Source organism: Dyadobacter sp. 22481 (assembly GCF_052044875.1).
Classification (GTDB): domain Bacteria; phylum Bacteroidota; class Bacteroidia; order Cytophagales; family Spirosomataceae; genus Dyadobacter; species Dyadobacter endophyticus.
In genome coordinates this window covers 230,687-288,357 of record NZ_JBQENV010000004.1, presented here as the reverse complement: position 1 = coordinate 288,357, position 57,671 = coordinate 230,687, and the positions used below count along the sequence as shown (strand labels likewise).

Annotated in this window: 46 protein-coding genes (2 of these 46 running past the window's edge); 15 read left to right on the top strand and 31 right to left on the bottom strand. The window is 49.8% G+C overall.

Features of this window, described 5'->3' with window-relative positions; genetic code table 11:
* The 21 genes from ACTJJJ_RS27245 to ACTJJJ_RS27145 all read right to left on the bottom strand — a co-directional run.
* Positions 1 to 554 carry the 5' portion of a hypothetical protein gene (locus ACTJJJ_RS27245; protein WP_440703605.1) on the bottom strand. It extends 457 nt beyond the left edge of the window, so the window shows 554 of its 1,011 coding nt (coding positions 1-554); the start codon lies at positions 552 to 554; its stop codon lies off the left edge, out of view.
* A 16-nt stretch (positions 555 to 570) separates the two neighbouring features.
* Positions 571 to 1,890, bottom strand: coding sequence for an OmpA family protein (locus tag ACTJJJ_RS27240; RefSeq protein ID WP_440703604.1), 1,320 nt, complete (start codon positions 1,888 to 1,890; stop codon positions 571 to 573).
* Positions 1,887 to 3,008: a hypothetical protein gene (locus ACTJJJ_RS27235; protein WP_440703603.1), complete on the bottom strand. Its 1,122-nt coding sequence runs from the start codon at positions 3,006 to 3,008 to the stop codon at positions 1,887 to 1,889. Before ACTJJJ_RS27235 ends, ACTJJJ_RS27240 begins: the two co-directional genes overlap by 4 nt.
* A gap of 4 nt (positions 3,009 to 3,012) precedes the next feature.
* A complete protein-coding gene (locus tag ACTJJJ_RS27230; RefSeq protein WP_440703602.1) occupies positions 3,013 to 3,840 on the bottom strand; it encodes a fibronectin type III domain-containing protein in 828 nt (275 codons plus the stop codon).
* Positions 3,841 to 3,885: 45 nt separating this feature from the next.
* Positions 3,886 to 5,034, bottom strand: coding sequence for a hypothetical protein (locus tag ACTJJJ_RS27225; protein ID WP_426292310.1), 1,149 nt, complete (start codon positions 5,032 to 5,034; stop codon positions 3,886 to 3,888).
* A gap of 40 nt (positions 5,035 to 5,074) precedes the next feature.
* On the bottom strand, positions 5,075 to 5,914 hold the full coding sequence (locus ACTJJJ_RS27220) for a hypothetical protein (RefSeq protein ID WP_440703601.1): 840 nt from the start codon (positions 5,912 to 5,914) through the stop codon (positions 5,075 to 5,077).
* A 42-nt stretch (positions 5,915 to 5,956) separates the two neighbouring features.
* Complete coding sequence (locus tag ACTJJJ_RS27215) at positions 5,957 to 6,424, bottom strand: hypothetical protein (protein ID WP_188938622.1); 468 nt, start codon at positions 6,422 to 6,424, stop codon at positions 5,957 to 5,959.
* A 41-nt stretch (positions 6,425 to 6,465) separates the two neighbouring features.
* A complete protein-coding gene (locus ACTJJJ_RS27210) occupies positions 6,466 to 8,934 on the bottom strand; it encodes an ATP-dependent Clp protease ATP-binding subunit (protein ID WP_440703600.1) in 2,469 nt (822 codons plus the stop codon).
* Between the two features lie 30 nt (positions 8,935 to 8,964).
* Entirely contained in the window at positions 8,965 to 9,912 is a 948-nt protein-coding gene (locus ACTJJJ_RS27205) for a hypothetical protein (protein ID WP_440703599.1), read from the bottom strand.
* A gap of 149 nt (positions 9,913 to 10,061) precedes the next feature.
* Positions 10,062 to 11,225: a hypothetical protein gene (locus ACTJJJ_RS27200; RefSeq protein WP_426292305.1), complete on the bottom strand. Its 1,164-nt coding sequence runs from the start codon at positions 11,223 to 11,225 to the stop codon at positions 10,062 to 10,064.
* Between the two features lie 21 nt (positions 11,226 to 11,246).
* Complete coding sequence (locus ACTJJJ_RS27195) at positions 11,247 to 11,429, bottom strand: response regulator transcription factor (RefSeq protein ID WP_188938618.1); 183 nt, start codon at positions 11,427 to 11,429, stop codon at positions 11,247 to 11,249.
* 146 nt (positions 11,430 to 11,575) lie between these two features.
* Entirely contained in the window at positions 11,576 to 12,226 is a 651-nt protein-coding gene (locus ACTJJJ_RS27190) for a response regulator transcription factor (protein WP_188938617.1), read from the bottom strand.
* Positions 12,227 to 12,461: 235 nt separating this feature from the next.
* Complete coding sequence (locus ACTJJJ_RS27185) at positions 12,462 to 13,580, bottom strand: DmpA family aminopeptidase (RefSeq protein WP_188938616.1); 1,119 nt, start codon at positions 13,578 to 13,580, stop codon at positions 12,462 to 12,464.
* Positions 13,581 to 13,669: 89 nt separating this feature from the next.
* A complete protein-coding gene (locus tag ACTJJJ_RS27180) occupies positions 13,670 to 14,593 on the bottom strand; it encodes a DUF4249 domain-containing protein (protein WP_188938615.1) in 924 nt (307 codons plus the stop codon).
* 41 nt (positions 14,594 to 14,634) lie between these two features.
* A complete protein-coding gene (locus tag ACTJJJ_RS27175; protein WP_188938614.1) occupies positions 14,635 to 16,998 on the bottom strand; it encodes a TonB-dependent receptor in 2,364 nt (787 codons plus the stop codon).
* A 288-nt stretch (positions 16,999 to 17,286) separates the two neighbouring features.
* The gene (gene folK / locus ACTJJJ_RS27170; RefSeq protein ID WP_440703598.1) at positions 17,287 to 17,778 is read right to left on the bottom strand and encodes a 2-amino-4-hydroxy-6-hydroxymethyldihydropteridine diphosphokinase; all 492 of its coding nucleotides are present in this window, start codon (positions 17,776 to 17,778) and stop codon (positions 17,287 to 17,289) included.
* 90 nt (positions 17,779 to 17,868) lie between these two features.
* The gene (gene rpmB, locus ACTJJJ_RS27165) at positions 17,869 to 18,108 is read right to left on the bottom strand and encodes a 50S ribosomal protein L28 (RefSeq protein WP_090384950.1); all 240 of its coding nucleotides are present in this window, start codon (positions 18,106 to 18,108) and stop codon (positions 17,869 to 17,871) included.
* Between the two features lie 94 nt (positions 18,109 to 18,202).
* Positions 18,203 to 18,889 (bottom strand): response regulator transcription factor, encoded by a 687-nt coding sequence (locus tag ACTJJJ_RS27160; RefSeq protein ID WP_188938612.1) that lies wholly within the window; start codon positions 18,887 to 18,889, stop codon positions 18,203 to 18,205.
* The gene (locus ACTJJJ_RS27155; protein WP_440703597.1) at positions 18,889 to 20,139 is read right to left on the bottom strand and encodes a sensor histidine kinase; all 1,251 of its coding nucleotides are present in this window, start codon (positions 20,137 to 20,139) and stop codon (positions 18,889 to 18,891) included. The genes ACTJJJ_RS27160 and ACTJJJ_RS27155 overlap by 1 nt, the downstream gene beginning before the upstream one ends.
* A 97-nt stretch (positions 20,140 to 20,236) precedes the next feature.
* Positions 20,237 to 21,127, bottom strand: coding sequence for an N-acetylglucosamine kinase (locus ACTJJJ_RS27150; RefSeq protein WP_440703596.1), 891 nt, complete (start codon positions 21,125 to 21,127; stop codon positions 20,237 to 20,239).
* A gap of 21 nt (positions 21,128 to 21,148) precedes the next feature.
* Positions 21,149 to 21,382: a cytochrome b5 domain-containing protein gene (locus ACTJJJ_RS27145; RefSeq protein WP_440703595.1), complete on the bottom strand. Its 234-nt coding sequence runs from the start codon at positions 21,380 to 21,382 to the stop codon at positions 21,149 to 21,151.
* Between the two features lie 175 nt (positions 21,383 to 21,557).
* Between ACTJJJ_RS27145 and ACTJJJ_RS27140 the strand changes: the two genes are divergently transcribed.
* The 3 genes from ACTJJJ_RS27140 to ACTJJJ_RS27130 all read left to right on the top strand — a co-directional run bounded on the left by ACTJJJ_RS27140 (position 21,558) and on the right by ACTJJJ_RS27130 (position 24,079).
* The gene (locus ACTJJJ_RS27140; RefSeq protein ID WP_188938608.1) at positions 21,558 to 21,977 is read left to right on the top strand and encodes a hypothetical protein; all 420 of its coding nucleotides are present in this window, start codon (positions 21,558 to 21,560) and stop codon (positions 21,975 to 21,977) included.
* Between the two features lie 81 nt (positions 21,978 to 22,058).
* On the top strand, positions 22,059 to 23,081 hold the full coding sequence (gene thiL / locus ACTJJJ_RS27135) for a thiamine-phosphate kinase (protein WP_188938607.1): 1,023 nt from the start codon (positions 22,059 to 22,061) through the stop codon (positions 23,079 to 23,081).
* Between the two features lie 143 nt (positions 23,082 to 23,224).
* A complete protein-coding gene (locus ACTJJJ_RS27130; protein ID WP_229223304.1) occupies positions 23,225 to 24,079 on the top strand; it encodes a hypothetical protein in 855 nt (284 codons plus the stop codon).
* Positions 24,080 to 24,139: 60 nt separating this feature from the next.
* Here ACTJJJ_RS27130 and ACTJJJ_RS27125 read toward each other — a convergent pair whose 3' ends face one another.
* The gene (locus ACTJJJ_RS27125) at positions 24,140 to 24,970 is read right to left on the bottom strand and encodes an aminotransferase class IV (RefSeq protein ID WP_426292300.1); all 831 of its coding nucleotides are present in this window, start codon (positions 24,968 to 24,970) and stop codon (positions 24,140 to 24,142) included.
* 154 nt (positions 24,971 to 25,124) lie between these two features.
* Between ACTJJJ_RS27125 and ACTJJJ_RS27120 the strand changes: the two genes are divergently transcribed.
* Both ACTJJJ_RS27120 and ACTJJJ_RS27115 read left to right on the top strand, forming a co-directional pair.
* Complete coding sequence (locus tag ACTJJJ_RS27120) at positions 25,125 to 26,096, top strand: polyprenyl synthetase family protein (RefSeq protein ID WP_426295883.1); 972 nt, start codon at positions 25,125 to 25,127, stop codon at positions 26,094 to 26,096.
* A gap of 24 nt (positions 26,097 to 26,120) precedes the next feature.
* The gene (locus ACTJJJ_RS27115) at positions 26,121 to 26,741 is read left to right on the top strand and encodes a rhomboid family intramembrane serine protease (protein ID WP_440703594.1); all 621 of its coding nucleotides are present in this window, start codon (positions 26,121 to 26,123) and stop codon (positions 26,739 to 26,741) included.
* On the opposite strand, the gene ACTJJJ_RS27110 is transcribed toward ACTJJJ_RS27115, so the two are convergent.
* Together ACTJJJ_RS27110 and secA are read right to left on the bottom strand one after the other, a co-directional pair.
* Complete coding sequence (locus ACTJJJ_RS27110; RefSeq protein ID WP_188938603.1) at positions 26,733 to 27,392, bottom strand: phosphatidylserine decarboxylase family protein; 660 nt, start codon at positions 27,390 to 27,392, stop codon at positions 26,733 to 26,735. The two genes, ACTJJJ_RS27115 and ACTJJJ_RS27110, sit on opposite strands and share 9 nt — an antisense overlap.
* Positions 27,393 to 27,610: 218 nt before the next feature.
* On the bottom strand, positions 27,611 to 30,955 hold the full coding sequence (secA, locus tag ACTJJJ_RS27105) for a preprotein translocase subunit SecA (protein ID WP_188938602.1): 3,345 nt from the start codon (positions 30,953 to 30,955) through the stop codon (positions 27,611 to 27,613).
* 283 nt (positions 30,956 to 31,238) lie between these two features.
* Between secA and ACTJJJ_RS27100 the strand changes: the two genes are divergently transcribed.
* From ACTJJJ_RS27100 to bshC, 7 genes are all read left to right on the top strand, one after another.
* A complete protein-coding gene (locus ACTJJJ_RS27100) occupies positions 31,239 to 31,472 on the top strand; it encodes a PspC domain-containing protein (protein WP_188938601.1) in 234 nt (77 codons plus the stop codon).
* 159 nt (positions 31,473 to 31,631) lie between these two features.
* Entirely contained in the window at positions 31,632 to 32,810 is a 1,179-nt protein-coding gene (locus ACTJJJ_RS27095; protein ID WP_188938600.1) for an acetyl-CoA C-acyltransferase, read from the top strand.
* A 106-nt stretch (positions 32,811 to 32,916) separates the two neighbouring features.
* Positions 32,917 to 33,924, top strand: a complete 1,008-nt coding sequence (locus ACTJJJ_RS27090; RefSeq protein ID WP_440703593.1) for a glycosyltransferase family 2 protein — start codon at positions 32,917 to 32,919, stop codon at positions 33,922 to 33,924.
* Entirely contained in the window at positions 33,921 to 35,036 is a 1,116-nt protein-coding gene (locus tag ACTJJJ_RS27085; protein WP_188938598.1) for a glycosyltransferase, read from the top strand. The genes ACTJJJ_RS27090 and ACTJJJ_RS27085 overlap by 4 nt, the downstream gene beginning before the upstream one ends.
* 1 nt (position 35,037) lies before the next feature.
* A complete protein-coding gene (locus ACTJJJ_RS27080) occupies positions 35,038 to 37,926 on the top strand; it encodes a putative Ig domain-containing protein (RefSeq protein WP_188938597.1) in 2,889 nt (962 codons plus the stop codon).
* Between the two features lie 170 nt (positions 37,927 to 38,096).
* Positions 38,097 to 39,911 carry an acyl-CoA dehydrogenase family protein gene (locus ACTJJJ_RS27075; RefSeq protein ID WP_440703592.1) on the top strand — a complete coding sequence of 605 codons (1,815 nt, stop codon included), beginning with the start codon at positions 38,097 to 38,099 and terminating at the stop codon, positions 39,909 to 39,911.
* Between the two features lie 250 nt (positions 39,912 to 40,161).
* Positions 40,162 to 41,712: a bacillithiol biosynthesis cysteine-adding enzyme BshC gene (gene bshC, locus ACTJJJ_RS27070; RefSeq protein ID WP_188938595.1), complete on the top strand. Its 1,551-nt coding sequence runs from the start codon at positions 40,162 to 40,164 to the stop codon at positions 41,710 to 41,712.
* Between the two features lie 2 nt (positions 41,713 to 41,714).
* Here bshC and ACTJJJ_RS27065 read toward each other — a convergent pair whose 3' ends face one another.
* The 3 genes from ACTJJJ_RS27065 to ACTJJJ_RS27055 form a co-directional block, all read right to left on the bottom strand.
* A complete protein-coding gene (locus ACTJJJ_RS27065; protein ID WP_229223303.1) occupies positions 41,715 to 42,779 on the bottom strand; it encodes a hypothetical protein in 1,065 nt (354 codons plus the stop codon).
* Entirely contained in the window at positions 42,739 to 43,347 is a 609-nt protein-coding gene (locus tag ACTJJJ_RS27060; RefSeq protein ID WP_440703591.1) for a hypothetical protein, read from the bottom strand. Before ACTJJJ_RS27060 ends, ACTJJJ_RS27065 begins: the two co-directional genes overlap by 41 nt.
* Positions 43,348 to 43,431: 84 nt before the next feature.
* Positions 43,432 to 43,995, bottom strand: coding sequence for an RNA polymerase sigma factor (locus ACTJJJ_RS27055; protein ID WP_090149524.1), 564 nt, complete (start codon positions 43,993 to 43,995; stop codon positions 43,432 to 43,434).
* 179 nt (positions 43,996 to 44,174) lie between these two features.
* Here ACTJJJ_RS27055 and ACTJJJ_RS27050 point away from each other — a divergent pair, with 179 nt between their 5' ends.
* Positions 44,175 to 45,398 carry a 4-hydroxy-3-methylbut-2-enyl diphosphate reductase gene (locus ACTJJJ_RS27050; RefSeq protein WP_440703590.1) on the top strand — a complete coding sequence of 408 codons (1,224 nt, stop codon included), beginning with the start codon at positions 44,175 to 44,177 and terminating at the stop codon, positions 45,396 to 45,398.
* A 142-nt stretch (positions 45,399 to 45,540) separates the two neighbouring features.
* A complete protein-coding gene (locus tag ACTJJJ_RS27045) occupies positions 45,541 to 51,000 on the top strand; it encodes an alpha-2-macroglobulin family protein (RefSeq protein WP_440703589.1) in 5,460 nt (1,819 codons plus the stop codon).
* Between the two features lie 4 nt (positions 51,001 to 51,004).
* Here the strand turns inward: ACTJJJ_RS27045 and ACTJJJ_RS27040 are convergent, their stop codons facing one another.
* Positions 51,005 to 51,745, bottom strand: coding sequence for an MIP/aquaporin family protein (locus tag ACTJJJ_RS27040; RefSeq protein WP_188938591.1), 741 nt, complete (start codon positions 51,743 to 51,745; stop codon positions 51,005 to 51,007).
* A 154-nt stretch (positions 51,746 to 51,899) separates the two neighbouring features.
* On the opposite strand from ACTJJJ_RS27040, the gene purB reads away from it, so the two are divergent.
* Positions 51,900 to 53,258 (top strand): adenylosuccinate lyase, encoded by a 1,359-nt coding sequence (gene purB, locus ACTJJJ_RS27035; RefSeq protein WP_188938590.1) that lies wholly within the window; start codon positions 51,900 to 51,902, stop codon positions 53,256 to 53,258.
* A gap of 51 nt (positions 53,259 to 53,309) precedes the next feature.
* Here purB and ACTJJJ_RS27030 read toward each other — a convergent pair whose 3' ends face one another.
* The 3 genes from ACTJJJ_RS27030 to ACTJJJ_RS27020 form a co-directional block, all read right to left on the bottom strand.
* A complete protein-coding gene (locus tag ACTJJJ_RS27030) occupies positions 53,310 to 55,862 on the bottom strand; it encodes an adenosylcobalamin-dependent ribonucleoside-diphosphate reductase (protein ID WP_440703588.1) in 2,553 nt (850 codons plus the stop codon).
* A 287-nt stretch (positions 55,863 to 56,149) separates the two neighbouring features.
* Positions 56,150 to 57,196, bottom strand: a complete 1,047-nt coding sequence (locus ACTJJJ_RS27025; protein ID WP_188938588.1) for a hemin-degrading factor — start codon at positions 57,194 to 57,196, stop codon at positions 56,150 to 56,152.
* 27 nt (positions 57,197 to 57,223) lie between these two features.
* Positions 57,224 to 57,671, bottom strand: the 3' portion of a protein-coding gene (locus tag ACTJJJ_RS27020; RefSeq protein ID WP_440703587.1) for a heme ABC transporter ATP-binding protein. The gene runs 347 nt beyond the window's last position; the window shows 448 of its 795 coding nt (coding positions 348-795); its start codon lies beyond the right edge, outside the window; it ends in the stop codon at positions 57,224 to 57,226.

Genomic DNA, 57,671 nt, shown 5'->3' with positions numbered 1-57,671 from the left:
AACACGAACCAATCGTTGCCGGATTTGTCGGCGCGGAGTTCGGCGACACGGGCAATGGGCGTGTAGGGCGTATTGTCCCTATTGCTTTTGCCTTTGAAATGCTGGGTATAAAAAACTTTGACAAACGGATATTTGTCTACTTTGACATCCGAAACCACCAGGTTCGTAAATTCGATGGTGTTGGTTTCAGATTTGGTATAGAATAGGTCAAAATTGCTGAGGTACTTTTCGATGGGCGTATCGAGGCCCGGAGCACTGATTTTGTGTTTCGGATCGACATCGTCCTCTACGATCACACCGTCGTTGACGAAAATCTGGTCATTGCTGGGCATGTAGCTATTCATCATCAGGTAGCGGCGCTCGTAGTTGCTGAGGTCTTCGTTGGCAATCGCATTGAGCAGATCGTTGAGCCCTTTGACCTTCTCGCGCGCCAGTACACGTATTTCGTCCGCGTCCCTGCGTGAGAGCGTTTGCGCGTCGGCCTGCAAAGCGGCGCCCATGACGCCCAATGCCAGCAGGGCCATCCGCCATTTGAAACTGGTAAAGTTTTTCATTCCCGTTTTCATATTATCAGTTGCTTTTTGGATCTAAATCAATGATCTGCACCTCCACGCGCCGGTTCATGCGGCGGTTTTCCTCGCTATCGTTCGGGCGGACGGGAAACTTGCTGCCCACGCCCACCGCCGCAATGGCTCCCTCGGGCACGCCTTTGCCGATGAGGTACCGCGAGATCACCCGCACGCGGTATTCCGACAGCGTGAGGTTAAGGCCAGCGTTGCCCACATTGTCGGTATGGCCCGTAATGCGCAGGCCTTTGTGCTTATTTTCTAGGATATACATAGCTACCGAATCGAGATAGGTCCGCGATTGCATGGGCAGTTTATAGTCACTTCTCGGAAAGTAGAGGGTCTTGTCGGAAGCGGTAATGCCCCTGGCCACGGGTATTTCAACCCGGGCAATCGCCGGCGCCGGGCGTTCGGCTACACGCAAAGTTTTTACGGTAATGCCTTCCCTGACCGATGCCATCGCTGTGACAAGTTCCGGTGCGCTCGATGTGGGCGCTATGCCCAGTTTGTAGCTCCGGCCCGGTACGAGCTCGGCGAAATAATGGCCGTCGTTCACCCGGTTCAACCCAATATCCGACTGGCCGTCGCTCCATAACCGGCACAGTATTCCCGGTTGCGCTTGCAGGATATTCACCGAAAGGATCGTGCGCTGGCGGTTAAGTTTGATGATGTAGGTCCGTGGCTCCTGATCGGTTTTGTCGAGGATAAGGTTGCCGTTGTAGGCCTGGTAGCCCGCAGATTTGACTTCGATGGCGACAATGTCCTTTTCCGTAAAGACGATCTCGGCCCTTGGGCGGTCGGTGGTCAGCGCGAAGCAGTCTTTTTTCTGTTTTTGAGTATAATAAAGACAAATCTCTGCGGGAAGCCGCTGGTCGGACAGCGCATCGCGTACCTCGATCCGCCGTACAATGGAAACCGCTTTCAGCGAATCCTTTAATTCAAAATGCTTTTGTTCCGATTGTGCATAGGGCTCGTCGCTGGTCTGTTTGCCCAAAGGCATCATGGCTAATGAGATGAAAAACGTGCCTTCGGTTTTGCCGTCGATATTCACCGGAATATGCTGCGTTTGAAACTGGGGGCATTCGATGGTCAGCTCGATGATCTGGCAGGGCATTTCCACATTGAATACGCCCAGGCTGTCGGACTTGCCGAGTCGTTGCTTACCCTGGTCGGTTTTGGCCGAGAGGCTTGCGACGAGCGGCGTAGCGCCGGAAATATCGGTGATCTTGCCCGCCAGGTAACCGCATTGCGCATGCAGCGAAGTGGTGACGCCCTGGAAGGCCGCCTGAAACAGAAGCAGGATGATGTATAGCCTGGTTTTCATTGTCCCTCGTTGGTTTCAACCCCTATATTTCCCAATAAAACTTCCCAGTTCACCGTATCCTTGCCGTCGATGGTTTTCTGATACGATTCGAGTTTTACGCGGATATTCTTGCGGGTAATATCCCCGTAGGCAACCTTTCCATTTGCCGCGTAACCTTCAAAAACCTGCTGGCCAGCGATAGTGCCATAGTAATTCCCATCGGCCTCCTGTTTCAGTTCGCTCACATATTTGACCTCGTTCCAGGTAATGTTGATTTTGGAATAGGGCAGAAGTTTAAGCCGGTTGAGGTATTCTTTAACGGGATATTTTTTCACTCCTTTGGGCGAGCTGACGGCCACTGTGGCCTGCGGTTCGAACAAGCTAAGCGCTTGCTGAACAGCCTTGTTCTTTTCTTCTGATTTCTGGGTTTTGTCTCCGATAATGCGCAGATAGGACGTAAATTCATCCACCCGTCGAATGCCTTTCGCGCTGTATTCCTTGTATTCGGCGTCGGTCAGTACGGGTTTTGTTTGCTCTTTCGGCGGCGGCGGAACTTCTTTTTTGGTAACCGGCTGATTTTGAGTATTATCTTGCTCTTTTCTGACGATCTCCCTTTCCTTTTTCTCAATATCCTTATGTGCCAGGGCGAGCAAGGGGGCCACATCTACCACATCCCGCAAGATTTCATGCCTACCGTTGCGGTAAATCACCGTCGCCACCTCCTCCTTATTGATCGACGCCGCATTGCCCTCGATCGTCAGGTAGTTGATCACTTCGTCGCTCTCGTAAGAGATATTGCCGGTGATCACCGTCAGCGGGACGCTTTTGATGATAATGTCCTGACTTACATTCCGCGGGGGAGCCTTATAAAATGCCTCGATCTGCGTCTGTGCCTTGTTCGGGCTTTCGTTCAGCTCCGAAATCACCATGAATTGCCCGGCCGACCCGAATATGATCAGAAAGCGTTTTCTATGGTAAACACGCGGAATGCCGTCCGAAGCGATCCATTCCAACTTGCTGTCCATCGCACGACTGAGCCTGGCCTGCACCGGATTGCCGTTATCGAGCCAGATCCGGTCCTGCGCCAGCGCCTGCACGGCGAGCAGCGTCATCAAGAGCGTAAAGAGTTTCTTCATCATTCCATTATTTTTCATACGTGGCCAGGCTTATCGTTAACACATTCCCCGAAATGGATTCTATCCGCCATTTGCCCAGCCTGCCTTCTCCGGTCTTGAATGCAATCACCGAATTGGCCGTCTGTGTGTTGACAACGAAACCGATGGCTTTGGGGCTCATATCATTGATCAGCGCCAGATCGAGGTAGGTGAGCTTGTCGTAATCGGCGACACCGAGATTTTTGAGCTGTAAATTGCCGGCTCCCGTGATCGACAACGTCGTTCCTCTCCCGGTAATGGTGAACAGGTCGAGTATCACATCTCCTTTTGGGTCGCTGGACGAAATCATATTCCCTGCATCCAAATCGAATGCAAGTCCGGGACCATTGGTAATTTTCACCGAACTACGCGTAGCGGAAATAGCGGGTGATATGGTCGTTTTGGCTTCCAGTATTTCGCTGTAAGCAATTCCACCACCTTCGTTGCGGGCGAAGAGGGCCACATAGTATCGGGTATCCGCAGCAAGGCCCGTTATTTTCTGATTTTGAATTGAAATCGGGACCTGCGCCGGTTTTTCTCCGATCTTAATCACCTTATCTTTCTGGATATCCAGCTGAGATGTTGTTCCATACACCAGTCCGTATTCCAGAATGCCACCGCTCTTCTTTTCCTGGCGGTCATTTTTACTGTCAGGGTTGAATATTGTGCCGCTTACAGTGAGCTCCGTGCGCCTGATATCGACCAGTTCCAGTTTCGAAAATGCCGGTGGAAGCGGATCAACGGGCGAAAAGAGATTACATGACTGGAAGATCACAGCAGCCAATAGCATTACATATCTTTTCAGCCGGTTTTTCATGGGGTTTCTACTTAGTTAATCCCGGTTACGGGTTTGTATATACGCTTACTGTTTGTCGTAAGTCAAAATGGTCACTTCCATATCTCCTCCACCAGCCGTGCCAGGCGTGCGATCTTCGCCGTGGGCATCGATGAGCATCTTGCCATACCTGCCCTGATTCGTCAGAAATGCGATGACGGTTCCGTTTTCCAGCTGGTTCGCCTTGGTATCGGTGTAACTCCCGTTAATGAAATTCGGAGAGAGGTTAGCCCGCGCGAGATCCGCGTATTTGACCTGATCGAAATTCACTTTGCCCAGGACTGCAAACTTCGCCCCGTTCTTTGGGTAAATGCCCGGCTTGTCATTGTAGGGATACCACGTACAGTCATCGGAGCCCATTTGTGACACCAGTTGGCCCAGATCCAGGTCATATGGATTGGAATAGTACATAATGAATGATTTTTTGGGGGTAAAAACAGAAGGTTCACCCAGTGTAAACCCTGTTGTAGCGTCACTGTAAATGATACCACCCAGCGTGATGGCGAATGCACGCGCATAATAAGTAGTTCCAGGGGACAATCCGCTCACATTGACAGTGAAGGCGCCTTTGGCCGCTTTGCCATTGGCATTCGCCCGGCTGTCCTTGGTCGTCGGCTCATTGTTCGTAGGGGAATAGCAAACTCCGAAGGACGTGATTTCGGCATTGCCTAGTGACAGGATATTGACTACAACATCCGCCGATGCCTTAGAAGTTGTTGTGATCTTGCCGATTGAAAGTTCTGCGAAAACATAGTCGTCCGTTTTGAAAGTCGCTACCGGGCCATATCCCACGCCGCCGCCCTGGTTCCGGGCATAAGTGCGGACGTAATAGGTGGTCAGCACAGACAAGCGGCTTATCTCCCTTACAAATTCAAACGGGGTCGGTGGATTATCTTCTCCTACTTTAATCACCGTTCCGGCTTCAAGAGTAGGCTGGTTTTGTGTAGCCCAAACAAAGCCGTATTCAAGAATCTTGCCGCTTTTCTTTTCCTGGCGGTCGTTTTTAGGGTCGAGATTTTCGATTTTCCCCCTCACCGTCGCGCCCGAGGTCCACACCTGCTCAACACTCACTTCCGATGCCGCCGGTGTGAGCGGATCTACCGGGGCAAACATATTGCAAGACTCGAAAAGAAAGGCAATACCCGTAATGATTAGTAGTCTGGTTAACTTTTGCATGGCTGTAATCGCTGTATCCAGCGGATTTGATCATTCATTTTCAGGAAGCTGCCGTGGTGGCAGGTTGCCAGTCGTTGTCCCAATATTCGATCAGCTGCGGGGTAGCAACCCTTCCGCGGAAGGTAACCGTGGCGTCGTAATGCGTTTGCGGAATAAGGTGGTTGCGCAGGCGCCTGATCCAAGGCTGTGCGTGACGTGCGGTGAGCAGCCCGCCCATGCCCATCTGGTTTTCGCGTTCCGACAATGTCACGCCATAGTGACTGTCGCTGTTCCCGGTCCCATTGACGTGTTCCAGCCCGAGCGTGTGTCCAAATTCATGGTTGATGGTAGTTTGCAAAAACGACACGCTGTGCGTTTCCGAGCCGATACGGGTGCGGCGGTCGTTCCAGTGCGATTCAAGGTCGTGTTGGGTGAATACGCCGGTCCGGTCGGCTTCGACTACAAAAGATCTGAATGTATCTTCCTGCGGATGGATGATCCGGTAAGTTTGATGTGCCTGGGCAGCCGAGTCGACCAGCTGAATGGACAATCCGCATTGAATGATGGCCGAATTGCGCGCTGCGTTGGTGCGGGGAACATACCAATCTTTGTTAGGATCTAGTACCATTTTATCGCTCCAGTGCCTTTGTACCACTGTAACAAAACGACTCTTGTAGTCTTCCCATTCGCGGTCGGGCCACCGTTGGAGGTGGAAACGGCCATAAGTATCATGCAGAATGCCATTTCCGGTGGCGTAGGTTTCGCCCATGAAAAAACGGGTGGTCGGTTCTACGCGCACAAGATGCACCTTGAACTGCAAGATCATTCCGAAGGTGGTATCGTCGATCGGGATGAGGCAGGAATCCCACCGTCGCGCATTTCTGAATAGGTGAATGTGCATAATGTTTAAGGTTTTTGGATGGATAACTTCTCGCAGGAAAGGTCAGGTAGTCGGTCGTTCCTGGGGACGGTAAAACCACATTTGTCCCGAGACGGTCACGCTCCCACCGCTCATGGCTCCCGTGCGGAGGTACAGGCGGTTTTGCTGTACGTTTCTGCTGTTATTTACATTGCATTCATATACTTCTACGGTACCGGAAGTGTCGACAGACATCACGATCGCTGTATGATGCGGGCGAGATTCTGTCCGCCAGGCACCATCCGAGCTGTCGAACCGGAACCTATAATTGCGGAACTGGATAATATCACCCGCTTCCAGGTTGGCCGAGGTGATGGCGGTGCCCCAGACGTAATTGTCATCCGTGCCCACATGGCCCATGATTTGGGTGGATGTTCTGGCGCCTGCGCTTTGAAGTGCGCGTTCGGCCAGGGTCCAGCATTCTCCGTTTCCAACCTGGCTAGCCAGGTTAGATTGCGCAAACTGTGCGACTGCATTACCAAGTACACTCATTTTCGATCTAGGAAGGTGTGAATAGTTTGATAGGATGGGTGCTATTCGAGAACGCCTTCGGATTGATGGACATTCCAGACCACCTCACCGTTTTCGTTGGTATTGATTTCAATAACCGATCCCTTTCCGGCCTCGCCTGAGATGATCATCCGGCTTACCGGCCTCCGGAGCAGGTTTCGGATGACGCCTTTCAGCGGCCTTACGCCATATCTCGGTGTAAAACCCTGCATCGCGATGTTTTTCCGTGCTTCGGGCGTAAGATTGAGGCTGATACCCTGTTTGTCGAGCAGGTCTGTAAGGCTGCGCAAATGGATATCAAATATTTTAACCACATTATCCTCTGAGATCGGTGCAAACGGGACAATCTCGGTTAATCTCGCCAAAAATTCCGGCCTGAAATATTTAGCCATGATCTCCATCAGATCTGATGACCGCGGAGTGCCACCCTTGCCGAATTCCTGAATAATATGCTCTTGCCCTATGTTGGAGGTGAAGAGAATCACGGCATTGGAAAAATCACCCTCTTTCCCCAACCTGTCGTGTAACTTGCCCTCGTCGAGAATTTGGAGGAAAAGGTCGAAAACAGACGGATGCGCCTTTTCTATTTCGTCGAAAAGAACCACTGAATAGGGTTTCTGACGAATTTTATTGACGAGCAAGCCGCCTTCTTCATAACCCACATAACCTGGAGGTGCGCCGTAAAGCAATGCAGCCGAATGTTCTTCCTTGAATTCCGACATATCGAACCGGATCAGGAAAGACTCGTCGTTGAACAGGAAATCCGCGAGTGCTTTCGCGATTTCGGTTTTCCCAGTTCCTGTTGGCCCAAGGAGAAAAAACGAACCAATAGGCTGTCCGGCCTTGATGAGGCCTGAGCGGGATTCAAGAATTGCCTCGGTCAATGCTTTCACGGCCTGGTCCTGGCCTACCACCCTTTTTTTCAATACTTCGTCAATTCCCAGCAACTTGTCGCGTTCGGAACTTTGGAGCTTACCGAGCGGTATGCCGGTTTTGTGGGAAATAATGGCGGCTATATCGTTTTTGTTGATCGAATCTGAGCGTCGCGTGGCGAGGTTTCGTAATGCCGATAGTTTGGTATTTAATTGGTTATGAATGCCTTCTGAGGTATCCAGGTCGGTTTCGTCGTTTGCGTCGAGTTGGCCGGTAAGCAGGGGGCTCAGCCTGTTGGGCAGCTGCCGGGCAAACCATTTGAGCTCGTGCAGTCTTTCGCCCTCGTCAACCGCCATCAGTGTGTCGAGATCGGTTTGCAAGGTTATTAACTCATTTTCAGATACTTCGTCCATTAACCGCATGGCGGCCATTGTCCGGTCGAGCAGATCGAGGGCGACGTCGGGAAGGCGGCGGTCTTTTACATATCTTTTCGCAAGTTTGACCGCCTCGGCCGCCGTGCCTTCGGAGACTTTCAAGCCATGGTGCGCTTCGTAAACGGGCAGCATATGCTCGATCATACGCGTAGCTGTGGCTTCGTCGGGTTCTTCCACATGGAGTACCTCAAACCTGCGGGAGAACGCTTCGTCTTTTTCAATATACTTTCTATATTCTTCCGGCGTAGTAGCGCCGATTAGTGTGAGCTCGCCACGTGCCAGTTCCGGTTTGAGCAATTGAGCAACCCCTGCGCCAATGGAGCCTTTCGGGTCCAGCAGCATGTGGATTTCGTCAATGAAGAGGATGGCTTTATCAAAGCCCTTCAATTCATTTAGAATGCCTTTTAACCGCTCTTCGATTTCTCCCTTATAAGATGCCCCGGCCACGAGCGCGCCTGTGTCCAGTTCGAGCAAGCGGGCATTTTGGAGTAATTGCGGGACTTTTTTTTCTGCAATGAGTTTGGAAAACCCTTCCACCAGTGCCGATTTGCCTACACCCGGTTCACCGGTTAATATTACGTTCGGTTTGCTGCGCCTGCCCAGGATTTCGGCCATCTGACGGATTTCCCGGTCACGACCAATAATGGGATCTGTTTTACCTTCGGCGGCTCGCTGTGTTTTATCGGAAGTATATTTTTCCAGATAGCCGGTACCTTTCGCTGCCGAAGCTATCGGTTTTGTGCTTTGATTTTCCCCATTTCCTGAAACAGGCGGGGCATTATGAAGGGCCAGTACTTCTTTTTGAGTAATGGGCAGGGATTTCAACTGATCTGATGAAAAACCCACGCCGGGTTTGAGCAATGCGGCTAATGCACAAAGCGGATCGGTATCGATATTGAACTGCAATGCGATGAGGTCCGCCAGTTCGAGCGCCGCCGCGGCCTGGTTGTCGGGTTGTGACAACTCGGGAACCCGCACCGATTTGGCGCTTTCTTCCAGGCGTACCTCTGCCCAGTCGCGCAGGTATGGGAGGTCTTTGCCTGCCATCACGAGCTCGGAAGCGAGGCCCACGTCATTGTGCAGCAGGCCCATGAGCAGATGCGCGGGACCAAACCGCTCCTGCCGGTATTCGCGCGCTAGCGACTGTGCGACCGTGATCGCGTATCTTAGTGCTTCGGTTTGCATGGATAAATAGGATGGGGTGGATGCTACTTTTCAGGGCTGATTTTTTTGTAATGCCAATAACCGCTCTGTCGCTTTGGCCTTCATGTCCTTATTGGCGGTCGAAACCTGTAAACCGTCAAATATCTGTTTCGCCTGGTCGTAATATACCTTCCGGTCGTTTTTGCGCAGGTTGCCCTGGGTCAACAATTGGTAATAACCTTCCGCTTCGGAATACCGGAGCCATTCGCGGTAAGTGACGGCGGTGCCGCTTTTGGCTGACAAGCATTCGTCGAGTTGCTTTTGAATAGCCACAATATCACCACTGCCCGATTTTGAACTTCTGCAATTGTCGAGATCGCGTTGCAGCGTCGCTACTTTGGCTTGCAATTCTTTGTCGGGGCCTCCTCCGCCACCACCGCCACCACCACCCCCGCCACCGGCTACTGCAGCAGTCAGAAGCTGGCGTTCCATCCCTTTGATTTCCAGATCTTTCATATTAATCTGGTTACGGAGATCATTCACCATTTGCATGTCTATGCCTTTGCTGTCCAATGTTCGCCGGAGTTCGCCGATGGTCTGCCGGTAGGTAACCAATGCCTCGGTCAGCTTTGCAATGCCGGTCGAAAGTCGCTTGTTCTGTTCGTGGGTCGCGGCTGCCGCCAGGTTATTAAAATGACTCATAATGCTATTGACGCGGCTTTCGATATCCACCAGCTGCGTCCGGGCTGTCGCTTTGGCCATTTCGTCGGTGGCGCTGCTGTACAGTCCGTCGAGCTGAATGAGCCTCCGCGATATCTGGCTAAGCGTGTCGGTATCAACCAGCATCGAGCCCTGTTCTTCGACGATCTCGCGGTATCGGCGGGTTTCCGAAGAGGAAACCGAGTCGGGGACCCGCATAAGCAGGTATACGGCTGCCAGTGGGAACGTGAGAGACAGTACATACATGCCCACAAACCTTCCTATTGCTGTTTTTCGCTGGGTTTTGTTAGTTGGTTCCATTAGTGCTACATGCTGGTGCGGTTATGGGGCTGGGTACCGTATCGTCTTGTGGCCCAGGGTTGAAACCCTGGGTTAGAATATCACAGGTTGCGACGCCAGAGGCGTCTATCATATATATCCCGGGGTTTAAACCCCGGGGAATGGGACGGTCAAAGGGGGCTCCACCTCGATTTGGTCTTCTCTGGTTGCACCGGCGGCTCGTGTACGGGGCTTTCGATGATAAAAACCTGCTGTCCTTTGCGTTTGCCGATAAATTCGAGCTGGCTTAGTTTGAGAAACAGGGCCGTCCACATGCTGTAAAAACTGTCGATGATCCGCAAACAAGGCAATATGTCGTTGTGGTTGTAAGGTGCCTGGATCACAGCCAGCAATTGCTTTTCTATACTTCCCGGCGAATCGTCCGCCCATTCGGCCAGGTAACCCAAAAGTTCTTCTTTTTCCCGGTCGGTGAGGCATTCCAGCGACACGCGGACCGCTTGTGCAGTCTGGCACATGGATGTTACCATTTGTACCGGTGGTTCGAAAGGGGCTAATCTCTGGAATCCGATATTGACGATTGTCATCGTGCTCACCAACCTTTCCACCATCATTTGAACACTGTCCGAAAGCGTACTTTTCTGGCTCTTGGTCTTGATCTTTTGCAGGATCCGAAACGAATACATTTCTATGTCATTCAGATAGCCCGTCCACCGGCTGTGCCATTCGCGCAGGTTTTTGTGGCTGCGTACCGTGCAACTCGCCGGCACGAAGTCGTGCAAAACGCGGAGCTCTGAATTACTATAGGCAAGTTTGCCGATGATCAACCCCGGCCCGCCCCATTGGTCGATATTGATCAGTTCCGAGGGTACGAGGCTCACGCGGTAAAGCGGGAGCGTGTAAGGATGCCGCACAGGGATCTCCGATTCGGATGGTGTTCCGGTCGGCTGCCTTTCGAACATGCCTACGCTGAGTACGATATATATTTCAAGATTCTGCGTCATCGGAAGCCGGTATTGTTCCAGGATTCCGGAAAGCGAAGTATCGAGCCTGAGATCGTCGGTTTCTTCGAGGTCAAGCATGCTGCCGTCGGGCGAAATGGCCTGGCAGCGGTTCAGTTTTACCCTGATCTGATTTCCCGCGTCACCCAGTACCTGTATTTCCAGCGGATCGCTCCCGTCTTTCGGGAGCAGCAGGCCATAGTTCAGCGGCGTTAACAATGCGGCCCCGGCGCGTCGAACCTGATCGGTGTGGTAGTGATCTGTTTCGATAAAATGCTGCCGCGAGATTTTCATCCCGTCGACCCAGTTGACGGCCATGCGACGAATATCTGCCATACCAATTTATAATTACGCGAATTACATTTTCATGGCTGCTTTCACCAGCCCTATCACCGAACGTACACCGAATTTTCTGAACAGACTTCGCCGGTAGGCTTCCACGGTGGAAATGCTCACTTCCAGCCTTTCGGCGATCTCCTTGGAGCTCATTTCGTCCATGACCAGATCCAGGATTTCCTTTTCGCGCTTTGTCAGTTCCATAATTAAAATACTTAGACAAAGTTGTTGCGGCGCAGGCGCTATTTCAATCGGCAGATACCCTGAATTTTTCGGATTTTTACCCTGATTTTACTAATGGTTTTGACTATCCTTTCTAAGGGTTTTCCACTACGAACATCAACAAAAAACTACACTACGCCCATGCGGACGGCTATTTTGGTGAGGCCTACCGAGTTTCTGACACCCAGTTTCTGAAAGAGGTTACGGCGATGGGTTTCGACGGTTTTGTCGCTGATGCACAACTCGCTGGCGATCTTATTGGTAGAGTACTCGCTGGCTACGAGCCGGAGAATTTCAACTTCCCTCTTGCTTAAAAAATCACGTGTGGAAGGTGCGGGCTCCTGAATGTATTTATCCATGGATGTTTCGGCCAATTTGAGCATTACTTCCTGCCCATAATACACTTTCCCTTCTGAAACGGAGCGTATGGCGCGTTCCCATTCATCGAGCTCGGCTTCGAAAACAATGTAGCCGCTTACACCCGACCGTACCACCTCCCGGACCGATTCGGCCGAGGGGCTGGGGGCGAGCAGAAGGAATTTTAATTTGGGGTAGAGTTTTCTGATCTTTAAAATCTGGTCTGCCGTCTTCTCGGCGTGATGTGCGAATACAACTACTATATCGATGTCTTTCAGGTAGGGTAACTGGGTGATTTGTTCAAGATTGTTGCATTTACCAACCAGCTCGATGTAAGACCTCCTCCTCAGCCATTCTGCAACCGCCTCGCATTCCAGAGGATGCGGATGAACGAGGCACGCGTGTGTAATAGAATGTTCCATACTTTTCGGGGTTGAGTACTAGAATTTGCATGTCAAAAGTAATCCTAAGCGACAGGTTCGGCAATACGGGAAAGTACAGGAATAGCCAGGTAAGATTACCCGGTTTCGTAAGGGGTTGAAAATTAGGGCTTTTTAGTCGAAATCCTAACTAATTGTTTACATCATGTCAAATATAAGGGAATCCCTTAGGGGTATTCACTGACTGTTTACTATATACGTTTAAGTAAACCTCCGGTTATTCCTTGATCCGGCCGTACTTGCGCATGATTTCCAGCACTTTGTCCCTGGGCAGCTCTTCTATCTTGTGCCCCTGAGTCCCTTCCGAAGTTTTAGCCATGAAGAGTGAATTGATAATCGCTTCTTCGGTAGCTTCCATGGCGGCCATAAAGAGTGGCGAAACATAGTCGTTGTGCAGGAATGTCGAGCTGAAAACCGGTTCGGCCGTTTCATGCAATACTTTGTTTGCTGTGGAGAATGCGATCACATAATCGCCACTGCCGTTCGCGGCGATGCCGCCCGTTTGCGCCATGCCGAGCATGACACGTTTTGCAAGCCGTTTCAGGTTGCGGGCGTCCAAAGGGGCGTCCGTAGCGAGCACCATCATGCAGGAGCCGTCCGAAGACTTGTCGAGCGATTCTTTGAATGCATATTTGCCGAGTTCCTGGCCCACAGGAACACCATTTACCTTCAAAACACCTCCAAAATTGGTCTGTACCAACACACCTACCGTGTAATTGCCCAGCTTTTCAGGTAGTTTGCGTGAGGCTGTGCCAATGCCGCCTTTCCATCCGAAGCAGACCGTGCCGGTTCCCGCTCCTACATTCCCTTCCGCCACCGGACCATTTTCGGCCTGGGCCAATGCATTAAGGACGTGGTCTTTCTGTACGTGGCGCCCACGAATGTCGTTCAGGAAGCCGTCATTGGTTTCTCCGACGACAGGGTTGACCGATCTGACATTCTCGTTGCCTTTCTGTCCCAGCGTCCAGTCGATCACGGCGTCGGCGGCTGTGGGAACGCTCAGTGTGTTGGTTAAAACAATAGGGGATTCGATCGTTCCAAGCTCCTCGACCTGCGAATAGCCTGTCATTTTGCCGAAGCCATTACCAATGTACATCGCCGCCTGGACCTTCTGTTGGAACATGTTGCCGTCGTGTGGAAGAATGGCCGTCACGCCCGTGCGTACGTCCGCGCCTTCCGTGAGCGTTACCTGGCCTACCTTCACACCTGCCACATCCGTGATCGCATTCAATGCGCCTGTGGGTAGCACGCCTATTTTGATCCCCAATTCGCGGGGGCGCTTCTGTGCGGCGAGAGTGAGGGGCAGAATGAGGAGGAATGAAAGGAGGCTCTTCATAAGTCAGTTTTTTTAAGCATGAAATATAACAAAAAATCCACTGGGAACCGGGGCTCTCCAGTGGATACATCTGCTGTTGAAGTGTAATCTTAATCGTTGTCCGGGCGGGCCTTTTCAGGGTCTATCACCGTTTCTTTGCGGCTCACAGCCGACGCGCTGAAAAAGCCCAGGGCTTTGGGGCCTTTTGGGTCAGCATTGATGATGTTGGAACGGACGTTGGCGATAGGTGTCGCAAACAATCCGCCGTTTGCACCCTGTTCGCTTACTTGTTTGAGGAATTCAAATGCCTCATAAGTAATGCTATGAAGTTCCACACCCACTTCCGCACCTGCGGAATAGAGGGAGTCGGTGGTGATCGATTCGCGCAACGGCAGAATGAATATCAGGCCATCGGAAGGAGCACCGGCACCAAATGCAGCATCGTAGGCGATCGAAATATTGACCGCTTTATCGACAACCGCTTTGCCGCGGATTACGGGTTTGATCCAGTAAGTATCCCCCACACCTTCGAGATCCCGGGCGTAGAATGAGGCTACAAAACCTTCGCGAGGCCCCTTATCCGGTTCGAAAGGCCATTTTTCATGCCGGTATACCACTGAATCCACGGTTGGCACGCGTTTCAGCTCGGATTTGGCGGTGAAAATATCTGTACCGTTCACCACTTTGAGCGAATAAGTGCGGCCCACGTGTCCAAGCGTGTCGGCAGTGGTTTTACCCCAGGTGTATTTGCCATCGCCGTCGGTGTCCACGAATTTGTAAACTTTGCCTTTATCGTCGGTAACGGTCACTTCTGCGCCCAGTACGGGTTTCGGAGCGCTGTTGTTGAAGTAGGCTTGCGACCATGATAACGTAATTGCCTGCTCGCCGGGCTGATTGTTCAGCCAGCCGTCCACCACGAGCTGCGAAGGGCCGTCAGCTGTGTCCAGGTTGATCACGTCCTCGCAGCTTGTGAGGCTTATCAATGCAAGTGCGAACAATGCCGGGTATTTGATATATTTTAATGTTTTCATCATTGCTGTTTTTCAGGCTTTGTAATGATTTCCGTTGATTGATGTCAGAATTTGAAGTTGTAAGTGACGGAAGGAATGAAGTTTCCGATCACCGAGTAACGTACGGCTTCTGCTTTAAGCGGGTTGTCTTCGTTGATCCGCGTGTAGACCGAGAACGGGTTGCGGCGGTTGTATACATTGTAAACCGAGAACACCCATTCGCCTTCCCCTACTTTGAATAGCTTCTTTTTCGCTTTTAAGGTAGCAGCCAGATCCAGACGGTGGTAAGCAGGAATGCGGCTGTTGTTGCGCAGGCCATTGTAATTGTTACCGATCGTGATACTACCAACAGTGTACCGGTTGGTGGGGAATGTGGCTGGTGTGCCGCTCTGGATCGTGAAGTTCGACGAAAGTGACAGACGTTTGGTCAGTTCATAGATGGCCACCGCAGTAATGTTATGTGGTTTGTCGAAGCGTGCGGGGAACCAGTCGTCGTTATTAATTGATTCGACCAGACGCTCAGTTCTTGACAATGTGTAGCTCAGCCAACCGGTTAGCCTGCCTTTGTTTTTCTTCAAATAAAATTCCGCTCCATAGGCCCGGCCTTTGCCGAATAGCAGGTCACCGGCGAAATACTCGTTCAGCAGCAGATCAGAGGCAGGCACGTAGTCGATCTGATTGTACATTTTTTTGTAATACAACTCCACCGAAGCCTCATAGGTATTATCCTGAAAATTCTGGAACCATCCTAATGCAACCTGGTCGGCCTTTTCGGGCTTGATATTGATCCCGCTCAATGTCCATACATCAAGTGGTGAACTGGCTGCCGTGTTCGACAGCAAATGCAGGTACTGTGAAGTGCGGTTATAGCTGGCTTTAATGGAGGCATTGCTTGTAATACCAATATTCAATGCAGCGCGGGGCTCGAAATTACCGTAGCTTTTGATCACGTCGCCTCTTTTATATTCGGTACCGGGGAAAACCGGCTTCTTGCTGGCGCCCTTTTCCGTTTCGGCGTATTGATACTCCGTGGCTGGGCCGAGGCTGCGGAAGTAGGAGTACCTCGCTCCGTATTGCAATGAAATACGATCACCGAATTTCAATTCATGGCCAATATATAAAGCTGACTCGTCGGCATAGCGCGGTTCGAGGCTGATATCGGTCATTTCTCCTTCCGAAATCGCCGTGGCTTTGCCGGGGCGTGTATCATAATAGATGTACTGGCCGCCGAACGTCAACTGATTGTTGGGGGTGATGTAGTAGGTAAAATCAGGTTTGATACTCGTGCTGATGATCTTCGATTTCCAGTCGAATTTGTCCTTGGCATCGGGTTTGTTCTGATTCTGGCCCAGGTTATAGTCGTAGTTGCTGTAATAACCGGTCAGGTTCATGAAAAGCTTGTTCGAAAAAATGTGGTTCCAGCGGGCAGTTGCCGTTTTGTTGCCCCATCCGAATCCGAAATCACCTCCTCCGAACACATCTTTTCCAAAATAACCTGATGCGTAGAAAGTATCCTTGTTACCCAATTGGTAATTCACTTTCGCCGTCAAATCATAGAAATAGAATTTGGAATCTTTCAAATCCGAGTTCAAAAACGGTTTTGCCAGAATATCGATGTACGAACGACGGCCAGCTACGATGAAAGACCCTTTTCCTTTTGCGAATGGCTGCTCGTAAGTAAGGCGCGAAAATATCGAACCGATACCGCCGTTGATCTCCCGCTTTTTGGCATTCCCCTCTTTCATGCGTACATCGAGGATTGAGGAGATACGGCCGCCATATTGTGCCGGAATACCGCCTTTGATCAGTTTTACGTCCTTCACCGCGTCGGGGTTGAATACCGAGAAGAATCCGAAAAGGTGAGATGAGTTATATACCGGCGCTTCGTCAAGTAGTACGAGGTTCTGCGAAACATCGCCGCCGCGCACGTTGAAGCCCGAGGCACCCTCACCGACGGTCGTCACGCCGGGGAGCAGCTGAATGCTGCGGATCAGATCGACCTCTCCAAGCAATGCGGGCATTTTACGGATGGTTTTCATCTCGACCTTGTTCACCGACATCTCGATGCTGCGGACGTTTTCATCCTCTTTCTGTGTCGAAATGGTCACTTCCGAAAGCTGGTTGCTTTCGTCGGACATTTCGATGCTAACGGTCTTGTCGCCGTCCAGTACTACCTCGCGGGTCGCTTTTTGGTAGCCGATGTAGGTAAATACCAGCGTGTACTTACCGTCGGGAAGCGTGAGTGAGTAGAAACCATACGGGTTGGTGACCACGCCTGTTTCGGCCTCACGCACATACACGGACACGCCGATGAGTCCCTCGCCATTGGAGTTGTCTTTGACGTAACCGCTCACCGAGTGCCGGTTCTGTGCGAGGGCCGGCAGGCTGATCAAGGCTAATAGAAGGCATTTGAGTACTTTGTTTTTCATGGACTTTTATGGTAGTTACTAAAAACTGGTTTATTCTGTTGCTGGCAAAAGGGAAATAGCCGTTTTTAATGCAGACGATTAAATTGAATTTTTCCTTTTCTCCGTGACAACTCAATGTGGATATACCCCCTGCGTATTGAGAAAAAATATTTCAGCAATAGTTACAAAGGCCAGCAAAGCACGTGTTAATCAGCCTAAAATGACAGCAAAAAATGATGAACTGGTAAAAAACTGGAATAAATGGCTCGATGCCCGAAATGAAGCTGTTAATGTAGTAATAGCATTTTTTCAAGGTATTTTTGACACGACGGAGGTGTCGGGGCATTCTTCCAGAAGTTGTGAGGAGGTTTTTTGTAAAAGTGGGTGGAGAAAAGCGGGCGCGATCTCTGCTAATGGCGCAAGTACAAAACGGCGGTCCTGAATGCGTGGGTGCGGTAATGTAAGGCGGGCGCTGTCCAAGACGGTTTGCCCGAAATACAAAATATCGATGTCGATCACCCGCGCGCCCCAGCGCTCGTAGCGCACGCGCCCGAGGTCGTGCTCGATGTTGAGAATGATCCTGAGCAAATCCTCAGGCAGGAGAGAGGTGGAGATTTCAATAACCTGGTTCAGGAAAGCAGGCTGGTCGGTAATACCCCAGGGGGCAGTTTCGTAAATCGCGGATTGGCCTGCAATGCTCCCTGCCTGCTCGCCGATCGCCTCGCGTGCGGCTGCGAGCACCTGCGGGCGATCGCCCAGATTGGAGCCTAGTAACAGAAAGACCTGGCCGGTTGCTGCCATAACGAAACACGTTTGGAATAAACAATCCACGAAAAAAAGGACTTCCCGATCGGAGGAAAGTCCTTTTCCAATAAATTCGTAAAATTCCTTTTAGAACGTAAGCGTTCCTTTGTCGTATGCTTTTTGTATAGTTGCTTCGATACCGTTCTTGTTGATGGTACGAAGAGCAGAAGCTGCTACTTTCAACGTAACCCATTCTCCTGATGAAGGAAGGAAGAAACGTTTCTTTTGCAAATTCGGGAAGAATTTACGTTTTGTTTTATTGTTAGCGTGAGAAACGTTATTTCCGACGCGAGTTCTTTTACCTGTTATTTGACAAACCTTAGCCATGACTTACAATTTTTCCAAATGAGGGTGCAAAGATGCGTAATTAATTTTTGTTGAGCAAGTAACGGCAAAACAAATTTTCAAAAAAAACTGCATTTTACCATCGCATCCGGAACCCGACGCCGTGTACATTGTCAATGCGGATATCGGGATCGCCCGAGAGGTATTTCCGTAATCTTGAAATGAAAACATCGAGGCTGCGGCCCATAAAATAGTCGTCGTCGCCCCAGATAGCCTTCAAAAGCTCGTCGCGGCGAATCACCTGATCGGTGCGTTCGGCCATAAATTTCAACACTTCGGCTTCGCGAAATGTGAGGCTTTGAGATTTCCCTTCGAGGGTTAATGTCAGTTTTTGAAAATCGAATAAATATTTTCCGATCTGCTTGCTGCCTGGTTTCACAACCAATATTGAATCCGCTTTGCTTCGGCGGAGAAAAACGTCGATACGCAATTTAAGCTCTTCAATGCTGAACGGCTTGGTGATGTAATCGTCGGCGCCGAGTTTGAGGCCTTTGATCTTATCCTCCTGCATAGAGCGGGCGGATAGAAAGAGAATGGGGACCTGGCTGTCGGAGTTGCGGATTTTTTCGGCTAATGTGAAGCCGTCCATTTTGGGAAGCATAATGTCGAGCACGCAAATATCGAAATGCTCCTTACCGAAAAATTCGAGCGCTTCGGCTCCATCCGTGGCATGAACGACTTCGTAATCGTATTCTTCGAGGTTATCCTTGGTAGCAAATGCAAGATTGGGGTCGTCTTCGACGTACAGGATTCTCTTTTTCATCAAGCGTGTTTCTGCGGAATAGTGATTTTAAATGTACTGCCTTTGCCCAGGACGCTTTCCAGCGCAAGGTGCCAGTGGTGTGCCCGGACGATCTGCTTCACATAGCTCAGCCCGATCCCGAAGCCTTTCACGTTATGCACATCGCCGTAGGGAATGCGGAAAAACTGGTTGAAAACCTTCTTCTGATACTCGGGTGCGATGCCGATACCCTGGTCGCGGACTGCTATAACGAGGTTATTGCCTTTATTGTATGTTTCGACGACCACGTCCGGTACATCGTCCGAATATTTCAGCGCATTATCGACGAGGTTGCTGAGCAGGCAACGGAGGTGAAAAGGGTCGGCGTCGATCATACTGCTGGTTGCATTGGCCTGAAAACGCACTTTTTCTTCATACGGAAGCAAAATGGATTCAATCATCTGCCGGGCGTCGAGCCGTTCTTTTTGCAAGTGCAATGCATCGCGCTCGGCTTTGGCCATAGAAAGTACCATCTCCACCTGCCCCTGCAAGCGGAGGATTTCGTCCTGGACGATCTGCACGTAGCGTTTGTGGCGTGCCGGTTGGGCCACGATATTTTCGGAATTGAGCACGTCGGCGGCAATGCGGATGGTCGAAATAGGCGTTTGCAGCTCGTGGGTCATATTATTGACAAAATCCCGCTGCACTTCGGAAAGCTGTTTTTGTCTTAAAATCACAAACAATGCATAGGCGAAGAACGAAACCGCCACCAGTACCAGCGCCGAGGACCAAATAGCCCCGCTAATGCTCCCCGCAAAATAGGTTTCCTGCTCGGGAAAGCGTACGCCGAAGTAATAAGGGTATTTATCGGTTTTAATCCAGTTGGTCGTTTTAGTGGGAATCTTTTCGCTGTTCTTAGTGCTCAGCGACATTCCGTAGCGGATCCGGTTGGTGGTACAATCGTAAATGCCGATCTCGAAATTCGTGATCAGGTTATGTTTTTGAAAACTATCCTTGATAAAATGTTCCAGGATTTCGGGCTGGGTGGTTGCATTGGTATTCACCAGAAAGTATTCCGGCGACAATTGCTCTACGGGATTCGTGGTTTGCATTACGCCGCAGACGTTGGCCAGTTTTCCGGCAACGTCCTGCAATGCAATGTGGGCATTCTGATTGAACTGCCGGTGCCTGAGGTCAAGGGCCTGCTTTACCCAGTAAATCTGCGTGATAACGACGCCGATAATGAGCAATGCGGAAAAAACCGTGAGGGACTGAATGGTACGTCTTGACATAACTAACTCGAAATGACCAATAAATATACAGCCATTCGTTCAATTAAACAGCCGTGGCGGCCGTAACATGACCGGCCGGGGGCTGTTTAACATTTCATTAACTTTTAGACTTCGGATCGGCCAGGTGGTAACCGATCAATCCTTCCAATGGCGATTTCAGTATCCGTCCTGCTTGTAACCCATTGCTTTCGAGCACCCCTCGAAGGATATCCTGGTAATAATAGGCAATCGATCCGGTAAAATGGACCGGGTAATGGTCGGCATTGGCATGTTTCAAAACATATTTTTTCACAAATAACCCGAATGCATTGCCTAGCAGCGTCTGCATGAATTCGTGGGTACGATTTTCTGCGATGAATTTGGAATACGAAGCAAAATACCGGTTTGGATAAGGCTTTTTATAGGCATGATCAAGCACGGTAAGGCGGTCGAGGCTGGGATATTGCGCAATGAAAAGTGCTTGCAGGTCCTCCGGCAGCTCGTTTTGCAGGTAATGGACAACCAACGTTTTGCCCAGATAGGAGCCGCTTCCCTCATCGCCCAGCCAGAAACCCAGCGAGCCGATTGAATGCGTAATGCAGTCGCCATCGAAAAAGGCATTGTTCGCGCCCGTGCCTAATATGCACGCAAGCCCAGGCTCGTGCCCGCACAACCCGCGCGCGGCCCCGAGCATATCCGAAGCCACTTCTACGACATTGGCCGAAGGAAAGCATTGTTTCAGTGCATTGGTAACGGGCATGCTCGATTTTTCGTCGGCGCATCCCGCTCCGTAGAAGTGGATTTCCTGAACGTCGCTGCCAATGCCCCGGGCAACCTGGCCTTGTAAAACAGGGGCTATCTCTTCCGCTGTCTGGTAAAACGGGTTAATGCCCGCCGACTGAACCAACTCGTGTTTGCCGGTTTTCCGAGCGTCGGACCGTGAATCGATATATGCCCAGTCTGTTTTCGTGGAACCGCTGTCGGCGATCAGGATATTTTTGAAATACATGAAGAATCGTTCGGTTGATTATTAGGGTAGTTGCAGCTTGCCGATGACATTGAAACGCTCGAAAACGCGTTCGGTATGTGGGGCGTCGCCGAGCTCTTTGGTGAGGTCCTGCCCGGCCCAGTGCTCGTAATGATGGCCATTGCGCCAAAGGCGCGACGAGGTCACGTCGTAAATCACTCCTTTATATGCACACCATATTTCCTCCCGGTCCTGCCCGTTACGAAGCGCCAGTTGTGCCCTGGTATATACTTTCATTGGTTTGAATTTGGCGCGCAATTTAGCGATAAGGGTAATCCGCAGGAAAATTAAGAAACGATCTGCCATGAATATTTTGATTATAAGACTAAAAAGTAAGAACTTGGCGTTTTGAAAAGACATTTACGAAAAATAAAATATGAGAAAAAGTTACGCTCTTCTATGGTGTTCAATCATGATTTTGGGACTGGTAGTTGCTGGTTGCAAAAAGAAAGTTGCACCTGTATCTGAAAGAATCGCAAAGGCATGGACAGCAGAATCTGTGAAGCACGGCGCAACGGTGGTTTACACCCGAGGCGGCTCAGGCAATATCGAAGCTGCCTATTCAGGTTTCCGCCTGACGCTTACCAACAGCGGTGGTACTAAAACAGTGAGCCTGATTGACGTGGATGCGAAAACATTCACAGGAAACTGGGATTTGGAAAGCGATACAAAGCTGGTTCTGACCAACCTGACCCCTGCGCCAACCGGTTCGGGAGGGAAGCTGGAATTCACGATCAACTCGATCGACGATGCGAAACTGGTGCTTACACGCCTTACGGCAAGTCCGAAAACAGGGGGTACTATTAATGAGTATACATTGACTAACCCGTAAGCGGAACGTTGATTGAACATAACCAGGGCGAAGCCATTCCCACCGAGGGAATGGCTTCGCTTTTTTATTTAATTTTGCGGGATGGAAACAAGAACTGAAATAAGCAGCCTGGGTGAATTCGGGCTGATCCAAAGAATAAATAAAGGCATTCAGACATCGCTCCCCGACACTGTGAGAGGGATAGGTGACGATGCGGCGGTAATCGACGCAGGAGAAGAGTTCGGCTTGCTGACCACCGATATGATGCTGGAAGGAGTCCATTTTGATCTCACATTTTTTCCGCTTAAACATCTTGGTTACAAAGCCGTGTCGGCTAATATCGCCGACATTGCTGCGATGAACGGAATTCCCCGGCAGGTAACGGTCAGTATTGCATTGAGCAACCGGTTTTCGGTTGAGGCGGTCGACGAGCTGTATGAAGGAATAAAAGTAGCTTGCAAGGACTTTAATGTGGACCTGGTGGGCGGTGACACGACCTCGTCACGGTCCGGGCTCATTATTTCCGTAAGCGTTTTTGGTAAGGTTAAAAAAGACAAGATCGCATACCGGAATACGGCCAAACCCAATGACCTGCTCTGCGTGACGGGTGACCTCGGAGGTGCTTACATGGGCCTGCAATTGCTCGAAAGGGAGAAACAGGTATTCCTGGCGAACCCCAATATGCAGCCGGAGCTGGACGGGAAAGATTATGTAATCCAGCGCCAATTGCGCCCGGAAGCAAGAATGGACGTGGTTTTCGAACTCGACGAAGCCGGAGTCGTTCCGACTTCAATGATCGACCTCTCGGATGGCCTCGCCTCCGACCTTCTGCATATATGTGCGCAATCGGGCGTGGGAGCGGTGATTTTCGAAGAACGCCTGCCGATTGACGAGCAGACCTACCTGGCGGCGTCGGAACTGAATATCGGTGCGGCCACGGCCGCATTGAACGGAGGTGAGGACTATGAATTGCTTTTCACGGTTTCCCAGTCAGCCTACGAGCTGATTAAAAACAATCCCAAGATTACTTTTATCGGTTATATCACAGATAAACAGGGCGAAGTGGAGCTTCATACCAAAGCCGATTCGCGTGTGCCGCTCACAGCGCAGGGCTGGACAGCCTGATTTATTTCCCGGCAAAATTCCCCAAAGCATAACCTTCACCGGTTATGCTTTTTTTGTTTTAATCTATACACGCAACCATCGGAAAGATTTGGTCGTAATCGCGACGTATCCAATTCATCTTTAACAAATCACAATTAGATCCGATGAAAATCCTTTCAACTTCCAAAATGCTGGTGGCATTGGGACTGTTAATGGCCGTTAGCTTGTCCTGCTCGGACGATGACGACAATACCCCCACGCCCACACCAACCAACGATGTTCAATTGAAAGACAATGCGACGCTGGGCAAAATCCTGACCGACAGCAAGGGCAGAACGCTTTACTATTTTTCAAAGGATGCGTCCGGTGCTTCGGCTTGCTCGGGACAATGCCTGGTCAACTGGCCAATTTATTCGGCAGGCGACCTCACGGCGATCAAACTCGATGCTGGTTTGGATAAGGCCGATTTCGCGACGATTACGACGGGCGGCCAGTCACAAACAACTTACAAAGGTTGGCCGCTTTATTATTACAAAGACGATGCGGTTGCGGGAGATGTGAAAGGAGAGAATGTAGGTACAGTTTGGTTCGTCGCCAAAACCGACTACACCATTATGATTGCCAGCGGCCAGCTCGTGGGTAACGATGGAAAATCGTACAAATCGGACTACACCGAAGGTACTGGTGCTACTCAATTCTTCACCGATGGCAAGGGAAGAACATTGTACGCGTTTGTCAACGACAAAAACAATAAGAACAATTTTACCAAGCCCGACTTTTCGAACGACGCTGCCTGGCCTATTTACACTGCCGACCTGAAATCGCTGCCCACAGGAGTTGATAAGACCTTGTTCAGCACGATCGATGTGTTTGGGAAAAAACAGCTGACTTACAAAGGCTGGCCACTTTATTATTTTGGTCAGGACGGAACGACCAGAGGCGCTACCAAGGGCGTAAGCGTTCCTACGCCAGGTAAGTGGCCGATCGTCAATTTGCAATCACCGAATGCGCCTAACTAGATAAGTGCTTATTGCAGAGTGTAATTGGAAAGTGGCGCTCCCGTCGGGATCGCCACTTTTTTATTTGCCCCAGCGGGCTACCAGTTCTTCAAATTGCTTCTGCAAATGTAAAGTCCGTTTGCCGGCCAGGCCATTTCCGACAGGCTGGTCGCCGATCTGCACCACGGGCATTACCCATTTGGTGGTACTAGTCGTGAAAACTTCGTCGGCGGTAATCACTTCTTTATAGGTTATCGGTCGAATTTCTACCTCGAAGTGTGCTTGGGCAAGCTCGATGACCACGCGGCGGGTAACGCCGTTGAGGATATTCCGGTCGGAGGTAATGAGTTTGTCGCCCTGGAATGCAAACAGGTTGCTGCGCGTGAGCTCGCTTACTTCGCCGTCTTTGTGGAAAAGCAGGTCGGCCGCATTCTGGCGTTTCAGTTCGTCGGCCATGAGCACCATATGCACATAATTGGTGGTTTTAACCTCCGGCAAATCGCGAACATATTCGTAAGGAAGCACTTTAATACCTTTCAAACGGCCAGCCGGATTATCTTGCGGCAATGCCTCGGTGCGGATCAGCAAATTAGGTTGCACCACATGCACGCCATCCGGGGCATAACCACCTGTAAGCACAAACCGGAATGCTACTTCCGCCTCACCCGACATGGAATGCAAATCCGCCAGGATCTTTTCAGTTTCCCCCCGCGTCACCGGAAGCGGCAGTTTCAGCAACCGCGCGGAATTTTCGAAGCGTTGCCAGTAATCCTCCCAACGGAAGGGAATGCCATTATAAGTCCTGAAAAAATCGAATAAGCCATAGCCACGCAGCAACGAGAGGTCGTTGGTCTGAAAAACGGGCTGGTCGAGCGGAACGATTTCACCGTTAAAATATTGGTAAAAAGGCATGAAAAGCAGATTTTGTTGACTGGGGTAAAGTTATTAATAAAGGCTTTTCAAATACTGCTTTTGTAAATGTAAATGCCGGTTTTTAGGTTTTATCTTTGCGGCTCACATAACCTGTCGGGCCAGTTGTCGGCCTGGCAACATTACGCTTCGCATGATCGAACCCACTGCATTACTTGAAAAACTACAAATCGAATTCGACCGGCATTCCTATGGCAACACGCCTGTGGAGCTTTATGAGCCGATAACCTACATTATGTCACTCGGCGGGAAGCGTTTTCGTCCTTTGTTGACGCTCCTTGCTGCTTCCATTTTTGATACAGATATTGAAAAAGCCACGAAGCCAGCCATGGCAGTAGAGGTGTTTCACAACTTCACGCTCATGCACGACGATATCATGGACCGTGCGCCTTTGCGAAGGGGCATGCCTACGGTGCATGAAAAATGGAATGCAAATACGGCCATTCTGTCGGGGGATGTAATGCTGATCCGTGCATATGACCTCCTGCTGGACGTGCCGCAGGATAAATTCCGTTCAGTTTTAATGCGATTTAATCAGACGGCCGCGGAAGTTTGTGAAGGGCAGCAGCTCGATATGAATTTCGAAACGCGCTGGGATGTGACGGAAGAGGAGTATATTGGTATGATTCGCCTGAAAACATCGGTATTACTAGGTTTTGCATTGGAACTGGGCGGCATGATCACGGGGGCGGATGAGGAGACGACCAAGCTTTTGTACTCGGCAGGTGAGAATATGGGTATTGGTTTTCAGCTGAAAGACGACCTGCTGGACGTTTACGGTGATCCTGCGAAGTTTGGTAAACAGGTAGGCGGCGATATTATTGCTAATAAAAAGACATTCCTGCTGATTGAAGCGCTGTCGAAAGCCGAAGGACAGCTGAAAACCGAGCTTGACCACTGGATAGGTCTTGAAACATTCGATAACGCCGAAAAAGTAGTAGCGGTAACCGGCATTTACGACGCGTTGGGTATCCGGGCATTTACCGAACGTAAAATAAATGAATATTTTTCGCGCGGAATGGCTAGTTTACAGCAATTGCGCACGGACAGTGTTCAGAAAGAAGTGCTCTTGCAGTTTGTGGAGCAGCTCGTGGCGCGGGAAAAGTAGATCATTCAATCAATAACCCATTTTATGTCGATTACCCTTATTTTAGTAATTATAACCTCGGGGATCAGCTATTACGCGTTCAACAATTACAGTTTGATGGACAAGCTGATCCTGAACCCTTACCGCGTGACACAGCGCAATGAATATTATCGGTTTGTTACATCCGGCTTTGTGCACGCGGATTTCGGGCACTTAATTTTCAATATGCTCAGCTTGTGGTTTGTAGGCGAAAGCATCGAGCGGCTGTTCGGCATGCTTTTCGGCGCGAGCGGGACATTTTACTATCTGGCTCTGTACCTGGTGGGGATCATCGTTTCGGACATTCCTACATTTTTGAAACACCGGAAAAATTCGAAATATAATTCGCTCGGAGCGTCCGGCGGTGTTTCGGCCGTGCTTTTTGCGGCAATTCTTTATGCGCCGCTGATGCAGATCTGCCTTTACTTCTTCATTTGCATGCCCGGCTTCATATTCGGTTTGCTGTTTCTCGGCTATTCATTTTATGAAGCGCGGCGCGGCACGAGCTATGTGAATCACAGTGCGCACATGTACGGGGCCATTTTCGGGATGGTATTTATGGCAGTCGTGTATCCCGGCGCGGTACCCCAGTTTTTCGAGCAAATCCTAAGCTGGCGGTTATTTTAATGTAGCCAGCACAGTAACGCTACCTACCGTCTTGTCTTGAAGATTAACATTGATTTCGGCGTCCAGGGGGATATAAAGATCGACTCTGGACCCGAATTTGATGAAGCCCATTTCGGTGCTTTGCTCTACTTTATCGCCTTCCTTCACATACCAGCGTATACGACGTGCAGCCGCACCGGCGATCTGGCGGAATAATACTTCCACGCCCTCAATGGTGCGGATCACGACGGTGGTACGTTCGTTTTCGGTACTCGATTTGGGGTGCCAGGCAACGAGGTACAAGCCCGGATGATATTTAAAATACTGAATAACCCCGCTGATCGGGTTCCAGTTGACATGTACATTCAGTGGCGACATGAAGATGCTGATCTGGCGGCGTGGCCCTTTGAAGTACTCAGTTTCAACAACCTCTTCGATCACTACCACCTTGCCATCGCAGGGCGCCACAATCTGGCGGTCGCTTTGATGGATAACACGCTTAGGAACGCGGAAAAACTGCACAACGAGGAAAAAAACGATGATACTGCCGATCAGCACAAGACGCGGGATCCAGTAGCCGTCAGGAAGGAGATAATTGATCCCTAAATTGATAATGATCAGTACAATGGCCGTTACAGCCATAATAGTATATCCCTCTCTATGCAGTTTCATGCAAGCTTGTTTTTTGTTAATGATGGTCTCTAAAATGCAAATATCGCATAAATCCTGATTTTCCGGCAACGAAAAAGCCCCGACGGTAACGCCGAGGCCATTTTGGTAACGTTTATAGTCAGTTATGGTCAGGCGTTGTCATTTATTGTCAATTGTAACAACCTTTTGCCATCCTGACTACCAATGGCTATATCTGACCACACCCGACAGCCTTGCGGCTAGTCTTCATGCACGTCAATCACGACGCAGTCGCCGTTTTTGACTTCATGTTCTACTTTTTTGAACTTCACGTCGCGGAGAATGCGGCCATCTCGGTATTGAACCGAAACTTTCTGGTTGCGGTCGGCGATTTTGATCGTCCGCACAGGCTGTGCTTTCGTGGTAGATTCCTGTGAATGGAAAGTGTCGCTTTCCAGGTCGTAATCTTCTTCACGGTTGGTATGAAGCTCGGGCGCGGGCTCTGGCCTGCGGACCTGCTGCGGTACGGCAGTTGGCGGTGCCGCTTCTTCCTGAGGAATGTCAGCCTTCATGAGGAAGGAGATCATATCAAAGTTTACTTTACTCAGGAAGCGTTTAAAGAGTTCCACCGATTCGAACTTATAAATCAGCAACGGATCTTTCTGTTCGAATACCGCGTTCTGGACCGATTGTTTCAAATCGTCCATTTCACGCAAATGCTCCTTCCATTCCTGGTCGATGAGCGAAAGCACGATCGCTTTCTCCATTTCGCGGGTAATGTCTTTGCCTTCGCTTTCAATGGCTTTCTGCAAACCAACTACTACGCCAGCCTGACGGATACCGTCTGTGAATGGGATCATGATCTCAGAAATTACGGCACCGCGTTCTGCCTGGATCGAGCGGAGAACCGGCAATGCCTTGCCTGAGATCGAGTCGTTTTTGTCCTGATATTGTTTCTCGGCCGCTTCGTACAATTTTTGCGTGCGGTCGGCGGGTCTCAATGCTGCATACTCATTTTCACTGAACGGGATTTCCATTCCAAGCGTCGTGATGGCCGCGAGTTCAAGCTCCGCGTAACTTCCGGCAGTCGTAGCGATTTCGTCGCACACATCGAACAATGTATTGGCAATATCCACCGCCAGACGATCCCCGAACAATGCATTGCGACGACGGGTATAGATCGCGTCACGCTGATAGTTCATTACATCGTCATATTCGAGCAGGCGTTTCCGCATGCCGAAGTTGTTCTCTTCTACTTTTTTCTGCGCTCTTTCGATCGACTTGGTAATCATGCCGCTCTGGATCACCTCGCCTTCTTCGAGGCCCATGCGGTCCATTACCTTCGCCATACGGTCGGAACCGAACAAACGCATGAGGTTGTCTTCCAGAGAGACGAAGAATTGGGATGAACCCGGGTCTCCCTGGCGTCCCGAACGACCACGCAGCTGGCGGTCGACGCGACGGCTTTCGTGGCGTTCTGTACCGATGATCGCCAAACCGCCTGCGGACTTGGATTCCGCAGTCAGCTTAATGTCGGTACCACGACCGGCCATGTTCGTCGCAATCGTTACGGTTCCCGGCTTACCTGCTTCGGCAACTACTTCCGCCTCACGCTGGTGCTGTTTCGCATTCAAAACCTGGTGGGGGATCTTGCGGAGCGTAAGCATCCGGCTGATGATCTCGGAGTTTTCAACCGAAGTCGTACCCACGAGTACCGGCCTGCCGGCTTCCACGAGTTCTACGATTTCATCGGTTACCGCATTGTATTTCTCACGAACCGAGCGGTACACTTTATCTTCCTGGTCTTTACGGACGATTCCTCTGTTGGTAGGGATCGAAACGACGTCCAATTTGTAGATTTCCCAGAATTCACCTGCTTCCGTTTCGGCTGTACCGGTCATACCAGCCAGCTTGTGGTACATCCGGAAGTAATTTTGCAGGGTAACCGTCGCGTATGTCTGCGTGGCGTCTTCCACTCGTACGTTTTCTTTCGCTTCAATAGCCTGGTGAAGGCCGTCGGAGTAACGGCGACCATCCATAATACGGCCGGTTTGCTCGTCGACGATCTTAACCTTTCCGTCCATGATCACGTACTCCACGTCTTTTTCAAAAAGTGTAAATGCTTTCAGAAGCTGGTTAACCGTGTGGATACGGGCTGTTTTTACGGAATAATCGCGGATCAATGCTTCTTTCGCGATCACACGATCGTGTTCGTTGAGCGAAGTGTCTTTTTCGATCGCGTCGAGGTCAACAGCGATGTCGGGCAGAATAAAGAAATTGGCCTCTTCCGATTCGCCTGTCAGGAAGTCGATCCCTTTCTCGGTCAATTCAATGCTGTTATGGCGCTCATCGATCGTGAAGTAAAGAGGTGCATCGGCCTGGGGCATCAGTTTCTGGTTTTCTGCCAGGTAAATCGATTCCGATTCCTGCATAATAGCCTTCACGCCGCCTTCGCTGAGATATTTGATCAAGGGCTTGTACTTTGGCATACCGCGGTGTGCGCGGAACAATGCCAAACCGCCTTCTTTTTTATCGCCGGCCTGGATTTTCTTTTTAGCCTCGTTGAGGAAGTCCATCGCGAGGCGTTTTTGAGCTTCCACGATCCTCGAAACGCGTGGTTTCAGTTCCAAAAACTCCTGCTCATCGCCGCGCGGCACCGGACCGCTGATGATCAATGGTGTACGGGCATCATCGATCAAAACGGAATCGACCTCATCGACCATTGCGAAATGGTGCTTGCGCTGAACGAGTTCTTCCGGCGTCCGTGACATATTGTCACGCAGGTAGTCGAAACCGAATTCGTTGTTGGTACCATAAGTGAGGTCTGCTTTATAGGCATTGCGGCGTGCAATGGTGTTCGGCTGGTGGCGGTCGATACAGTCGACGCTCATGCCGTGGAATTCGAAAAGCGGGGCATTCCACTCGGCATCGCGTTTCGCGAGGTAGTCGTTCACGGTAACGATGTGGACGCCTTGTCCGGCCAATGCATTCAGGAATGACGGCAGGGTAGCTACAAGGGTTTTACCTTCACCCGTTGCCATTTCGGAAATCTTGCCCTGGTGCAGTACCACACCACCGATCAGCTGCACATCGTAATGGACCATATTCCATTTAATAGGCTGGCCGATTACGTCCCAGGTCGTGTTCCAGGTCGCTTTGTCACCGCTGATGGTTATATGCGACTTTTTAGTAGCGATTTCGCGGTCAAAATAGTTGGCGGTTACTTCCAGTTTATCATTTTCCGTAAAACGGCGTGCTGTATCTTTTACGATGGCAAATGCTTTTGGAAGAATTTCCAGCAACACCCTCTCCAGTTCTTTATTTCTTTCCAGTTCGAGCGCGTCGATTTTCTTAAAGATCGCCTCTTTGCTGTCCACATTCGGTTCGTCGGCAGCCTGTTGTTTCAACGTACCAATCTGTTCGTCGATAGACTTCAGTTGATCGGCAATATGTTGTTTCAAGTTCGCGGATTGTGCCCGGAGCTCATCATTCGACAGAGAGGCTAGGAGTGCATATTCGGCATTGACTTTATCAACGTACGGAGTTAGTTCCTTTAAATCCCGTTCCGATTTCGTGCCAAACAGCTTGGAAAATATTTTAAACATGATGTGATGTATGTTTTTTAACCGGTTTTATCCTTGAAAATATTGAGCCTGTACATAAACGCGTGTCACATTGTCAGCAAAAACTCCTATTTCTTAGGCCAAAGGTAATTCATTGCCAATACTATTACGCAACAACTGGCATAATCCTAATGCAGATCTAATGTTTTTAATCACTAAAAATAACCCGTGCTACCGGCCAATAACCGCCTGTATAGATTTAGAACCACTACTAGGTAATGCATAGTACCTTTAACACATCAAAACGATTTAAACAGATATAGCCATGAACCACAATAGATTGTTCCGTAACACCAGCAACAAAATGATCGGCGGCGTAGCCTCAGGATTAGCTGATTACTTCGAAATCGACGTCACAATTGTCCGTGTATTGTTGGTACTCGCAGTGTTCATTCCGGTCACATTCCCTGTCATTTTGTTTTACATCATCCTTTGGATCGTCATGCCTGACAGCGCAAAACGACCCAAAGAGCTGGAACAAGGGCACATCCCTTCCTAAAATTTAAATTTCCATCAGCAAAGACTCGGTAGTTGCAAACCGTCGGAAAACAAACTCCGGCGGTTTGTTGTTTTACGATTAATACCTATTTTTACCAATGGTATGCAGGCATACTATCACAAACGCCTGCTTAAAACTGATTCCAAAAACAGATCCAATATGAACGCATACATTGTTGCGGGCTATCGCACCGCGGTGGGCAAGGCGCCGAGAGGCGGGTTCCGGTTTACACGTCCCGACGACCTCGGTGCGACGGTGATCAGGCATTTGCTGGAACAGACCCCGCAGCTCGACCCAACCCGCGTGGATGATGTGATTGTGGGAAATGCGGTGCCGGAAGCGGAGCAGGGAATGCAGATGGGCCGGTATGTAGCCTTGCTTTCTTTACCCAAAAATGTGTCTGGTATCACCATCAACCGCTATTGCGGCTCAGGCGTAGAGGCGATTGCCATGGCTTCCGCGAAAATACACGCCGGAATGGCCGAATGCATTATCGCCGGCGGTACCGAATCGATGTCGCTTGTGCCTACAATGGGTTGGAAAACCGCATTGAACTACGAAATCGCCCATACGAATCCGGATTATTACCTGAGCATGGGCCTTACCGCCGAGCAGGTTGCCAAGGATTTCAATATCAGCCGTGAAAAGCAGGATGAATTTTCATTCCAATCTCACCAGAAAGCGCTGCGCGCGCAGAAGGAAGGCTGGTTTACCGAAGGCATTGTGCCGGTGACGGTGAAGGAAACGTTTTTCGACCAGGCCTCCGGTAAGAAGAAAACAAAGGAAACGGTCATCAGCCAGGACGAGGGCCCGCGTGCGGATACCACTGTTGAAGCATTGAATAAATTGAAACCGGTTTTTGCGGCGGGCGGATCGGTAACGGCAGGAAATTCTTCCCAAACTTCCGACGGTGCCGCATTTGTGATCGTCATGTCCGAAAAACTGGTGAACGAATTAGGCCTGAAACCCATTGCACGCATGATGTCGTACGCGACAGCGGGCGTGGATCCCCGCATTATGGGCATAGGGCCGGTTGCGGCAGTGCCGCTGGCATTGAAACAAGCCGGTTTGCAGCTAGGCGATATTCAGCAGGTGGAGCTAAATGAGGCATTTGCAGCACAAGCGCTTGCGGTTATACAGGAATTAGGCATCGATCCCGATATCGTGAACCCGAACGGCGGCGCGATTGCATTGGGACACGCATTGGGCTCCACAGGCGCAAGGCTTTCGGTGCAGCTTTTCAACGAAATGAAGCGCCGCGACCAGAAATATGGCATGGTTACGGCCTGTGTAGGAGGCGGCCAGGGTGTTGCGGGCATTTACGAAAGGCTTAATTAAGCCGTAGACTAACATTCGACCCGATTTTAAAGGTCTCCCCGGAAGTGTTACCCATCTTCCGGGGAGATTTTTTATTTTTGCCCTTTCATCATGCACGCCGGCTTTCATGGATGTTTCCATTATTATCATTAATTACAGGACACCCCAACTCATTAACAATTGCTTAGATTCGATCAAACGGTTTACCTCCGGGGTAACCCTTGAAGTGATCGTGGTAGACAATGACCCGGCGAATGGCGGAGGTGCTTTGGTGAGAGAGGCCCATCCGGAAGTGCGGTGGATCGACATGGAATTCAATGCGGGTTTCGGTATTGCCAATAACCGCGGCATGGAAATTGCAAAGGGAAAGTACCTGCTGCTGCTGAACGCCGATACGTTGCTGACCGACAATGTGATCGGCCGGTGTTTCAACCGGATGAACCAGCGGACGGACATTATCGCCTGCGGTGCATTGCAATATTACCCCGATGGTACACCGATGCCTTTCTACCGCAGCTTTAACGAATTTCGGAAGACGTTTTTCATACTTCCCCCGAGCGGTTTGGTAGATAAGCTCATCGGCAAACTTTATCCCGAACCGGCCTATACCGATCCGGACCAGTACGACTGGCTCGTAGGCGCATTTATGTTTGTGCGAAGGGAAGGTTTCGAAAAAACGGGCGGTTTCAGCAGTGAGTTTTTCATGTACGGCGAAGACGTGGAATGGTCGGGCCGGTTGGGAAAGCTCGGGAAGCTGTGCTATTTTCAGGATTGTATTTTTATCCACCTTGAAAATAACAACCCGTTCCGTCGGACGCATATTTCGTGGATCAACCGGTTCAGTACCCAAATGCAGGTTTCTAATTTTCTTTGGGTCAGGAAGCAATACGGCGTTTTTCAATATATCATGTTGATCCTGCATTACATTTTCATGGTGCCGGTCATTTACGGTTGGAAGATGCTTCTGAACCTGAGAAAAAATGGGAATCCGTTCTCGGAACTTCGCACACAATATATATATGTAAGGAAGACCCGCGTTCTTTTAAAATATTTCTGGAAAACGCTGTTCCTCAGAAAAGGGCTGTATAAGATCAAGCCTCAGGAGAACATCGACCTCTTAACTGCCTCTGCATGAATCAATCCAAGAAAAGAATACTCTTTTTTACGCCCTATGCCACACGGACAGGATCTGAGATGATGCTGTTGTACATTCTGAAAAAAATAGACCGTTCCCGTTTCGACGTCGGTATCGTCAGTTTTGCCAATGGCGAACTGCTGGCCGAGTTCCCCGAAGATATTCCCGTCCATATTGCCCCGCGCAAGTTCAATACGATAGAAAAAATTTCCTTTCACCTGGGCATTAACCCAACGCTCCGGGCATTAAGAAAGCTTGCCAAGAGTTTCCGGGCGGATTTCTGGTATGTGAATACAACCATGATCCCCGAGACGATCGTGGTGGCCAAAGAATTCGGTATTAAAGTAATTACCCACTTCCATGAAATGCCGCTCACTTACGCGTACCTGAGCGCGCCCGATTTCAAAAGCATCGTGGATTATTCGGAACTGCTGATCGGATGCTCTCAAACGACTTGCGATGCATTGAAAGATGCCGGCGGGAAGAATGTGGGCCTGCTTTATTCCTTCATAGATCCTTCGCTTGTAAAAAAAGACGATCACCGGTCGGCCGAACTCCGGCAGAAGCTTAGGATACCGGCCGATGCATTCGTATGGATTTTGTCGGGTATGACTTCGGAGCGAAAAGGCTTCGACCTGCTGCCCGATATTGCCGCAGAAGTGAACGATCCGAATGTCCACCTCGTGTGGGTAGGTGCAACGATCGACGATGGATTGGTGTATTATACCGAACAACGCTGCGCTAAAAACACGTCGGCGACCAAAATTCACCTGACCGGCAAGCAAAAAGAAGATTATTATGCCTACCTTAATATGGGTAATGGTTTTCTGCTCACTTCCCGGCAAGACCCATTTCCACTGGTGATGATAGAAGCTGCGTTGTTGGGTAAGCCTATTGTTTCATTTCCTTCCGGAGGCGTTTCCGAGTTTGTAAAGGATGGAATGGGTGTTGTTACCGAGGATCTGAGTGTCAGACAAATGGTCGCGGCGATGCGGTCGGTAATGCGTGGCGACACGAAAACCGACAGTGCGAGGAGCATTGAAGTAGCGAGCCGGTTCAATGTGGAAAACGGATATAATGAGTGGATTGAATTAATTGACAAAACCCGTTAGTATGCTCAATTCTACGTGCGCAGTGAAGTTTTTGACCCGTATTTTTTTGTTACTGAGCGTATTGGCGCTGGCAGGCCGCGTTTCGGGGCAAAGCCAGCAAAGAACGACCGAAATAGATAACCAGCGTTACCTAGCGCTGATGCTCCTGAACCTCACCGACCCGGACGATATCGGCCCGGAACCGGACCTGATCCGCTCCGCAAAGGACTTTGGGCTCAATGCGGTATACATTACGATTCCCTGGGACAAGGTCTATTTCAGCTCGCCTACCGAAACGCCCCAATGGGCGAAATACGATCAGCAGATCAAAATTGCGACGGATTTGGGCATGAAGGTCGCATTACGCGTTCACCTTGGCCGGCACAGCACGCGCATCAAAGGTTTTTGGGAGGTTTCCGACAGTCAGTTCAGCCATTCCAATAAGCCGTTGCTCAGCGGTTACCAGGATACATTTTTTGGCTTTGATAACCAGACCATTCTCGATAAAGGGGTGGCTTTTGTAAAAGAGGTCGTAACCCGTTACAAGTACCTGCAGACCGATAAAAAGTTGCTCTACGTGTCGGTGACCAATACCGGTACGCAGGAAGGGGAATATCCCGGCGGGCTGATCGAGAAAGGAAAGGAAGAGGCGGCCGTTTACGACTATTCGCCTTCGATGGTGAAAGGGTTTAAGGATTTTGTAAAATCAAAATACAAGAAGATCGAGCGGATCAATTTCCTGTGGGGAATGACGTTTAAATCGTTCGACGAGGCGAATCCGCCTGCGACTGCCTGGGAGCCTAATCTTTCCTTCCGTCAGCGCTATGGGAAAGACTGGTACATCTACCGCCATATGATGCTCAAAAGGTTTACCGAGCAAATGGTAAGCGCTGTCAAAGGCGTCGACCCGGCTATTAAATATGTTTCTGATTACGGTTCGGTATTCGATTCGCAGTCGGCATCGCGGGGCACGTTGGGCTTTCGTGACCTCAACCAAAAAACGGATGGTATCAAGGTAAACGACAACCTGGCCACGCACGACCATCGGTGGTCGGTGGATATTTTGAAAAGCGATGCGCCGGCAGGTTTTATCACGGCCAATGAGCTTTTTGTGAGTTCCTACCTCGATAACAATGCCCACATCAAACAAATCAACGAAAACTTCGAACACGGTGCCAATGTGGTAGCGGTCGTCATTTCGCAAAAAGAGCAGATGGCGCGTGCGGAAGGCTTTTTGCGCCAGGGAGCGACCTTCTGGTTGAACAAACCGATGACGCCGATCGTGTATGCTGATTCGGTCTCGTACCGGTTGTCGGCAGCTACCGAAAAGGGCGGTGCGCAGGGTGTGATTTACGATGAATGGGCCAAACGCGCCTACGCCGATCCGGCAAAGCCACGGCCTGTCCGCATTCGTTTGATCGAAGACATATTGTCGCCAAGTTACTGGGCGGATGCCTCCAACTACATGCCTTATGTTTTCAGACCGGTTCCTATGCAAATAATTCCGGTAAATAAGGACTTCCAGTACCGGCTGCCTATCGATACTTTCTCGGATGTGGATGGAACGGTCGTACGGGTGGAAGTAGGTGCGTTGCCCGCGTGGCTGCGCTACGAGAACGGCGTTCTCAAAGGCAGGCCCGGTACGTTGGGCGACTACCGCATTTCGGTAAAAGGAATTGACGACGAAGGAGGTTCGGCGGAAGCATTTTTTACCATTCGGGTGGATACGCGCGAGAATGCCAATAAGCCGCCGACCGTCGACAGTAATTTCTCGAATCAGATGGTGGCCGTGGGTAAGCCATTTACCATTACCATTCCAAAAACGGCGTTCGTCGATCCGGACGGCGACATTACCAAAGTGGAAGCCAGCGAACTGCCTTCCTGGCTGACGTTTTCGAACGGCATATTGAGCGGAACACCTATGAAACTGGGCGATTACCGCATTAGTCTTAAAGCCTATGATGACCTTAACGCATTTGTCGAAACTTACTTCACGGTTAAAGTCGTGGAGCCGCAGTTCCTGAATGCGCCACCGTTTGCCACCAGTGGTTTGCCCGTAAAGTATGCGCAGATCAATATGCCCTTCAACTACATTCTGCCCACCAATATTTTTGGAGATCCGGATGGCTATATTTCTTCCATTACTGTGCAAAACCGGCCTTCTTGGCTCAATTTTGCCATGAACGAATTTTCAGGAACGCCCAAGGAAGAGGGCGAGTACCAGCTGATCATCCGCGCATACGACAACGCGGGTGCATACGTGGAAATCCCGCTGGTGCTGCTGGTGCAAATCCCCGAGATACGTTTTGAACTCGTTCAGGGAGGCAGCAAGGTGGATCAGCGGGTGATCAGGAAGTTGTCGGGCGATGACGTAATCCCTTACGATTCGCTGCCGTCGAAGCTGAATATGTATGCCTACGGAAATTTCGAGTACGACAAAGTCTCTTTTGATCTGAACGGTCCCTATCGCCGAAAAGCAACGACTGCGATATTCCCTTATGCGCTGTATGAGGATGCATCCGGCTTTGCACCTTATGTAGGGAGGTATACTTTAACTGTCACCGCGTTTAAAGAGGATTCCGCAGTAGTCACGAATTCCATCGAATTCGGCATTTCGGCGGGAGATAAGGCAGACATCACCAAGAACATGGCCGACTGGGCATTTTATCCTAACCCGGTTGAAAGCATCGTCAATATCAAACTTCCCGAATACCAGCCGGGAGATAGCCTGAGCTGGGAAATTGTGACCGTGGCGGGCAAGAGAATTCCGATTACCAGTTCACTCGTGAAGATTTCGGATTCCCTGGCCAACCTCGACCTCGACGCCATCGGGCTGTCCGCGGGCATTTATTTTATCAGGGTCGAAAACAACGGAGAGTTCTTAAAGCAATTCAAGGTTTTCAAGAAATAGCAAAGCCGCATGTCTCTGCAATTGTTGGTGACCGCCATTTGATGGCGGTCATTTTCATTTATTTTTAATAATAGTATGCTTGCATAATAATTTTTATGATCTATATTTGCATTAACCTGTAATGGTATGCAAGCATACTCAACACGTTCCCGACTAACCCGCATTCAGATATGTCCGTTGCAGCAGTAAATCAAACCTCCATCAAAGGAGGTGAATTCCTGATCAAGGAAACCCTGGCCAGCCAGATTTTTATACCGGAAGAATTTAATGAAGAGCAGCGCATGATCGCTGATACGTGCCGAGATTTCCTTTCGAAGGAAGTGTGGCCGCATCTGGATGAAATCGACCATGCCAAAAGTCCGGCGCTGATCTCCGGCCTGATGGACAAAGCGGGTGAGCTGGGCTTGCTGGGGACTGCGGTCCCCGAAGAATTCGGCGGCTTTGGAATGAATTTCAACACTTCCATGCTCGTGGCAGAAGCGACGGGCGCCGGTAATTCATTCTCCGTGGCACTTTCGGCGCATACCGGGATTGGAACATTGCCGATACTCTACTACGGGAATGAAGGGCAGAAGAGCAAATACCTTCCTAAACTCGCTTCGGGGGAGTGGAAAGCGGCCTATTGCCTCACCGAGCCCGATTCGGGCTCCGACGCCAATTCAGGTAAAACGAAGGCGAAATTGAGCGCCGACGGTAAGCATTACGTCGTGAATGGCCAGAAAATGTGGATCACGAACGGCGGTTTTGCAGACGTTTTTATTGTTTTTGCTAAAATTGAAGAGAATGGCGAGACCGATAAAAACCTGACCGCGTTCATTATCGAGAAATCATTTGGTGGCATTACCATGAACGAGCCCGAGCATAAAATGGGCATCAAGGGTTCGGATACGCGCCAGCTTTTCTTCAACGATTGCCTGGTACCGGTAGAGAATATGCTCTCCGAAAGAGGTAACGGGTTTAAAATAGCAGTTAATATCCTTAATGTCGGCCGTATCAAGCTCTCGGCAGCGGCCCTCGGGGGCTCAAAGCGTGTCGCTTCGCAGGCGATACAATATGCCAACGAACGCAAGCAGTTCGGCACGGCGATCGCCAATTTTGGTGCGATCAAACACAAACTGGCCGAAATGGCGGTAGGCATGTTCGCGACCGAATCGGCGGCTTACCGTGTGGGTCAAAATATAGATGACTTAATCCAGGCCTTCAAAGAGAAGGGAATGAACGATGAGGAGGCGAAATTGAAGGCTCTGGAGGAATTTGCGATTGAATGCGCGATCATGAAAGTGCACGGCTCGGAAGTACTGGATTTTGTGGTCGATGAAGGTGTGCAAGTGTATGGAGGGATGGGTTTCTCTGCCGATGCACCGATGGATCGCGCATATCGCGATAGCCGGATCAACCGGATTTTTGAAGGTACCAATGAAATTAACCGCTTGCTGGTGGTGGATATGCTGCTGAAACGCGCCATGAAAGGCCAGCTTAACCTCATGGGGCCGGCGGCGGCAGTGGGCAAAGAAATTTTGTCGATCCCCGATTTTAGCTCCGATGAGGATGAAACATTGTTCGCAGCCGAGAAAAAAGTGATCGGAAACCTGAAAAAGGCCGCCTTGATGATTGCGGGTGCCGCGGTACAGAAGTTTATGATGAAACTTTCTGAGGAACAAGAGATTATCATGAACCTCGCCGATATGGTAATTGAAATTTTTGTAGCCGAATCGGTGTTATTGCGGGTGGAGAAGCGGATCGGGCTGTTGGGCGACGGGCCTAATGCATTGCATAAAGATATAGCGGCCATTTACCTCAACCGTGCCGTAGAAAAGGCGAATATCGCCGGTCGTTCCGCCATTACCAGCTTTGCGGAAAGCGATGAACTTCGCGTGATGCTGATGGGGCTTAAAAGGTTCACGAAGATCGAACCGGCAAACCTGAAAGACGCACGCCGCCGCATTGCCGACGAGCTGATTGCCAAAAATGACTATGTCTTTTAAAAAATCATAAATATCTCAGGTGTATAACCTGCTACAACTGAAAACCAAAATGTACACGTTGAAAGCCGTATCTGACTCAGATGCGGCTTTTTTGTATCTTGGTAAAAGGTTTTCGATTATCGGTCAAAATGCGCAATTTTAGGAAACCAAAATCGACGGCTTTCTCGTTAGATAGTAGGTTTCTTTTTTGACTCAAATAGCAAAAATAAATACGTTGGATTCTCTACTAGCTACTGAAAAACCACCTTTCATGACATTGCATTCCGTGGATCTGCGTACCACAGGCCAGTTTCCTGCATTATTACTCGACTATCTGGACCAGAAACCGACGCTCGAATCTTTTTACAGCATTTTCCCGACGCTAGAGAACGCCGAAAAGGTTATTTTGAACAAAAAAGGATTCGATGCAGAGAAGCGCAAAACGCTCGTGGAAGTGCTAACGAGGCAATATCACGGACTGCCTTACCTGCCCGATTTTTCAGTTTTATTACAGGACAATACATTTACCGTCACAACCGGTCACCAACTGAATATCTTCACCGGGCCGTTGTATATTGTTTACAAGATCGTTACGATCATCAAGCTTGCCGAAGCGTTAAAGGCGAAGTATCCCGCATATAACTTCGTACCGATTTACTGGATGGCTTCGGAAGACCATGATTTTGAAGAAATCGCATCTTTCCATCTGTTCGGGCAGACGCACAAATGGACGGGAGAGCACAAAGGGGCGGTAGGAAAGCTCAATCCTAAGGAATTGGCGGGTATTTTGAAGCAACTGCCTGATAAACCGCTGCTTTTTGCGAAGGCCTATCTGGAAAATAACACGCTGTCGGATGCGGTTCGATGTTATATGCACGAACTTTTCGGACGATACGGGCTGATCAGTCTGGACGCCGACCACGCCGACCTTAAACGCCACTTCCTGCCTGTTATCCGGGAGGAGCTCAAAGACTCCATTTCGGAAAAACTCGTTACAGAAACTACTTCCCGGTTGAATGCGCTCGGTTACCACACGCCCCTGCACGCGCGCGAAATCAATTTCTTCTATCTCGACGACAATCTTCGCGAGCGTATCGTGCGCGAAGGCGACGTTTTCAAAGTACTGAATACCGAGCTGGAATTTAGCGAGGAAGAATTGCTGGCACTTGCGGAAAGCAATCCGGAGCATTTCAGCCCGAACGTGATCCTGCGCCCGTTGTACGAGGAAGTGATTTTGCCCAATCTGGCGTATATAGGAGGGCCGTCAGAAGTGCCCTACTGGATGCAGTTAAAAGGCGTTTTTGACCATTTCGGCGTACCTTACCCCATGCTGATGCCGCGGAATTTCGCGCTGTACATGAACGGTCATCAATATAAGAAAGCGCAGAAGCTGAAAATCGATTACAAGGACTTGTTCCTCGACGAGATTGCGTTGCGCAAGACTTTTATCGAACGCAATACGGAGCACGAGCTCAACCTGAATGATCAGAAAGAGGCGTTCAATGCAGTTTTTGAACAAATCCTTGCCAAGGCTACCGAAGTAGATCAAACGATGCACGGCGCAGTGAAAGCGGAGCAAACCCGCCTCTTGAATTCACTGAAACACCTCGAAAAGCGCATTATCCGCGCCGAGGAGCGTAATCATGAATCGGAGATCGAACAGTTGCTAACCCTCAAAAACAAACTGTTCCCGAACGGAATCGCCCAGGAACGGTATGACAATCTGCTGAATTTCTACATTAACGATCCTCAGTTCATCCAGAAGCTCTACAATGCCTTCGATCCGTTAGATTTCAGGTATAATGTGCTGCTGGAAGAGTAGTGTTACTCTTTTAATTTTACATCTCCAAAGAGCGAGGTTACAGTAATTTTGGTTCCTCCTCCGGTGCCGATTTTGCCCTGATAATGTTTCATTTTGTCGGGCCGGCCGTCTTTATCAGGCTGCATAGAAAAATTGACATTTTCGGTCGGATAACTGAATTTGCCGTACGTCACGCTCACATTGAACTGGTTGGCCTCCGCCGGAAGTACTATTGACGAGTACTGTGCCTGGATATCGACATTCTGCGCCGAATGTGTCAGTTCATCGATTTTGAAATTACCCGAATAATTGAGTTTAATCTTGCCGGTGCCGCGGATCGTCCCGATTTTAGCCCCTGAATAGTCGATAGCAGCATCCAGGTTCACCACGTCGCCGATCGTCAACTCGCCGTGCTTGTTGCTCAGCCAGACTTTCTTGGCCTGATCGAGCTTCACATTTGAATACTGGCAATCTAGCTTCCCGCCGTCCATTTTGCCGATTTTAGCGCTGCCGAATTGCACGTCGATCATATTATCGGGGTTTTCGAGCAAGGTGGCTATAAAGTTACCATGCTTAGAAAATACGGTGAGCGGAGCGTAAAAGGAAGGGATATCGGTATTTCCAAATTCGTTCCGTATCGTCAGAGAGTTCTCTTTCGGCATGTAGATCGTATAATCGATCTGGATGAAGTTCTTGTCCCCTTTGCTATTGTTCCAGCCGTTCTTACCGAACTGGCTGCGGTCGATGCGGGTAACAATGCTGATGAGGTTTTTCGCCCGTTTTTCATCGATATTCACCGAACTGAGATATTCCGCAGCGCGGTTGTCGGAAGGCGCATTGGCGGTCACTACAATTTCGACCTTAATTTCTTCCTTAGCCCACAGATTCACCTTAACGAGACCAAACTGATTGTCGATTTCAAGTGCATCGCTCTTTTTGACATCAAATACCTTTACAATATTCCTCCGCCTCTCTACCAGTCCATTCTGTTCAGAATCGTCGGGATCGAGGGTTGCGCTGGCTACCTGTGGCAGTGTGGCGATCACACTAAATAACAGGAGCGTCGCTATTTTCTTTATCGTTATCATTTTTCACTTTGTTAATACGTTGCAAAATTTCCAGTTGTTGATTCAGAAGATCCACCTGTAATTGCAGGTTCTGAACCATTGCTTCGAGCAGTGCTTCCTGGTTAGGGGCGTTAGATAAGTTGGAACGGAGGTTTTTATAGCTCGATTCCAGACTTTCCAAATCAGCGGAGAAATCTTTGTACAGCTCAGGATTGTTCCGGGCCAGTTTGATGATCTCCTCCCTTTTTTGGTCTATTGCAACATTGTATTGATTGAATTCGCGGGCATATGCGGGGACTTTCAGGGCCACGTTCGGATCACGGGTAATGCCATACTTGTTATTGAGGTAAGCCAGAAACCCGATTCCGAGCGCCAGGAACACCCCCGCGGCAATACGCCAATCGAAATAGGGGTTACTCAGACGCCTGATTTTTTTTTTCGATTTCTCGGGTACTATCGGAATCTCGTTATGTAATTGGCTCTCAATCTGGCTCCATAAAGAATCCTGCGGTAAGAAAGTATCAAATCCATCCCTGTTATCACGCACAAACCGCTCCAATCGATCCTTTTTATCAGAAGAATTTTTCATAGATTAATTAACTTGTCAAGTGTAAATAATAGTCTCAAATCCGTAAGAGTTTTAGGTAAGTATCATTTCTAACTAATGAAAAGCTCATCTGACCAGCATTTCAGTCAATTTCCTTTTCGCCCTCATATATTGCGTCCGGGAGGTCGTTTCGCTGATCCCGAGCACTTCGCCGATTTCTTCATGGTCGTAGCCCTCGAACAAATACAGGCTTAGTACCACCCGGTAACCATCCGGCAATTTCTGTACCGCGTTGCGAACCCTTTCTATTTCGAGCGTCGTGTCGCTCTCATCCAGTCCGAAAGAGTCCTCATTCCGGTCGCTTTGCTCCAAAGTCTCGTGGAATTCCTCGATTTCCACCCATTTTACCTTTCTGCTCCGCATGTGGTTGATAGCCTTATTGACCACGATTTGCTTCAACCATGCCCCAAACGTGGATTGTTGCCTGAACTGGTGGAGATTCGTGAAAGCATCCACGAAGGCCTCCTGCAAAGCATCCTCAGCCTCTCCCAAATGGTTCAGTATCCGCATGCAGATGTTGAACATGGCTTTTGAGTAATGTTTATAAAGCTCGTACTGCGCTTTGCGCTCTCCGAGTTTACAACGCTCTACCAGTTCGACGTGCCGGTCGGGGTAAATTTGTGTTTTCAAGCAGAAGGTTTAGATTTTGAACGTTCTGAATCAAAGACAACTGTTTATACGGCATGTTGCATTTGGTTAAAAATTTTTTCAAAATGCTGCATACCGAACAAAGGGACATACCGTCTTGTTCTTAGAAAAAGGCGGGGTTATCTTTGTGCCGCCTTGATGCAATCTACCGATTTTAGTACATGAAAACTTTCAATATCCCCGATTTTTACCGGAGCCGCATTATCACGCCGATCAAGGAATTTCGCCGTAAAAACGATAAGCTGAAAAGGGATTATTCGCCCACTTTGCTCGATTTCGGACCGGTACAGTTCCTCATCGCACGCCATTTCGGCTTTTGTTACGGGGTAGAGAATGCGATCGATATTGCCTACAAGGCCATTGCCGAGAATCCGGGCAAGCGGATTTTTCTTTTGAGCGAAATGATCCATAATCCGGACGTGAACCGTGATCTGATGGAGCGCGGTGTGCAGTTCATTATGGATACCAAAGGCAACCAACTTATCGGCTGGGAGCAGCTTACCACCGAGGATATTGTCATCGTTCCTGCATTTGGTACAACTGTTGAAAACCAGCAGAAACTGTCGGAACTGGGCGTGAACGCATATGTGTATGACACGACCTGCCCATTTGTAGAGAAGGTATGGAACCGGGCGGCGCAGATTGGCGAGAAAGATTATACGATCGTTGTACACGGCAAGCCCAATCACGAGGAAACGCGCGCCACATTCTCGCATAGTAAGGAAAATGCGCCGACCGTTGTGGTCGAGAATATGAAACAGGCCCAGATTTTGGCGGAATACATGACGGGTATCAGGCCTGCATTGCAATTTTTTGAGGATTTCAAAAACCAGTATTCCGAAGGCTTCGACCCTGAAAAAGACTTGCAGCGTATCGGTGTCGTGAACCAGACAACCATGCTGGCTTCCGACACGCAGGGCATCGCGGATTATCTCAAGAATGCGATGATCCGGCATTACAGCCTGCGTCCCGAACAGGTCGAGGACCGTTTTGCCAATACCCGTGATACATTATGCTATGCGACGAACGATAACCAGGACGCTACGTATGCGCTGCTTACGCACGAGGCGGATCTGGTGGTCGTGGCGGGAGGTTATAACAGTTCGAACACCTCGCATTTAGTCGAGTTGTGTGAACAGAAGTTTCCAACCTATTTTATCGAATCAGTGAATAAAATCCTCGACCGGCAGCTGATCCGCCATTTTGATTTGCATAAAAAGGAAGAAACGGTCACGGAAAACTATATTCCCGACAAAGCTCCCGTACGTATCATGCTCACGTGCGGCGCATCGTGCCCGGATGCAGTGGTGGAAGGAATTCTCGTGCGGCTGCTTTCGTTTTTCGAAGGAACAAAACCGATCGAAGAAGTCATGCGGGCGTTCTGAAAGCGTGCTTACCGTTAAATTTTACAGAGACACCGTTGAATCATTTGAAAGAGGTTATATAAAGCGAATTAACTTATAAAGTCTAATTTAGGCGGATGGTTTTTGATCCTAAAAATCATCCGTTTTTTATATCTTCTTTCCTATGAAAAAGACTGCCATCCTGTGTTCTTTTTGCCTTCTCTTTTTTGTCTGGTTTTTTAGCAGATGCTCTTCTTTTAATGAGATTCGCGTGGCAGGTACCAACTTCACGGAAGAGGTCGGGCAATCGCAAAACCTTGTGTTTACCTTCAACAAGGACCTGGTTTCTACAGCCGAGCTCAATAACTGGGATTCGACGCAATATGTGACGTTCGAGCCTGCGGTTCGGGGGAAATTCAAATGGACTGCACCTAACGAACTTGTTTTCTCGCCTGTTGCCGGATTTGGCGCTGCTACGTCCTATAAGGCACAACTCACGGACCTGGTCACGGAGAAGACGGATAAGGAAAAAAAATACAAAATTTCCAAAGACCCGATCGCGTTCCATACCCCCTATTTACAACTCGTGGAAACGGAAAGCTGGTGGACACTGTCTCAGGAAACGAGCAGGCAGGAAGCGCGGCTGCGGTTGCATTTCAATTACCCGGTGAATGGGCAGAATGTGGCTGAAAAATTGAAAGTTTTGTCCGGGAACGAGGCATTGCAATACAGGGTATTGCCCTCGCAGGATGAATCGTCGGTGACGCTGGCGTTGACCAATATCGGGAAAGCGGACAACAATGAAACGCCGGTCAATATCGCGATTGATAAAGGTGTGAAGGTGCAAAATACTTCATACAGTAGCCAGGAGGCGCTTGCAAGGACCGTCAGCATTCCGTCGCCGCTGCATCTGGAAGTGGTGGATATCAAAACCGGGTTTGAGAATAATGCGGGTTATGCGCGGATCGTCACTACGCAGGAGCTGAATAAGGAAAGTATCGCCAATAGCTTTACGATAAGTCCCGAAGCTGCGGTAGAAACCGAACCGACGGAGAATGGCTTTATTCTCCGAGGAGCTTTCAATGAAACGGAAACTTACGTACTGCAACTGAAACAGACACTGAAAGGCATTTTAGGGCAAGCTTTGGAAGAAGAAACTTCGCGGGATCTGTTTTTTGGTAAAATGCCCGCGGCGATCTCGTTTGCTAATAAAAAGGGCCTGTATTTATCTTCCAAAAGTTCGAGAAATATCGGCGTCAATATCGTAAACGTGCCGAAGGTACAGGTACGCATTTCGAAGCTGTACGCCAACAATATCCTGCATTATATCCACAACAACCGCTGGAATGACTATGCGTACGTGGGGGATGACTGGCAGCCAACCGGCAATTTCAATTATAGCGACGACCGCGACAGCCAACTGAGCGATGTAATCGTGAGCAAAACGGTCGAAACTGCAGACCTTTCGAAAGACAAGGGTATTTCGGCATTGAATATTGCATTACCTGACGACAACAAACGGCAGGGCGTGTATCTGGTGGCGGTGAATTCGGAGGAAGAGGCGTACCTGGGCGCGACCAAGCTGGTGTCGATTTCCGACATTGGCCTTATCGCTAAGCAGGGTAAAGATGAGCTCTGGATTTTTGCAAATTCCATTAAAACCAACGAGCCGATCAAGGACCTTGAACTGACGCTCGTAAGTTCTAACAATCAGACTGTTCACACACTCAAAACCGACGGCGACGGCATTGCGCATGTTGATAAGCTAGGCGAGAAAGCGCCTGGCTTCAAGATTGCGATGATTACGGCGAGTTTGGAAGACGATTTCAATTACCTGCTGCTCGAAGATACGCAGGTACTCACTTCCCGATTCGATGTGGAAGGCTTGCGGGACAATGCGTCGGGGTACCAGGTGTTCATTTACGGCCAGCGCGACATTTACCGCCCTGGCGAAACCATGCATTTCAACACGGTGTTGCGGACGCAGGATTGGAAAACGGCGGCGAAAGTGCCTTTGAAACTGCGGTTACTAACTCCGAATGGCCGAGAATTCCGGACATGGCGCAAAACGACCAACGACCAGGGCGCCGTAGAATCGGAAATCCCGCTCGATGCCGGGGTGCTGACGGGGACCTACATTCTGGAAGTCTATAATGCGAATGAGGTTTTATTAGGGTCTCAGGCTGTGAGCGTGGAAGAATTTATGCCTGATCGCATTAAAGTAGATCTCAGCGGTGCGGCCAAAGACTATGTTTCAGGGCAAAAAGTGTCGCTGACGGCCACAGCGGTGAACTTGTTTGGCCCTCCTGCCAGCAACCGCACTTACGAGATGGATTTTCAGTTGCAACGAAAAGGCTTTTCTGCCAAAGGTTTTCCTGAATATACATTTGATATACCTGCTGAAACTACCTTCGAGCGCGACAGCCGCCAGGGCACGACGAACGAGCAGGGCCAAGCCAACGAGCAGTTTACATTACTCTCCGGCTTGCAGGATATTGGTGTGTTGGAAGGCAAGATTTATGTAACTGTTTTTGACGAAAACGGAAGGCCGGTAAATAGGTTGCAGCGCTTCGACGTGTACACGCAGCCGGTATTCTACGGCATTCGCCTGCCCGATGCGTACGTTGGGACGAATGCGCCCGTGCCAGTTGATATTGTGGGTGTTGGCAAGAACGGCGCATTGCAAAATGGTACAACCGCAAGCGTCGAAGTAGTGCGCCTCGAATACCAGACGGTTGTTGAAAAGAAATACGACCGCTTACAATACACCTCCCGCAAGCACGAAAAACTGGTTTATTCCAACAAACTGACGCTTTCGGGAGGAAAAGGTACATTCCATTATGTGCCCACAGTTTCGGGCGAATATGAGGTACGTGTGCGACGCCCGGGCGCTGCGCATTACACGCTCGCGAATTTCTATGCTTACGGCTACGGTTATACCCAATACTCGTCGTTTGAAGTGAGCAATGAAGGGCGAGTGTTGATGGAAACTGATAAAGACCGGTACAAAACCGGCGAATCGGCAAAGGTTCTGTTCAAAACGCCGTTCGACGGGAGGTTACTGGTGACAGTAGAGCGGAACAACGTGCTCGAACAGCACATCCTCACAACCGAGAAGAAGGCGGCCGAACTCACATTCAAAATCAAGGAAGAGCATTTGCCGAACGTATTCGTGACAGCGACGCTGATCAGGCCACTGGACGCTTCCGATATGCCCCTGACGGTCGCACACGGGTTCCAGCCTATAATCGTCGACGATCCTGACCGGCAACTGTCTGTTTCCATTACCGCCATTGAGAAATCGAGATCGAAAACGAAGCAACAGATCCGGATTAAGACGGAGCCGAATGCGGAAGTGACGCTAGCCGTGGTAGATGAGGGAATTTTGCAGATCAAAAATTCTAAGACTCCCGATATCCACGGGCATTTTTATCAGAAGCGGGCATTGGAGGTCGTAAGCCATGATTTGTACGCCCAGCTTTTCCCGGAACTGACCATTTCAGGAACGTCCAGCTCGGGTGGTGACGGTTATGATCTGGAAAGACGCATAAACCCGCTCAGCAACGGCCGCACCGAACTGGTTTCGTTTTGGAGCGGTCAGCTGAAAGCCAATGGCAGCGGCGAGGCGACTTTCGATGTCAATATCCCCCAATTCAGTGGCGATTTGCGCATTATGGCAGTTGCTTACAAGGATAATGCATTTGGTTCAGCGACCAAAAACATGAAAGTGGCCGACCCGATTGTGATCAGCGCAGGTCTGCCGCGTTTCCTAAGTCCGGGCGACGAACTGGTACTGCCAGTTAATATCAGCAATACAGAAGCCAAAGCGACTACTGCAACAGTTTCCGTGCAACTTTCCGGCCCGCTGGCAGCAGGCTCTGCACCGGTTACCCAAAATATCACTGTACCGGCCGGGAAAGAAAGCCGTGCAGTGTTTGCGGTCAAAGCGGCGGCGGCCATTGGCCTCGGTAAAGTGGTGGTGAAAGTGAATGCCTTCAAAGAAACTTTCGTCAACCAAACCGAAATTACGGTTCGTCCCGCATCGCCGCTGTTGAAAACGAGTGCATCCGGCCTGATTGCTGGCGACAAGCAGGGCCAGATCGACCTGCGGTCGTCATTCATACCTGCGACAAGTACAAGCCAGGTAGTTCTGAGCCGCTCACCGCTTGTCCAGGGAGGCGGAAAGGCGTTATCGACACTGCTGGGTTATCCATATGGTTGTCTCGAACAAACTGTTTCCAAAGCATTTCCGCAGATTTACTTCGCCGACCTTGCGAAGGCAATGGCTGCACCGGTTTACACTGTGAGAAGCGGGGATAGTGATTTTAACCCCATGACCAATGTACAGCAGGCTATCCGCAAAGTAGAATCGCAGCAGCTATTCAATGGGGGAATGGGTATGTGGCCCGGCGCAACACAGGAAGACTGGTGGGCGACCGCATATGCCGTTCACTTCCTGGAGGAAGCGCGCAGGGCAGGTTTTGAAGTAAATGCCAAAACGCTCAGCCGGGCGGTGGAATATCTGACAGCACAGAGCGGCACCACCGCCAACAGGGAAGTTGTCACGGCGAGCACCAACAGCGGGTTGGCTTACGAGGGGCAGCCAACTGGTACGCAAACCAGAAAGACAGTAGCACGTCGTGAGGCCATTTACTCACTTTACGTGCTTGCCCTGGACGGTCATCCAAACCGTGCTTCGATGAATTATTATAAGCAAAACCCGCACTTGCTCACGTTAGACGCCAAGTACCTGCTTGCTGGTGCTTTTCAACTCACCGGCGATTCACGGAGTTTCAATGCATTGCTGCCCAAGAAGTATGTAGCGGAAAATGCCGGACAATATTTCGATAACAGCTACTCATCACCCCTTCGGAACATGTCGCTCGTACTGAATACGCTGATCGAATCTGACCCTTCCAATGTACAGATTCCCGTGCTTGGACGGCAGCTCTCCCAGGCAATCCAATCGGCTTCGTACCTGAATACGCAGGAAGCTGCGTTTGCGGTGTTGGCTTTGGGTAAACTGGCTAAAAAGACTTCCAACTCCACGGTAACGGCATCTGTTTCGGCGAATGGCAAGGCATTGGGCCAGTTTTCGGGCAAGGAGTTGAAGATCTCGAAAGGCATCATCAATCAGAAGTTGCTCGTGAAAACGCAGGGCAAAGGCGATTTGTACTGGTTCGCGCAGACAGATGGCATGTCGGCGACGGGCAGTTATGTCGAGGAGGATCAGGGGCTCAGCATTCGCCGCCAATTCCTCACACGCAATGGCGCGCCTGCGCAGTCTTTCAAGCAAAATGATTTGATTGTCGTCAAGCTCACGCTTTCGAGCACCAATGGCCTGCCGGTTGAAAACGTGGTAATTACCGATCTGCTCCCCTCAGGTTTTGAAATAGAAAATCCGCGCATTACCGAGCCTCGCGATATGCCGTGGATTACGAAAGCGGCAGTGCCGGAGTTTTACGATATCCGCGACGACCGCATCCATTTCTTCACGACGGCCGACGCACAGGAAAAAACCTTTTATTACCAGGTAAGAATTGTTTCAAAGGGTACATTTACCGTTGGCCCCGCTGCCGCCGATGCGATGTACCAGGGAGCGTACCGCAGCTATTCGGGCGGCGGGAAGATTACAGTTGAATAACATTTTACATAGAAAAGCTACGAAGAATCAATCCGCCGATGATGGCTCCCACAATGGGGGCCGCCACGGGGATCCAGCCGTAGCCCCAGTCGGAGCTGCCTTTGTTGGGAATAGGCAGTATGGCGTGGGCGATCCGCGGGCCAAGGTCACGCACAGGATTGATCGCATACCCTGTCGTTCCTCCGAGCGATAAACCAATGCTCCAAACGAGCATACCGACCAGGTAGGGTGCGACACCCGACGGTATACCACCTTTTTCGGGATCCGACGTGCCCGCGTAGCCGATGGCCACAATGCCGACGATCAGAATAATAGTAGCGAGAAATTCACTTAGGAAATTGGCACCGGTGCTTCTGATTGCCGGATCTGTTGAAAAACAGGCTAGTTTGGCCCCGCCGTCTTCGGTTGCCTTCCAGTGGGGCAGATATTGCAGCCATACCAGTACAGCGCCAAGAAATGCGCCGATTAGTTGTGCGGGAATAAAAGTTGAAATCAGGCTATAATCGTTTTGGAGAACCGCAAAACCCACCGTAACGGCCGGGTTCAAATGTGCCGCCGCGCTTCCGAATGCATTGGCTGTGAACACACCAAACATTACTGCGAAAGCCCAACCCGCGGTTATCACGATCCAGCCGGAGCTTTCACCCTTGGTTTTCTTCAGTACGACATTGGCAACTACGCCATTGCCAAGTAAAATAAGAACCATGGTTCCGACTAATTCTCCAATAAAAGGTGAAGGCTGCATGTGTTTGGTTTAATCAAGGTTTGTGAACGAATATGCGAATAGTTTTATAATTTCTATTTCCAATCCCAAAAAGAATTTTTCGTTTCTGATTTACCATTTTAGGACCATGAATTCTGCTAACTTTGCCTGATAATCAATTTTTGTATTGAAAATCATGTCATTAAATCAGCTTACGGCGATCTCTCCCGTTGATGGCCGTTATTACAAACAAGTGTCTGAACTTTCGGCGTATTTCTCGGAATATGCTCTGATTTATTACCGGGTGTATGTGGAAATCGAATATTTCATAGCACTCTGCGAAATCCCTCTGCCACAGTTATCAGAATTTGACAAGAAAAAATATGCGTCGCTGCGAAAGATCTATGAAGATTTCAGCGAAGCCGACGCACTGCACATAAAGGACATCGAAAAGGTGACCAACCACGATGTGAAGGCTGTCGAATACTTTATCAAAGAGCAATTCGAAAAGCTGGGCATCGAGTCATACCAGGAGTTTATTCACTTCGGCCTTACTTCGCAGGATATCAACAACACGGCGATCCCATTATCGCTCAAAGATGCGATGGAGCGGCAGATCAAGCCATTGTTCCGTCAGGTGTTGTTTGTACTGAAAAGGATGTCCATCGAATGGAAGAATGTACCTATGCTGGCATTCACGCACGGGCAGCCTGCGTCGCCTACACGGGTGGGTAAGGAATTCCTGGTTTTTGTGGAGCGTCTGGAACGCCAGCTCGAAATGCTTGATAAAATCCCGCATTCGGCGAAATTCGGCGGTGCGACCGGTAACTTTAACGCGCACCACGTGGCTTATCCGAAACAGGACTGGATGGCATTCGGCCACCATTTTGTAGAAGGATTGGGTCTGAAAAGAAGCCGCCATACGACTCAGATCGAGCACTACGACAACCTAGCCGCTACTTTCGACTGTTTGAAACGCCTGAACACGATCCTCACCGACCTTAACCGGGATATGTGGACGTACATTTCAATGGGTTATTTCAAACAGAAAATTAAAGCCGGCGAAGTAGGTTCATCGGCGATGCCGCATAAAGTGAACCCGATCGATTTCGAAAATTCGGAAGGTAACCTGGGGCTGGCGTCGGCATTGTTCGAGCATTTCGCGGCCAAATTACCGATTTCCCGTCTGCAACGCGACCTTACCGACTCTACTGTACTTCGTAACATTGGCGTACCAATTGCGCATTTGGCCATTGCCTTGAACTCACTTCTTAAAGGCCTGGGTAAAGTGGAATTGAATGGAGAGGCATTGAAAGCAGAGCTGGAAGAAAACTGGGCCGTAGTATCCGAGGCAATCCAGACCATTCTCCGCCGCGAAAGCTATCCAAAACCTTACGAGGCATTGAAAGAACTGACGCGCACCAACGAAAAAATCACTCACGACTCTATTTCTCGTTTTATCGAAACGCTGGACGTGTCGGAAAAAATACGCGAAGAACTTCGTGCATTGAGCCCATTCAACTACCTGGGCGTTGTAGAAGACAATACGTTTTAAATGATTAACCGGGTCGCCAGCGACCCGGTTAATCATTTAAAATTATTCCCCTCACCCGCACTTCGACGAGCCGCAATCCTTGCAAGTCAGGCAACCCTCCTGGTATAGCAGGTTTGTGGACCCGCAATTCTGGCATTTTTGTTTGGCGGCTTCGGTACCGTCGGGAATATAACGTTTCAACGCGCGCGCCACACCGGCCTTCCAGGTATTGATCGCCTCGTCGAGTTGCAGACTGCTGATCAGGTCTACCACTTTTTCGATGGGCATTCCGTGGCGTAATGTGCTGGAAATCAATTTGGCATAGTTCCAATATTCGGGATTGAATTTGTAAGACAACCCTTCGATTGTCGTCTTGTAGCCCCGCGTGTTTTTGTATTGAAAATCATAACGGGAGCTGCCGTCGGCTTCACGGTTTTTAATAATCAGGCCCTCGTTCACCCAGCGTGGAATCAGAATCCCGTCTTCATCGTCCGCGAAACCAGTAAAGATCTCGTAAGGGCGTCCGTCGATCAGGCCGATGAACGCGATCCATTTGTCTTTTTTATTTTGAAAACGCACTACGTCGGCTTCGAGCGTTTGCGGGCGCTCGGTAGGGAATGGTGCTGGGACACCTTCCTGCAACTCTTCTTTTTTCTCTGTATTGGCAATCAACACACCGGAGCGCGAGCCGTCGCGGTAAACGGTAACGCCTTTGCAACCCGCCTTCCAGGCCTCCATGTAGCATTCACCTACCAACTCCTCGGTCACATCGTTAGGCATGTTGATCGTCACACTGATCGAGTGATCGACCCATTGCTGGATCGCGCCCTGCATTTTTACCTTTTTAAGATAATCCACATCATTCGAAGTCGCTTTGTAGTAGGGCGATTTCCTGACGAGTTCATCCAGCTCTTTCTGAGCGTAATTTTTGCTGATATCCAGGCCATTTACCTCCATCCACTGCTTGAAACGATGGTGGAAAACAACATATTCCTCCCATGAATCGCCCACCTCGTCCACAAAATCCACACGAACGTCCTTGTCATTTGGATTGACCTTCCTTCTTCTCTTGTAAACCGGAAGGAAAACCGGTTCGATCCCCGAGGTCGTTTGTGACATCAGGCTGGTCGTTCCCGTCGGGGCGATCGTTAGCAATGCGATGTTCCGGCGACCGTATTCCAGCATTTCGTAATAAAGCTGTGCGTCCGCCTCTTTCAGGCGAAGGATAAAAGGGTTGTTTTGCTCCCTTGCCGAATCAAAAATGGAAAATGCCCCTCTTTCTTTGGCAGTGTGAACGGACCCGCGGTAAGCTTCGAGCGCAACTGTTTTGTGAATTTCAACGGCAAATGCATTGCCCTCGTTGCTTCCGTAGCGCAGGCCTAATGCGGCGAGCATGTCGCCTTCGGCAGTGATACCAATACCTGTCCGGCGGCCTTCATTGGCCTTTGTCTGGATATTCAGCCAGAGATTGCGCTCCACGCGTTTCACCTCGGCGTCTTCCGGATCTTCATCGATTTTTTGCAGGATCGCGTCAATCTTTTCGAGTTCGAGGTCGATGATGTCGTCCATCATGCGCTGCGCCGCTGCAATATGCTTTTTGAAAAGGTCCCAGTTGAACTTCGCCTTGTCCGTGAACGGATTTTCGATGTAAGAAAACAGGTTAATAGCCAGCAAACGGCAAGAGTCGTAGGCACAAAGCGGGATTTCGCCGCATGGATTGGTTGAAATGGTCTGGTAACCCAGGTCTGCATAGCAATCGGGAACGGATTCGCGGATGATCGTGTCCCAGAACAAAATGCCCGGTTCGGCGGATTGCCACGCATTATGAACGATTTTCTTCCAAAGCGCCGTCGCGTCGATGTCCTTGATGTGGGACGGATTATCGCTTTTGATCGGATACTGCTGGCGATAGCTCGTTCCGGAATCGACCGCCTTCATAAACGCGTCGTCGATCCGTACCGAGACGTTGGCGCCGGTAACCTTGCCTTGCTCCATTTTGGCATCGATGAAATCCTCGGAATCCGGGTGCTTAATGGCTACCGAAAGCATTAATGCGCCCCTGCGGCCATCCTGCGCCACTTCGCGGGTAGAATTGGAGAAGCGCTCCATAAACGGCACGATACCGGTCGAAGTGAGTGCCGAGTTTTTCACGGGCGAGCCTTTCGGACGGATATGCGAGAGGTCGTGCCCCACGCCGCCGCGGCGTTTCATGAGCTGTACCTGCTCCTGGTCGATCTTCATAATGCCGCCATAGGAATCCGATTCGCCGTTATTGCCGATCACGAAGCAATTCGAGAGCGAGGCAATCTGGTAAGGGTTACCAATGCCGGTCATCGGACTGCCCTGCGGGATGATGTATTTAAAATCCTTGATCAGGTCGAAAACCTCTGTTTCACTCAGCGGGTTCGGATAGCGCTGTTCGATGCGCGCGATTTCCGAAGCAATGCGGCGGTGCATGTCGTCCGGCGTTGCTTCATAGATCGCTCCGAACGAATCTTTCAAGGCATATTTATTAACCCAAACCCGTGCGGCAAGGTCGTCGCCTTTGAAATATTCCAGCGAGGCCTGAAAGGCTTCATCGGCTGTATAGGTTCTTTCTGATTGTGAAGATTTTATGGTTTCCATTAGATGGCGTCAGGGAAGATTGCTGAGTTTTGTATATTCAAATGTAAATATTTTGAAGGGTTTATGGAAATTAAAATTTAGAAAAGTTTACAGAATATATTATTTAAAATATTGATAATTAGATAGTTGATATTTTTTGTAGTTGAAATTGTTTGCAAATTTATTTTTCTCTTATGCATTTATACGGGATTTTAATTTACAAAAAAAACCGGCTCATCCGAGACCGGCAATTTTTAATTACTATGGCGAAATTTAATCTTAAATCGTTGGTATGAATGCTTTCCCGGTCAAAGTGGCAGCGAATGCTGTGCGATCAGCGCGGGCCATTCGGCCAGTTCCGGAATGCCAGGCTTGCGCTTACCGAAGAACTGGTTGAACATCACACCATCCTTGTCGATGAGCTCGATACCGGTCACAATACCGTCCTCGGTTGGTTTCCTTACTACCCATGCCTCGTCAATCGCGTCTTCGCGTAAATGCAGGTTGAACTCGGGGTCCATGATATTCAGCCACGGGCCCATGACGAATATCTTGCTGATGGGGCCTGTGTGGATCTGAATGCAGTTGGGGTTGGAAACGAACACCATGATCGGCAACCCCGTCTCCGAAATTGCATCGAAAAGCGGTTTCATGCTTTCGGTCTTAATACGGTGGGCATAACCTTCCGGCGCGTTGCGCAATGCCTGCTTTCTCGAAAGCTTGTACTTGCGCAGCAGTGTGAAGAAGTCGTGGGTGTCTTTCAATGCGAGCCATTCTTGTTGGAATGCGGCCTTATCGAGGTTTGCCGGTTCTTCGGGCTCGGCCGCCTTTTCGGTTTTTTCGTTCACAAACAACTTCACATCCTGGTCGGCCGCTAGGTATTTGATAACCAATGCGTCATATGCCTCCTTATTGCTTTTCTCGGTGAGGTAAATTTTATGCGCGGCCTCGCCAAAGCTGTTGAAGAATTGCAAACTGAAACGGTCGTTTTCTGAAACCGCGAACCCGAATTTCCAGTCGCCAAGAAACAAGCGGAGATCAATATCCTCGCCGAGTACCAGCCCGACGTGGTTATTGAAAGATATCTTCTCATAAACGCCCTTACGCTCGTGTACCACATGCTCATTGCGCGTAAGCGCCATCACGTGCCCGAGCGAGCCAACTTCTTTGATCAGGTCTCTGAAATCGCCGTCGAGCAGCTGTACATTTTCCCCCAGACCAGTGGCAAGGAGCTCGGCTTCCGACGTATCGAGCGCTTTCGCGGCATCGCGGATGCGCGTTTTGGGATTGGCGAGCTTGTAATCAGCCCAACGTTCTTTCAATTCAGTTCTTTCGGGTGAAAGGGTCGACTTCATGTCTTGTTAGTATTAAGTAGTTATGAATCAGGGTATATGGTAAACAGGCGCTACGTTCGGCACAATTACCGGGTAGGGCGTCATTTCAGGCTGGATAATCTGCACCGGCAACCCGAATGCTTCCTGGATAGTCTGCTCGGTGAGCACACTTTCAGGCGGTCCGATGGCATGTGTGCACCCGTTTTTCAGCATCAGTACACGGTCGGCATATTGTAACGCCTCGTTCAGGTCGTGTATCACGGCAATTACGGCGAGATTTTTGCGGGTAAGCTCTTTTGCCAGTTGAAAAGTCTCGTACTGGTGCAAAAGATCCATTCCCGTGGTCGGTTCGTCGAGAAGCAGGAGCCCGTTTTCAATCTCCCATACCTGCGCGAGCGCACGCGCGAGCTGCACGCGCTGCTGCTCGCCACCGGAGAGCGTCGGGTACAACCGACTTTTCAAATGACCTATACCAACCTTTTTTAGGCATTTATCT

Excerpts from the sequence above, each read along its gene's own strand:
- ACTJJJ_RS27180 (WP_188938615.1), bottom strand. The coding sequence starts at position 14,593 with ATGATGAAAACATTAAAATATATCAAATACCCGGCATTGTTCGCACTT.
- ACTJJJ_RS27200 (WP_426292305.1), bottom strand. The coding sequence starts at position 11,225 with ATGGCAGATATTCGTCGCATGGCCGTCAACTGGGTCGACGGGATGAAA.
- ACTJJJ_RS27045 (WP_440703589.1), top strand. The coding sequence starts at position 45,541 with ATGAAAAAGACTGCCATCCTGTGTTCTTTTTGCCTTCTCTTTTTTGTC.
- ACTJJJ_RS27205 (WP_440703599.1), bottom strand. The coding sequence starts at position 9,912 with ATGGAACCAACTAACAAAACCCAGCGAAAAACAGCAATAGGAAGGTTT.
- ACTJJJ_RS27085 (WP_188938598.1), top strand. The coding sequence starts at position 33,921 with ATGAATCAATCCAAGAAAAGAATACTCTTTTTTACGCCCTATGCCACA.
- ACTJJJ_RS27210 (WP_440703600.1), bottom strand. The coding sequence starts at position 8,934 with ATGCAAACCGAAGCACTAAGATACGCGATCACGGTCGCACAGTCGCTA.
- ACTJJJ_RS27075 (WP_440703592.1), top strand. The coding sequence starts at position 38,097 with ATGTCCGTTGCAGCAGTAAATCAAACCTCCATCAAAGGAGGTGAATTC.
- rpmB (WP_090384950.1), bottom strand. The coding sequence starts at position 18,108 with ATGGCTAAGGTTTGTCAAATAACAGGTAAAAGAACTCGCGTCGGAAAT.
- ACTJJJ_RS27220 (WP_440703601.1), bottom strand. The coding sequence starts at position 5,914 with ATGCACATTCACCTATTCAGAAATGCGCGACGGTGGGATTCCTGCCTC.
- ACTJJJ_RS27225 (WP_426292310.1), bottom strand. The coding sequence starts at position 5,034 with ATGCAAAAGTTAACCAGACTACTAATCATTACGGGTATTGCCTTTCTT.
- purB (WP_188938590.1), top strand. The coding sequence starts at position 51,900 with ATGTCATTAAATCAGCTTACGGCGATCTCTCCCGTTGATGGCCGTTAT.
- ACTJJJ_RS27215 (WP_188938622.1), bottom strand. The coding sequence starts at position 6,424 with ATGAGTGTACTTGGTAATGCAGTCGCACAGTTTGCGCAATCTAACCTG.
- ACTJJJ_RS27025 (WP_188938588.1), bottom strand. The coding sequence starts at position 57,196 with ATGAAGTCGACCCTTTCACCCGAAAGAACTGAATTGAAAGAACGTTGG.
- ACTJJJ_RS27100 (WP_188938601.1), top strand. The coding sequence starts at position 31,239 with ATGAACCACAATAGATTGTTCCGTAACACCAGCAACAAAATGATCGGC.
- ACTJJJ_RS27110 (WP_188938603.1), bottom strand. The coding sequence starts at position 27,392 with ATGAAACTGCATAGAGAGGGATATACTATTATGGCTGTAACGGCCATT.
- ACTJJJ_RS27185 (WP_188938616.1), bottom strand. The coding sequence starts at position 13,580 with ATGAAGAGCCTCCTTTCATTCCTCCTCATTCTGCCCCTCACTCTCGCC.
- ACTJJJ_RS27155 (WP_440703597.1), bottom strand. The coding sequence starts at position 20,139 with ATGTCAAGACGTACCATTCAGTCCCTCACGGTTTTTTCCGCATTGCTC.
- ACTJJJ_RS27095 (WP_188938600.1), top strand. The coding sequence starts at position 31,632 with ATGAACGCATACATTGTTGCGGGCTATCGCACCGCGGTGGGCAAGGCG.
- secA (WP_188938602.1), bottom strand. The coding sequence starts at position 30,955 with ATGTTTAAAATATTTTCCAAGCTGTTTGGCACGAAATCGGAACGGGAT.
- ACTJJJ_RS27065 (WP_229223303.1), bottom strand. The coding sequence starts at position 42,779 with ATGATAACGATAAAGAAAATAGCGACGCTCCTGTTATTTAGTGTGATC.
- bshC (WP_188938595.1), top strand. The coding sequence starts at position 40,162 with ATGACATTGCATTCCGTGGATCTGCGTACCACAGGCCAGTTTCCTGCA.
- ACTJJJ_RS27090 (WP_440703593.1), top strand. The coding sequence starts at position 32,917 with ATGGATGTTTCCATTATTATCATTAATTACAGGACACCCCAACTCATT.
- ACTJJJ_RS27230 (WP_440703602.1), bottom strand. The coding sequence starts at position 3,840 with ATGAAAAACCGGCTGAAAAGATATGTAATGCTATTGGCTGCTGTGATC.
- ACTJJJ_RS27150 (WP_440703596.1), bottom strand. The coding sequence starts at position 21,127 with ATGTATTTCAAAAATATCCTGATCGCCGACAGCGGTTCCACGAAAACA.
- ACTJJJ_RS27040 (WP_188938591.1), bottom strand. The coding sequence starts at position 51,745 with ATGCAGCCTTCACCTTTTATTGGAGAATTAGTCGGAACCATGGTTCTT.
- ACTJJJ_RS27130 (WP_229223304.1), top strand. The coding sequence starts at position 23,225 with ATGAAAATCCTTTCAACTTCCAAAATGCTGGTGGCATTGGGACTGTTA.
- ACTJJJ_RS27145 (WP_440703595.1), bottom strand. The coding sequence starts at position 21,382 with ATGAAAGTATATACCAGGGCACAACTGGCGCTTCGTAACGGGCAGGAC.
- folK (WP_440703598.1), bottom strand. The coding sequence starts at position 17,778 with ATGGCAGCAACCGGCCAGGTCTTTCTGTTACTAGGCTCCAATCTGGGC.
- ACTJJJ_RS27115 (WP_440703594.1), top strand. The coding sequence starts at position 26,121 with ATGTCGATTACCCTTATTTTAGTAATTATAACCTCGGGGATCAGCTAT.
- ACTJJJ_RS27060 (WP_440703591.1), bottom strand. The coding sequence starts at position 43,347 with ATGAAAAATTCTTCTGATAAAAAGGATCGATTGGAGCGGTTTGTGCGT.
- ACTJJJ_RS27195 (WP_188938618.1), bottom strand. The coding sequence starts at position 11,429 with ATGGAACTGACAAAGCGCGAAAAGGAAATCCTGGATCTGGTCATGGAC.
- ACTJJJ_RS27140 (WP_188938608.1), top strand. The coding sequence starts at position 21,558 with ATGATTTTGGGACTGGTAGTTGCTGGTTGCAAAAAGAAAGTTGCACCT.
- ACTJJJ_RS27080 (WP_188938597.1), top strand. The coding sequence starts at position 35,038 with ATGCTCAATTCTACGTGCGCAGTGAAGTTTTTGACCCGTATTTTTTTG.
- ACTJJJ_RS27235 (WP_440703603.1), bottom strand. The coding sequence starts at position 3,008 with ATGATGAAGAAACTCTTTACGCTCTTGATGACGCTGCTCGCCGTGCAG.
- ACTJJJ_RS27240 (WP_440703604.1), bottom strand. The coding sequence starts at position 1,890 with ATGAAAACCAGGCTATACATCATCCTGCTTCTGTTTCAGGCGGCCTTC.
- ACTJJJ_RS27030 (WP_440703588.1), bottom strand. The coding sequence starts at position 55,862 with ATGGAAACCATAAAATCTTCACAATCAGAAAGAACCTATACAGCCGAT.
- ACTJJJ_RS27160 (WP_188938612.1), bottom strand. The coding sequence starts at position 18,889 with ATGAAAAAGAGAATCCTGTACGTCGAAGACGACCCCAATCTTGCATTT.
- thiL (WP_188938607.1), top strand. The coding sequence starts at position 22,059 with ATGGAAACAAGAACTGAAATAAGCAGCCTGGGTGAATTCGGGCTGATC.
- ACTJJJ_RS27190 (WP_188938617.1), bottom strand. The coding sequence starts at position 12,226 with ATGGAACATTCTATTACACACGCGTGCCTCGTTCATCCGCATCCTCTG.
- ACTJJJ_RS27125 (WP_426292300.1), bottom strand. The coding sequence starts at position 24,970 with ATGCCTTTTTACCAATATTTTAACGGTGAAATCGTTCCGCTCGACCAG.
- ACTJJJ_RS27175 (WP_188938614.1), bottom strand. The coding sequence starts at position 16,998 with ATGAAAAACAAAGTACTCAAATGCCTTCTATTAGCCTTGATCAGCCTG.
- ACTJJJ_RS27050 (WP_440703590.1), top strand. The coding sequence starts at position 44,175 with ATGAAAACTTTCAATATCCCCGATTTTTACCGGAGCCGCATTATCACG.